Consider the following 45,652-nt stretch of genomic DNA (forward strand, 5'->3'; position numbering starts at 1 on the left):
GACACTGAAGAAACTTCTTTGTAAGCGATCAAATCTTTACTTTTATCCAAATAGTAATCAATATCCAACACCAACCGATTATCAAACAACCCAACTTCCAATCCAACATTAAATGATGCCGTTGTTTCCCATTTCAAGTCTGGATTCGGAGCTTGCTGAATCTCCATTTCAAATAAGCCGGTTACCGGATTAGGAGGAAGAGCGGAAGCAATAATCGAAGGACTACTATCTTCCACAATATTTCCACGTAGACCATAAGAAGCACGAAGAGCCAAATTACTAATTTCATTGCAATTTTCTAAAAAGGATTCATTACTTATAATCCATCTTCCCGACACGGACCATAAAGGTAAATAACGGTATTTCGGGTTAGAACCAAAAAGATTCGAGCCATCAAAACGAATATTTGCATTCAACACGTAACGATTATCATACATGGCGGAAAGTACACCATAATAAGATATATTGGAACGATCTACTAAACTTCTTGTCACTTTATTCCGTTTCAAAATACCCGTTGATTTTCCCAACGCTGGTTCGTAAAAAGTATTACCCCTGTCATGAAAATATCCATATGTATTTGACACCAAACCTTTATAATTTGTATTTCGAAATTCTTGTCCTAATAACACATCTATAGACAAATTATTCGTTAAAGTAGCTTTATATGTCAAATTATTACGAATCAATGAAGAACGCTGCTCATAAGTAGTTTCATTATACACTCCACCATAAGGTAATGGAGATTTTTCTATATCCTCATCCGCCCCCTCTCCATACGCATACCCTCTGATATCTGCGACATAAGCACTCTTTTCCGTGGCATGATCCCGAACCGTGGAATGAGAAGATGCATAACTAAACAAACCCTCGTATTTCAAACCTTTATACAAATTGACAGATAAATTGACAATACCTTTCATATCTGTTTGTGTACTTTCATTACTTGTATTTGCCAATTCATTTAAGATATTAAATTTAGTACTTCTCCCCAAAACCGTCCCCAAATAGTAATACAAATCTCCGTTTTCTTCTCGCAAAGGTACCGCTCTAGACGTACGAACGGCATAATTGAACAAATCGATGGACGAATGGTACATTTCTCGGTCACGACGATCAACTTGAAGAATCGCACCTAAATTAACTCCTTGAAATAATCCGGTATTAATTTTTACCATTCCACCATAATTCTTGTAATCACTTGCTTTATCAACCCCCTCTTCACCGTTATAGTTCAAAGAAACATAGTAATTCATTTTCTCTGTTCCCCCGGAAACACTCAAATTATGTGTTTGCGTGTAGGCATTCCGAAATAAAACTTTAAACCAATTTGTATTTACTTGTTCTAATTTATTGGCCAAGAGATTCATCTCGTCCCGGGTCATTCGTCCAAGAGCATAGCTATTTAGTAAGCCTTCCAATCCTGGTCCCCCGTCTCCATACGCTCCTCCCCAAACAGACAAGCCATCCTCATAATTTTCCCAAGTTAACGCAACACGTTCTTTCGAATTCAATAAATCAAAATCATCATAATGCGGACGTATACTCACGGTCGAAGTATGTTGATAAGATAAATTAAAATCACCAGCTTTCCCTTTTTTAGTAGTCACTACAATAACCCCGTTAGCTGCACGAGTTCCATAAATCGCCGTTGCCGATGCATCTTTCAACACCGTGATACTTTCAATATCATTCGGATTAATTCCACCGATCACGGAATTAAACATATTCATCACGTCCGGACTATTCAAATCTGCCGCCGTCACCGGGACTGAATTCTCCAGAATCACACCATCCAAAACCCACAACGGATCCGCATTACCTGAAATGGTCGCCGTACCACGAATTCTGATTTTCGGTGCCGCACCCGGTGCTGCTGAAGTATTTACAACCGAAAGTCCCGGAACAACACCCTGCAGCATCTGCTCGATACTGGAAGCCCCGATCGTCTTCAATTCACTGGTTTTCACGGTAACAACCGAACTCGTCAAATTCCGTTTCTCGATCTGCTGATAACCGGTAACCACGATCTCCCCCAAACTTTCAGATTCATCTTCCAGAATGATCGTTAACGGTTTCTGACCGTTCTTAAAAGTCACATCCTTCGTTTTCATCCCGACAAACGAGAAACGTAGCGCCACACTATCCTGAACAGGAACTTTCAACAAGAACTCCCCGTTCCCATCTGTTGCACTTCCCAATGTGGTTCCCACGATAAGAACGGTTACCCCCGGAAGAGGTTCACCGTTTTTATCCTTCACCACTCCTTTAATCTCCATCTGCTTGTTTTCCTGTTGGGCCGGATTCTCTCCCTCGAACCGCACCATGATAATATCATCCCGAAAAGAATACGTGAATCCAGTCCCCGCAAACACACGATCCAACACGTTTTTCACGCTTTCATTCTCGGCTTTCACGGTCAATTTATCCAAACGGGCCGCTTGTTCCGTGTTGTAAATAAAATGCAATTTGGTTTGACGTTGAATCTCCCCGAACAAAGTTTTAATTGACACTTCCTGCAAATTCAAACTGACTTTCTGTTGTTGTGCAAAACAATTCGCTGAAAGAGAAAACGTGATACAGCACATCAATAAAGTAAAGAGTTTCATTGTTTTCCAGAATTTTTGCCCATGAGGTCGATAAACCCGAAGGCATAATAGAATTTTTTCCATACCTTTGTAGTTGAATGTTAGTAATTCCAATAGGCGCTGCTCGTAACTTCAGCCTATTGATCTATTATCATTGATGGCGGAAAATGCTCGTAACATTTTCCGCTATTCTTTTTATTCCATTACGATAATCGTCCTTCCTTTCACCGAGAACTTCACCTGTGTCACCCCGGATATCGCATCAAGAATATGAGAAATATCCTCGTAACGTCCCAAGTGTCCCGTGAAATGCAATTGTTTCAAACTAGCAGTCTGGAAGAACACATCCACGTCATACCACAAGGACAGGGTATTCATAATATCTTCCAAACTCTTGCCATCAAACACGAACTCTTGATTTTTCCACGCCACGTAAGACAACACATCCACGTCACGAATTTCCATCGTCCCTTTCTCCCGGTCATAAAGAGCCAATTGTCCCGGTTCTACCGCGAATTCGACATCACTATTTTTTTCCTGAATTCCAATTTTACCTTCGACCAAAACCGTCTGAATATTCGCTAAATTGTACGTGTTTACATTAAAAGATGTTCCATAGACTTTAATCTTTAAATCATCTGTAACTACAAGAAACGGACGTGCAGTATCTTTTATCACTTCAAAAAATCCCTCTCCCGAAAGAAACACTTCCCGCACATCCGAATTAAAAGCAACTGGATAACGCAATTCACTCCCGGAATTCAAATATACCATTGTCCCGTCCGAAAGCGTGATCGTGTACTCTCCTCCCCGGGGAACCTCCAACACATTATACACGGTTTCTCCTTTATTGGCAACTTGCTCCGGGTACACGACTCCGGAAGCGTTATTCTTCACGGCAACTCCTTTCGCCACCTCCAAACGCACCTCATCCTCTCCCGCCAGTTCAATCACCCGGTTATTGTCCAAACGCAAAATTGCCTTGCTTTTCCCCGGTTGGATTTCCGTAACTTTATACTTCGTCCGTTGAGATTTCCCAGAGTCATTCACTATATAATACCCAACCGCAACGATCATCAAAGGCAACATAACAGCAGCCACCCATCTGTACCAATGCATTCCTTTACTCTTAGCGGTAGGCTTGATTCCTCCCATCCCACTCACATGCTTCCAAGCTATGTCTTTATCTATTTTTTCAAAAGCCTCGAAATCCCGGGCCACGTCCCCATTCATACAGACACGATCAAACAATTCCTTGTGAGACGGATCTTGTTGAAGCCACGTTTCCAACAGCCTCTTTTCCTCCCCGGACAAATCACTCACCAGATAGAGTTGAATCAGTTGTATTATATTTTCGTCGTAATGTATCATTCTGGTTATTTTACACCAAAGACGACGAGAGACAAAAAAAGGAGTATAAAAAATCGACTTTTTTTCTAAAAAAATTTCAGATCACATGAAACCAGCTCGAAATAAGGCATATAGAACATACAAGGCCCCTAGTCTTTCACGAATATAATTTATAGCATTTCTTTTTTGAGTTTTCACGGTTAACTCGGAAATCTGGAGCAATTCGGCAATCTCCTTATTTTTTTTCCCTTCCAGATAATATTTAAACACTTCCTTACACCGCTTGGGTAATTCATCCAGCACCTGATATAAACGCCGGTAAATCTCGTTCTCCATAATTTCCAGTTCCGGCTCCTCCCCCGATTCCGCATGCAGGATAGTATATTTAATATATTTTCCTTCAACTTCCTTGTGTTTCAAATAATCCAACGAAGCATTCTTGACCGAGTTATAAAGGAAATTCTTAAAACCGTAATATGAACTGTAGCAGGTATCACGTTCCCATACCTGCACGAATAAATCCTGCACGATATCTTCTGCCGTTTCTTGTCTTTCTACCCATCTCATCGCGTACAACACAAGATAACGATAAAATCGATCAAATAATTCACGGAAAGCCTGAACGTACTTACAATTCAACTGCTCTATCAATTCCTCATCCCGAGACATCTTCTATATATTTATAAGAATCAAAAATAGTAAAAAAAGGAAACAGTGGAAAGAAAATACATAATTTTCAATCGACTTCCGTCCATTTAGCCACAAATAAAAGTTACATTTGTCCAAATATCAATTATCAAACAATATTTAGACAGATTTATGAAACAAGGATTGAAATGGTTTGTTTGCGTAATTTTATTGTTCCAAGCAAATCTTACATGGGCTCAATTTGACAAGTACTTCCACAACAAAACGCTTCGCATGGACTACGCTCATTGCGGAGACAGTCAACATGACGAGATTTATTTCGAGGAATTACTCGAAGAACCCTACTGGGGAGGTTCTAAAACCAATTTGATCGACACCATGTTTTACGGTAATTATTATCTAAACGTTTACGATGTCGCAACGAACAAATTGATCTATTCCCGGGGCTATTGCACTCTCTTCGGGGAATGGCAAACTATTGACGAAGCCAAAACCACCCGGCGCTGTTGTTCGGAAACCGTAGTGATGCCTTTCCCCAAAAATGATATACGTATAGAAATCTCTTGCCGTAACAAGAAAGGCAAATTCGTGAAAAAATTCGAACACACCGTGAATGTTGACAGTTACTTTATCAAAAAGGATAGGCGTATGACATACCCGACCTTCGACGTGCATTACACGGGTAACCCGGCTCGTCGAGTTGATATCGTCCTTCTTCCGGAAGGATACACAGCCGATGAAATGGAACAATTCAAAGCAGATTGTAAACGTTTTGCCGAAGGTTTATTCAGCCTCTCACCCTACAAAGAGAGCCAAGGATTATTCAACATCCGGGCCGTTCTCGCCCCCTCGCAAGAATCCGGCGTGGATATTCCCGGCGAATACATCTGGAAAAACACCATCTTGAATTCCGCTTTCTACACCTTTGACATGGAGCGTTACATCATGACCTATGACAATAAAAGCTTGCGGGATCTCGCCGCTAACGTTCCTTACGACTTCATTTACATCATCGCCAACACGCAGAAATACGGCGGAGGAGCCATCTACAACCATTACGGGATAAGCGTCGCCGGCAACCAACATGCGGCAAAAGTATATGTACATGAATTCGGCCACCTATTCCTCGGTCTTGGCGATGAATACGTGGGCGGCTCCAGCTATAACGATATGTATCCCAAAGGAGTTGAACCCTGGGAAGCCAACCTGACGACCTTGGTAAACTTTGACAAGAAATGGAAAGATATGCTTGATAAAGATACCCCGGTCCCCACACCTTTCGATTCAAGCAATCCCCAAAAACTCGGCGTTTACGAGGGTGGGGGCTATGTTTCCAAAGGCGTCTATCGTCCCCGCTACGATTGCCTGATGAACACCCTTTCCGGCAACGACTTCTGCCCCGTCTGCACGAGAGCGATCAGGAAACAAATTGATTTTTACACGAGATAAAACAATAAATCGTACCGAGCACGGTACGATTTTATCACAAAATAGTTATCGCATTTGACAATACAGGAACAAACTTCGAATATAAAATCCCCTTATGGTTATCGGAATGATGTATTAATGTAAAAATCGCCCCACGATCTTTAGGATGTGGGGCGATGACTTCACACACAAACAATATTTATTTCCCAGTAAACGCCCAATCGGACTTATATGCCCACCGGGACGGGCATTGTTTCAAAACCATTCTTAACCGTTTCACTTGATCGACGGAAAGAGAATTTTTATAACTATACATATCCATCACGTTAAAAGAGGTAAAATATTCCATCGGACGAGTCGGATCATTCTCTGGCTGGCCATCTAAATTATTCCCCTTAAAAACAGAAGGATAAAAACCATAATCAAAGCTATATGTATCCGGACAATAGTCACTATCCCCATCTTCATTCAAATATTTGTACAAATCACATCTAGTTTGCAGAATCCCCAAATATTCTGCAATAGGAGTAGCCAAACTGAATTCATTCTTACCTTGTACGTTTGTTGGTTTATAAAGAGCTGTCATATTCACCATAAGTCCTACTTCCAGACAGTTCTCAACATCATCTAATGTAAAAGAATCTTTATGCTCCATCTCAACACCGGGAATTGAAGCCAAATCATAATCTGAATGCATCACGGTAGGTGGCATAAACTTATATGAAGTTCCAGCCCCGGTAGTTGAAGTTCCAGTTGTAAATTTAGCTAACCATATATTCAAGTATTTATTCGGATTCCAAATAAGACGTTTCCATTTAGCCAAAATATACTCCATATATTTAGTTGTCTTATTAGAAGAGGTTCCCATATTTGTAAAATCTGTCGCTGAGATATTTTCAATATTCTTTCCGGGTTCTTGCATTTTTAATCCATTCTGGTCATAAGTAGCCAACTTAAATACCACCTTTGCATTCCCGGCATTAGGATCCGTCGTAATTTTCCGATTAAAAGCATCAGAAACCCGTTGAAGCTGTTCTTCCAAAAATTCAACACTCATATCATACGTGGGAGTCGCCGTTGCAGGCGGTACTAGTAGGTGAAAAATTACAGGAATCACGATTTCATCATAACTCTCATCAGGCAATTCTCTAATCGTGATATTCAAATGATTACTTTCCAAATCTCCACCTTTTGCATAAAATCGTAAAACAGTCCCCGGAGTCTCCGTTGTTGTCGAATAATAATTATCTTTCAACACATTACCATTTTGATCATATACTTTAATATAATCGGCAGGTATTTGATCGGCAGGTACTAAAAATTCTTCTTCAATCTCTTTTGCATAGAACTCATTAGTTTCATCATCCCGCCCATAAGACATTGCCTTTCTTTTGGCATATACAAATGTATGAAAACCCATCTTACAAACGCCATTAGGTAACAAGGTCTTGTGATCCGCACGTAATTCTATTTTTGAAATTTCATTCGGTGAAATTTTCAAATCGAGAATGACACTTTCATCTTTCGCACATGAGCTGATAAACAGCATCATAACAAAAAAACTTAATATTTTATTCATAACGTGATTTTTATAAGCGTTATTATTATTTCCAACCCGGATTCTGCTGAATATTATTATATTGCAACTCTATTTCTGCAGGAATTGGTAACGTGTACCTGTAATCATTACTTTCTAAAGTATAACTTTTAATTTCTTCCGTGGCTTCATCTTTTGCCAAACGAGTAACTTTCACCCCAGTACGTTTCATGTCAATCCAATTCATTTCTTCTTCCAAAACAAACTCTTTTCGACGCTCTTTCAGAATCTCCCCGATCACATCATTACCAGAATAACCAGCATATCCTGGTATTTTACTACGCTTGAATTCATTCAATAAATCCAACGCACCATCTTTTCCTTGCCGGGCTAACGCCTCTGCCTCAATTAAAAGAAGGTCTGAATAACGGAACAACACATGAGAACAATTCGCATCTTTCTCATTTGGATCGAACACACATTTAACAAAATAAACTTTACCTTCCTCTTCTTTAAAATAGACTTCTCGTCTAATATCATTTTTATCATATAATTGATACAATTCATCTGAAGGATATTGCATTAACCTCTCATCAGGTCTTCCCCAAGGTGAATAATCATTCGGCCCAGAATCATATAACGAAATTCGTAACAATGCAAAACGATGCGGTTTATTTACAACTGGAGATACCGTAGTCGCAGTTAATTCTCTCTGCTCGTCAATCGTACTTTCAACCACGCCATTCCCTCTTGCCTCTTTCGCATAATATTCTGCTTTGCTCCAATCATCATCTTCAGCCGCACAAGAACTAGCTTTATATTGATATGTTTGTGCCAAAATAGCATACATTATTCTTTTGTTAAAAAATATATTCCACGACTCTTTGGGAGAGGTTTCATATTCAAGCACATCCATAATCTCCCCGATCAATTTCTTATATAGATCAGCCTGTTTCCATCTCTTCCCTCCTTGAATAATATCCGCATCAAAATTAAATGGGATACCTAATTCATCGTTATCATAGGGGGCAAACAATTGATTCAATCTTAGCAAATAGTAAGCACGAATCACTCTTGCTTCCCCTAAAATTCGCTCATAATCAGTCTTATTATAATCAGGTACTCCTTCCAGATCTTTTAACACCATATTCAGATACCCGATATTATTAAATACTTCACCCCAAACTCTTTCCGCAAAACTATATCCTTCCCAATTTTTATTTTCACGATATTCCGTCTTAAATCCCAATCCGCCACGATTTTCATTATTCAAACCATCAGAATTCAAGAAATCCGTCAAATCAAGATCATTTGTATATAATGCGGAGGCAACATTTATACGACGGGTAAAAGGATATTGTATAACTTCGCCATTAAACATCACATATTTAGAATACGTAGCATCCGCACTAGACGATATTGTTGCATACAAGAAAAGCGACATCGCTTCCCTGACATCTGCCATCGTGTAAACGACTTTCGTATTTTTAGGAGGTAAATCCAGGAAATCGGAACATGACCCGCATAAAATCAATACCGATAACAATAATATTATATTTTTTTTCATAACCTTATTAAATTAAATACCTATCGACAATGAAAAATTATATGTTCTAGCACTCGGGTAAGTGAAAGCTCCCATTGTTTCCGGGTCAATCCCACGATATTTAGTAAGCGTAAATACATTGGAAACATTAAAATTAAAACGAGCCCGTGTCAGATGTAACTTGTCACATATACTTTGTTCCAGATTGTACCCAAATGAAATATTGTTACATTTTAGATAATTACCCTTTTCAAACCTAAAATCAAATAATTGATACAAATATTCCGTTCTACCATTTTCATACTTCGGGACATCAGTTATATCTCCTAGTTTTCTCCAACGATTTGCTTCAACTGCAAGTAAATTTCTACCGGAATCACTCACGCTTCCATCAGCGAAATACTGGAAAGAACGAGCCAGATAGCCAGTCATATAAGTAAATTGAGCAAACAAGCTGAATCTCTTATAGTTAAATTGAGTTGTAAAACCACCCGTGATCGGAGGATAACTTCTTCCCAAATAACCACGAGAGGCATTGGCTAGCTGAACCGTCAAGTCATAATCCATATTATAGACATACTTACCTTCGGCATTCAAAACTCCCAAACGATTTCCATTATCATCAAATCCATCGACATAGGCCAAAGTCGCCCCCGTATAAGGATCCACTCCCGCAAATTTATACCCATAATAAGCTTTTACCGGATTCCCTTGAATATAAAGAGAATATAACTCCTCAAAAGTTGAATTCGTGCTTGCCGAAATTTCACTCAAATCCTGATAATATGTTTCTGTTACTTTATCTTTATTTTGAGTAAAATTAAATGAAGTTACCCAACTAAAATCGTTTGTTTTAACATTCAACGTCCTTAATGAAATCTCCCAACCAGTATTATTGAGAGACGCAACATTTGCAGACACATGTGTACGTCCTGTCGAAGAGGCAATTTTCTTATCATCCAGCAAATTACGCGTATCATTATTATAATAATTAACCGTAAGATTTATCCGATTATTAAATAAAGAGGCATCAAATCCTATATTTCGATCTTCTTTTCGCTGCCACTTGATAGAAGGATTAGACGGGTTATACCTGTTCATTATGGTTTCTCCATCATAAACCATCGTGGTATATCCACCTGCAACTAATACAGAAAATGGTAATGCATTATGATCTATACTTCCTGTAAATCCATAAGATGCTCTAAAAGAAAGTTGATTTATAAAACCAAATCTTTCCATAAATGACTCATTATGCAAATTCCATTTACCACTCACATTCCACAACGGAGAAAAACGATTCTGAGTCCCAATAATATCGACTCCATCCAATCGGGCGCTTCCTTGAACTACATAGCGATCTTTATAGCTATACGAGCCTGTTGCAAAGAAAGAAACGCTCCGATCTTGTGACTCAGTATGCCCACCTAAAGCAGACAAATTAAAAGAAGAACTAATTTTCATCCCCGTTAAATCAGGATAAGTCCCTACCCCATAGACATTACTCCATTCCGGGATCATACTTGAGAATCCATAACCTTTCGTGGAAGAAACTTCTTGACCGATATAAGCATTCACGTAATGATCTCCATCAGAAAAACCGCGAGCAAACTCCACTTGATTACGGATCGTCCATTGCTGAGAACGTGAAGTTGACTCTTGCATTTTCCCTTTATTCATTTCATCAGGAATTTCTCCCTCGGAATAAATGCCAGATAACCAAGCAGAATATTTGGAGGCAAACGACCCCGGAACCAATTCCTCCATAGTATGGTTATTTGAATTTGAGAAAGTACCCATAGAAGAAAGCATCAGTCCCTCAATGATTTTAAATTCAAGCTTCAAATTAATCTGATTACTTAAATATCTTGACCTCGTCGTGTTTTCATTCAAGTCTTTAAGTATATTAAAATCATACATATAACCATCCTTCACACCACTACGAGCAGAATAATAACTACGATCATATTCATAATTACCATTTTCATCATAAACACGTTCATAAGGATTCGCATAAGTAGCATAATCCAAAGGATTTACTGGAGAAGCAGAGCTACGATCATTTCGCAATGTACTTCGCAAATCAAAATTTACACGTAACCACTTATTAAAATCATGAGTCAACTTTATAGAAGCACCTATACTTTCATATTTATTATTCGGCATGACTCCTTCCTGGCTCAGATAAGAAAGACTTCCATAATATTGCGTCCGTTCGTCACCTCCGGAAAGAGAAATACTATGATTTTGAGTTTGAGCTATACGAAAAATTTCATCAAACCAATTCGTATTAATTTTACTCAATCTATTCATTTCATTGTCAGCGTCTTCTTGTGACAATTTCCCACTATCTACATCCTTTAGCAATTGATAAACACGTCCCCCGACATTTAGTCCAGGAAAATCTTCGTAAATACCTCGTTCGAAAGCGATCTTCTCTTTTGTATTCATCATTTCCAAACGATTCGTAGGAGCTTCACTAATTCCATAAGATAACTGTACATTGATATACGATTTACCAATACTACCTCGCTTAGTCGTGATAACAATTACCCCATTAGCTGCACGTGAACCGTAAATAGCAGTTGCTGCAGCATCTTTCAATACAGTGATACTTTCAATATCATCCGGAGGAATATTTCCAATTCCACTTGTTAAAATTGTTTCTTGAAACTCGGTTCCACCCATACTTACCTTAGGTAAATCACCTGAAAGAGGCATTCCATCTACAATCCAAATCGGATCAGTATCACCAGTTAAAGAATTTATACCCCGAATTCTAATTTGAGCTTGAGCACCGGGACGACCGGATAAATTCATTGCCGCAACTCCTGCCAATTGTCCTTTCAAAACATCAGTAACACTGGTGTAACCTTTATTTGCAATATCTTTAGAAGTTACGACTTCCACCGATCCCGTCATCCTAGCTTTCTTTATCTCCTGATAACCAGTCACAACAACCTCATCCATCTCAGTCATATCATCTTCAAGAATAACAATAATCGATTTATTTTGTTGTTTATATACGATGTCTCTTGTCCTCATCCCGATAAAAGTAAATCGTAAAACAATCGTATCCTGCTCCGGTATCACCAATATAAACTCACCCTTTACATCAGTCGCCACACCGATAGAAGTACCCTTCAGCAAAACGGATACTCCCGGTAATAATTCCCCTTTTTTGTCTTTAACGACTCCCTTGATAGTGATTTTTTTCACCTCATCCGGCATCGTCATCTTTCTTTCAGATATAAGTACATAATTATCCTTTACCTGATACACGTACTTTTCTCCCAACACCTGAGCCAAAATTTCATCCAATGTCCCGTTTAAAGTCTTCAACGTAACATTCTGTTTCACATCCAGCACGGCCGTGTTGTAAAAAAATTCATAATGACTTTGTTTTTTAATCTGCTTGAAAATAGACTCGATTGTCCCATTTTTCACATTAAACATCTCCTGTACCCCCTGGGAATAAGAATCTTTCGCCCAAACGCTAGAGGCCGAAATCAATAAAAGAAAAAATAGATTTCGCATGTACCTTAAAAATTTTACCGATCCATTTTTTTTCATACATTTGTAATTAAAGTTAATGACTCACTCACGAACTTCGTCTGGTAAACTTTTTCGTGAATGTTGTTATCTATCCAATACAGGGAAGGTGAGATTTCCCTGTATTTTATTTATGCTTTATAATGATATTCTTTCCGTCTATTTCAAATTTCACTTCGGTGATCATTTCTATTAACTCAAGTAAATAACTAGCTGAACGATCTTTTTCAGCAGCTCCCGTGAAACGTAAATCTCGTAACGAATCGTCAGTATAAGTTACAGTGCAATCATACCATCGATTTAATTTAGCCATTATATCTTCTAAACGCATATCCTCGAACTTGAATTTTCCCTTCATCCAGGATATATAAAGTTCCGGTTCCACCTCTTCCACTTTTGTCCGATTTGTTTCCTTGTTATACTCGAAGCGCATCCCGGAAATAATATTACACTCCTGCCGAGACAGATGTTCCCGAACGGCAACTTTCCCTTCCACTAATGTTACCGAAACCTCTCGATCTCCGGCATAACCAGAGAGATTAAACGAGGTTCCCAATACTCGTACATCAATATCTGCAGTCTTCACGACAAAAGGTTTATCCGATTTCGTCACGTCAAAAAAAGCCTCGCCTATCAATTCCACCTTCCGGCAATCTCCGGTGAAAACAACCGGGTAGGTCAACGAAGAACAGGAATTCAACCGGACCATCGAACCATCGGATAGTAATACCTGATACTCTCCTCCCGCCGGAACCGAAATTGTATTATATAAAGGTTCGGCCTGTTTACTTGCCAACGAATAATCCAACACCCGCGAAGAATCATTTTTTATGACCATACCTTCCCGATCCCGAATAACAGCCGCTTTGTCTAATGGAATTTCTCGCCCATCACTCAAGCGCAACAGGGTAACTCCTTTTGCGGGTAGTATATCTTGCCTTGCTAATTTAGGTTGTTCTTCCGTCCCTCGAAAATACATCACACCCGCACCAATTATCAACAAAACAACAATAGCAACAGCATAACGATAAAAAATTATCATCCGCCGATTCCAGGAAAAAGCTGGTATTTTACGTTTAATCATGTACCACAATTGATCCAATTTACCTTTAGGAATCTCTGGTAAATCCTCCGCATCCTCCTCGAACTGTTCATACCAACGTAGAATTCGTTCTTCTTCCTCCGGAGTACATTGATGCTCCCGATACTTCTTTAAAAGATCATATATTTCATTTATCCCCATTTTTCGCCGTATTTTATCTAAAGACAATCCCGGGGAATAAAAAGTACTATAAGAAAAATAAAAAATTTTTCCGATTCACTTCTTCACGCAGTCTTCTCACGATATCACCTAACTGATTCTTAACAGTTTGCTCTGAAATAGATAATTTTTCGGCGATTTCTTTTATGGATAAATTTTGTTCTTGACGAAGCATGTACACGCATTGCAAACGAGGGGGAAAACCTTTCACCAGCCGACGAATATTCTCATCCAAATCCTCCGACACGATCTTAACCCACGTGTTATCATCTTCTTCATTCGGAGCGCACCGATCTTGATATTTATCTCGAATCTGCTCCTGTTTGATCGAATTCAAAATATGATTCCTCAACCAGATCAGAAGATAACCTTTCACGGAAGAAGTAACTTGAAGCATATGTTTTTTCTCCCATACTTGTATGAAAAAATCCTGAAAAATATCATCGGCATCAAAGGAACTGTTCACCCGAGCAAGAATATTCCGGTAAACAATATCAGCATACCGGGAATACAACTCGTGAAAAGCGGTAACACTCCCTCCCTTTATATTATTTACAATTTCAAAGTCCGATTTTTCCGGCACGATCCTGGCTTTTTAGATTAATATTCGAACGTTTATTGATGCAAAAAAAGATGTTCTTTTGATTTTTTTGAATAAAAGCGAAACCGTTGATAACGAACAGAAAAAAATATCAAGTTTTTTGGGAGATGTTTAAAATTTAGATAATTTTGAAATATCAATAAACGTTCGTTTATTCCATCTAAAAACAAGTACCCGAAACATCATCTTTTCCCATAATTTCAAGGAAATTCCATAGAAAACCATTGGAAATAATCTTGTCGAGACGTTCGTGGATTTATTCCCCTTCTTTACTCCTATATGGAGAATGGCCCGTATAACGGCGAGGGGAAAAGGAGGATCGAAGGGGGAAAATTATTTCGGTGGTATTTCGACATATTGTCTGTGGGAATAAAAAAAATAGAACCTTTCGACAAAAGCAATTCCGAAAAAAAGCTTGACGAAAGATTCTATTTAACATGATCACCCGGAGAATGATCAATACCTTTTACGAATTACCGCTTTATTCAATTTTCACCCGTAAAAGCCCAATCAGATTTATAAGCCCAGCGGGAAGGACAACGTTCCAGTACCATTCTCAACCGTTTCACTTGATCCACGGAAAGAGAATTTTTATAACTGTACATATCCAACACGTTGAAGGAAGTAAAATATTCCATGGGCCGAGTCGGGTCATTCTCCGGCTGACCGTCTAAATTATTCCCTTTAAACACGGAAGGATAATAACCATAGTCAAAACTATAGGTATCCGGACAATAATCACTATCTCCATCCGCATTCAACTTGTTATATTTATCACACCTCGTTTGAAGTATCCCGAAATACTCGGCAATAGGCGTTGCCAAGCTAAATTCATTTCTCCCTTGTACTGTTGTCGGGGATAAAAGAGCATTCAGGTTAAGCATAAAACCAACCTCCAAACAATCCTTCACATCATTAAGCGTGAAACTATCCTGATGTTTCATAGTCAATCCCGGAATGGATTTCAAATCATAATCGGAATGTATTACCGTGGGAGCCAGCATCCGGTATGAAGTCGTTGCCCCTGTTGTCGAAGTACTTGTTGTGAATTTGGCAATCCAAATATTCATGTATTTATTCGGATCCCAAATAATACGTTTGGCCTTAGACAAGATATAAGCCATATATTGAGTCGTCTTCGTGGAAGATGTCCCCATAGCCGTAAAATCCGCAGCCGTAATATTCTCGATATTCTTCCCAGGTTCTTGCATCTTCAAACCATTTGGGTCATGTGTTGCCAATTTAAACACGATTTTCGCATTTCCGGCATTCGGATCAGTTGTAATCTTCCGGTTGAAAGCATCAGATACCCGTTGAAGTTGTTCCTCCAAGTATTTCACGCTTATATCATACGTCGGGGCTGCCGTGGCCGGGGGCACAAGCACGTGAAATACCACGGGAATCACGATCTCTTCGTAGCTCTCGTCCGGCAATTCCCGGATCGTAATATCCAAGCGATTACTTTCCAAATTACCGCCTTTTGCGTAAAATTGCATCACCGTACCGGGCACGTCTGTCGTTGTCGAATAGTAATTATTCTCCACCACCTTACCATTCTGATCGTACACTTTTATATAATCAGCAGGTAATTGATCATTGGGAACTAAAAATTCCTCCTCGATCTCCTTTCCATAAAACTCCTTTGTAACCCCGTCTCGACCATACGACATGATTTTTCTTTTGCCATATACAAAAGCGTGGAAACCCATGCGACTCACACCATTCGGGACCAACGTCTTATGATCGGCTCGCAACTCAATTCTTGAAATTTCATCCGGTGAAATATTTAAATCAAGAATCACACTCTCTTCTTTTTCACACGAACTAAAAAATAGTATCGCAATTAAAAAAACGATTATATATCTTATCATATTCTATTCATTTATTCTATTACTTCCAACCCGGATTCTGGGGTACATTATTATACATCAACTCGTAATCGGCTGGCAAAGGGAAGGTATACCGATAATCATTACTTTCTAATGTATAGGTTTTCACTTCATTCGTTGCCTCGTCTTTTACCTGACGTGAAACCTGAGCCCCGGTTCGTTTCATATCCAACCAGTTCATCTGCTCCTCGTACGCAAACTCTTTACGACGTTCTTTCAGAATTTCCCCTATCACATCACTCCCCGAATACCCGGCATACCCGGGGATCTTACTACGTTTAAATTCATTCAACAACTCCAAAGCGCCGTCTTTTCCCTGACGGGCCAAAGCTTCCGCCTCGATTAACATCAGATCGGAAAAACGGAATAGGGTATGCACGTCATTTGCACTATGGTTATTTGTCATTTGCCACCTAGTTACATATATCTTTCCGTCTATCTCTTTAAAATAAACCTCTCGACGAATATCATTCTCATCATAAAGACTATACAATTCTTCAGAAGGGCACTGTACCAACAGTTGTTCCGGCCATCCCCAAGGAGCATAATCATTACCTCCATAAGCGTATATCGCAAAACGTAGCAAAGCAAATTTATGAGGCTTTGTCGTACCTCTCGCAAAAGGAACCGTCGTCAATTCAAATTGCTCATCAAACGTATTCTCTATGCGCTCTCCGTTTCTCGCCGCTTTAGCATAATACTCGGCCTTACTCCAATCATCCGCTTCTGCCGCACAAGACCCCGCTTTAAATTGATAGGTTTGAGCAAGAATGGCATATATAATTCTCTTGTTGAAAAACACGTTCCACTCTTCATCAGGAACCGTCTCGTACTCTAAAACATCCATGAGTTCCCCGATCAGTTTTGCGTATAAATCCGTCTGTTTCCACCTTTTCCCGCCTTGTACGACATCGGCATCAAAATTAAACGGGATGCCGTATTCATTTTTATCATAAGGGGCGAATAATTGATTCAGACGAAGTAGATAATACGCTCTCATGACTCTCGCATCTCCCGAAATCCTCTCGGCAATCGTTTTATCGTAATCTGGCACGTTTTCCAAATCCTTCAATACCATATTAACATACCCGACCGACACGAATACCTCTTTCCACAACTCGCTCGGGAACAAATAACCTTCCCAATTTTTAATTTCACCGTATTCTTTCAGGAAATTCTGACCACCACGTGCAGGGTTAGCAAAGTCATCAAATAAAAAATTGACCATGTCCAGATCATTCGTGTATAAAATTGAGGACACGTTATTACGCCTTGTAAACGGATATTGCACGTATTCATCATTAAACCGCACGCTATTACTCACGTACCCCTTGCAATAACTAGAGGATGTTGTCGCGAATAACAGCGTCGACATCGCATCCCGCACATCACTAATCGTATAAACAACTTTCGTATTTTTAGGTGGCATATCCAAAAAATCCGAACACGCCCCCAATAAAAATACTATTGCAAACAATAACAATATATGTCTTTTCATAATCCTTATAATTAAATACCTATTGATAATGAGAATGTATATGAACGGGCACTTGGATACGTGAAAGCACCTTTCGTCTCCGGGTCTATACCTCTGAATTTCGTCAACGTGAAAACATTCGCCATATTCAAATTAAAACGGGCCCTAGTGATACGTAGTTTAGCGCATATCGCCGGATCCAAGTTATAACCCAACGAAATATTATTACATTTCAGGTAATCGCCTTTCTCAAACCGGAAATCAAACAATTGATACAAGTACTCCGTTCTGCTGGTTCCGTACTTGGGAATATCGGTGATATCACCCGGTTTTCTCCAACGATTGGCTTCAATTTTCAATAAGTTCCTCGCAGTAGCCCCAGCCGTACCACCCGATGCATAATACTGGAAAGAGCGAGCCAAATGTCCCGTCATGTAAGTAAATTGCGCAAAAAGACTGAATCGCTTGTAATTAAACTGGGTTGTAAAACCTCCGGTGATCGGTGGATCACTTCGCCCCAGATATCCCCTAGAAGCATTCGCCAGTTGCGTGGTCAAGTCACTATCCATGTTATAAACATACTTCCCTTCCGAATTCAAGGCTCCCAAACGGTTTCCGTCATCATCGAATCCGTCCACGTAAGCCAACGTGTTGCCCGTGTATGGATCAACTCCCGCAAATTTATACCCGTAAAACGCTTTCACAGGACGTCCCTGAATATATAAATTATATATGGACTCGAAAGTAGAATTCGTACTGGCAGAAACCTCATCTAGCCCCTGGTAGTAGGTCTCGGTAACCTTATCTTTATTTTTGGTAAAATTGACCGAAGTTACCCAGCTAAAATCCGTCGTGCGCACGTTTAGCGTCCGCAGGCTGATCTCCCAACCTTTATTATTTAGGGAGGCCACGTTAGCTGACACGGAAACCCGTCCTGTCGAGGCCGCAATCTTTTTATCATCCAATAGATTCCGGGTATCGTTATCATAATAATTCACGACCAGATTTATCCGGTTATTAAACAACGAGGCATCAAAACCGATGTTCCGATTCTCCTGACGTTGCCATTTGATAGAGGGATTAGAAGGATCATAGCGGTCCATGATCTTTTCCCCGTTATACGAGTAATTATTCACCTTACGCAAGACAGAGAAGGGCAAAGCGTTACGATCAATACTCCCGACAAAACCGTATGATACCCTGAAAGCGAATTGATTAATAAATCCGAAGCGAGTCATAAAAGGCTCGTTATGGAGATTCCACTTACCACTCACGTTCCAAAGCGGGGAAAAGCGATTCTTCGTTCCGATAATATCCACCCCGTCCAGACGGGCACTTCCTTGCAACACGTAACGATCTTTATAACTGTAAGATCCCGTCATAAACAACGATACGCTTCTATCCTGCGTTTCGGAATGTGATCCCAAACTTGACAAGGCATCAGCAAATGAAGTTTTAAGCGTCATTCCCGCCAGGTCCGGATAACTTGCCACCCCATAGACATCACTCCATTCCGGAATCATACTAGAGAAACCATACCCTTTCGAAGAAGAGACTTCCTGCCCCAGATAAGCGTTTATATAATGATCACCTTCAGAGAATCCACGGGCAAATTCAAGCTGATTCCGAATTGTCCATTGTTGAGAACGAGAAGTCGATTCCCGAATCATTCCGTTATTCATGTCATCCGGAACTTCTCCCTCCGAGTATAAATTACTCAACCAAGAAGCGGCCTTCGAGGCATACGACCCCGGAACTAACTCTTTTGTCATGTGATTATTGGAATTTGAGAAAGTTCCCATAGAAGAGAGCATTAACCCCTCTATAATCTTGAATTCAAGTTTCAGACTAACCTGATTACTTAAATATCTTGATTTTGATGTATTCTCATTCAAGTCTTTCAAAATATTAAAATCATACTTGTATCCATCCCGAATAGAACTGAGTGTCGAGTAAGAACTACGATCATACTCGTAATTTCCGTTTTCATCATAAGGACGCTCGTAAGTATTCGCATAAGTCGCGTAATCCAACGGATTCACGGGAGAAGCGGAACTACGATCATTACGCAAACTACTGCGTACATCAAAATGTACTCTCAAGAATTTATTAAAATCATGGGTTAATTTCATGGAAGCTCCCATACTCTCGTATTTGTTGTTCGGCATCACTCCTTCCTGCGACAAATAAGAAAGGCTCCCGTAATACTGGGTTGTTTCATTACCTCCCGATAGAGAGATACTATAATTCTGCGTGTGGGCTACCCGAAAAATCTTATCAAACCAATTCGTGTTGATCTTGCTCAATTTCTCGATCTCCGTCTCGGCATCCTCCCTTGACATGATTCCACTATCGACCTTTCTCAATAATTGATATACCCGTCCACCGATATTCAATCCCGGAAAATCTTCATATATACCTCTCTCAAAAGCAATTTTCTCTTTTGAATTCATCATTTTCAGACGATTATCCGGAGCCTCGCTCAAACCGAAAGAAGCTTGTATATTTATATAAGAACGTCCTACCGTTCCCCGCTTCGTGGTTACCACGATCACGCCATTCGCTGCCCGGGAACCATAGATAGCCGTTGCCGCAGCATCTTTCAACACCGTAATACTCTCAATATCATCCGGGGGAATATTCCCGATACCGCTTGTCAGAACCGTTTCTTCAAACTCCGTTCCCCCCATACTCACCTCCGGCACGTTCCCGGTAAGCGGCATCCCGTCCACAATCCAAATCGGATTCGTGTCGCCGGTCAAAGAATTGATCCCGCGGATTCGTATACGGGCTTGTGCCCCGGGTCTTCCGGATAAATTCATCACCGCCACTCCGGCCATCTGTCCCTTCAACACATCCTCCACGCTCGTGTATCCCTTGTTAGCGATATCTTTCGAAGTTACGACTTCCACCGATCCCGTCATCCGTTCTTTCTTAATTTCCTGATAACCGGTCACGACAACTTCATCCACTTCCGTCGTGTTCTCCTCTAATACAACAACAATCGGTTTATCCTGCTTTTTATACACCACGTCTTTCGTCTTCATCCCGATAAAAGTAAACCGCAGGATGATCGTATCTTGTTCGGGTATCGTCAACGTGAACTCACCCTTCACGTCTGTCGCAACACCCACGGTTGTCCCCTTCAACAAGACCGAGACTCCCGGCAGGGATTCCCCCTTCTTATCCTTCACGATACCTTTAATCACGATCTTCTTCACGTCGTTCTGCAAACTATTTCTTCTTTCCGAGATCAGGATATAATTATCCCGAATAGAATAGTTGTATTTATTGCCCAACACCTGTCCCAAGATTTCTTCCAACGTACCATTCGGGGAAGTTAAAGAAACACTTTCTTTCACATCCAGAATAGCCGTGTTGTAAAAAAACTCGTAATGGCTCTGTTTCTTGATCTGTCTAAAAATAGACTCGATCGTTCCGCTCTTCACATTAAAAATCTCTTGTGATTTTTGGGAATAGCTATCTCTTGCCCAAATGCTAGAGGCGGAAATCAATAATAGTAAAAAAAGATTTCGCATGTACCTCAAAATTTTACACATCCATTTTTTTTTCATACCTTTGTTATTATGGTTCATAATTCATTCCCGAAAAAGTTTAGTCGACGTATTTCGTGAATGGTATTTATTGTTACAGGGAGGGTGAGAGCTCCCTGTTTTCTTTTATTTATGTGATATTCTTATTCTTTTTCCTGACACATCAAATTCGACATCTGTCACGGTCGCGATCATTTCCAACAAATAATTCGCCGAACGATCTTTCTCCGCCGCCCCGCTGAATCGCAAATCACGCAAGGAATCATCCGCGTATTCCACCGTGCAATCATACCAACGATTCAACTTGCACATGATGTCTTCCAATCGCATATTTTCAAATTTGAACTTTCCGTGCATCCACGAGATATATAATTCTGGATCTTCTTCCTTGACTTTCACTTTCCCATCACATTTTATATATTTAAACGTCGAACCCGGTTCCAAAACATACTTCTCCTCCCCATCATACCGGTTCACGATCACCTGTCCCTCGATCAGCGTGGTCGTTACCCGACGATCCTCCAAGTAATCAGACACATTAAAAGATGTTCCCGTCACCCGTACATTCAGATTTGTTGTTTTCACAAAAAAAGGAACGGCAGACTTCGCCACGTCAAAATAGGCTTCCCCATCCAATTCTACCGTCCGGCTATCTCCCGCAAAAGGAACCAGGTATCTCAATGATGAACATGAATTCAATCGAACCCTGGAACCATCTGACAAAAGCACCAGATACTCGCCTCCCGTGGGTACGGTGATTTTATTATACACGGGAACCACTTCATTCTCTTTCACTTTCGTGTAATCCAATACTCTCGAAGAATCATTCTCGATCACCCGTCCCCCCTGTTCCTCGATCGTCGCTGTTCCTGTCAACGGGATATTCTGCCCGTTACTCAATTCCAGTACAACAATCCCTTTCGCGGGAAGTAACTCCTGACGAGCCATTTCCAACGTTTTCTCCGGACTATTCTCTTGTTCCAAATAGAAAAGCCCGCCCCCCACGCTAAACAAAACAATTAATGCGGCAGCATAACAAAGAAACAATCTTCGTCCCCTTCCCTGCACCTTATTCTCTATCGAACGCCACAACTGATCCAATTTTCCCTGTGGTATTTCAGGCAACCGCTCAACTTCATCATCGTATTGTTGATACCAACGGATAATCTGAACTTTCTCTTCCGGAGTACAAGTATTCTCCCGGTACTTTTTTAATAAATCGTATATTTCATTTACTCCCATATTATTCCCTTTTACTAATAGGACATTTCGTGGAATAAGGGAGTACTAGTCTATAAACAAAAATTTTTTCGATTTATCTCTTTTCGTAACCTTTTCAAGATATCTGTCAATTGATTTTTAACCGTTTGTTCCGACACAGATAACCGTTCTGCTATTTCTTTCACCGATAAATGCTGTTCGCGACTAAGCAAATACACGTCTCTCAACCTAGGGGGAAATTTACGAACCAGATCTTTGATCTGATCATCCAGATCCGAGGCGACAATCCTTACCCAGGTATAGTCATCCACCTCACTCACGCCCTCTTGCGATATCTCGTGATAGCGATCCCGAATTTGCTCCTTTTTAATGGAATTCAATATATGGTTTCTCAGCCAGACTAAAAGATAATTCTTCACGGATGAAGTTATTTCTATCGTTTCTCTTTTCTCCCACACCTGAATAAAAAAGTCCTGAAAGATATCATCCGCATCAAAAGAAGATTTCACCCGGACCAGAATGTTACGATAAATCAGATTAGAATAACGGGCATACAAATCCCGGAAAGCAGAAACTTTGCCTTCCCGAATACCTTTAATAATATCTATATCCGATTTATCTGATAACATCTAAATTTTTCCCAATGCACACGTTTATGATAATCAAATATAACGTTTAAAGTAATACGTCCCAAGTATAAATACAACTTTTCCGCTAATTATCAATACCTAACAAATCGTTAGTTATATTTTATATTCAAGTAAATCATTCCAGAAATAGGCTTTCCAGTATACCTTTCACCTGCTTTTCATACCAAAACTACCCACTATCGTAAAACTATCACATCCGGCCAATAAAACCAAAGGAAGGATAAAGAAAAAAATCTGTTTCATTCGTCTTTTATTAATTCCACAACCTGTATCAAATAAAAGACAATTGGAAAGCGAGTAAAGTACTATTTAAAATACAAAATTATTTTTCAACTAATTTCAAGTGCAACGGATGGCGCACCACGAAACGAGCTCCTTTTTTGTAATCTCCGTCCACCCAGATATCTCCGCCCATCATCGTAATCGTCAATTTACAGATAGCTAATCCCAACCCGGTTCCCTGAACATATTCATCCAATTTCTCGAAACGTTCGAATACCTTCTTCTGCTTGTCCTCTGGGATTCCTCGTCCCGTGTCGGTCACGCTGAAATAGATACAATCTTCCGCTTCATTAATTTCAAAACCCAACGTGATACTTCCCTGTTCCGTGAATTTATTCGCATTCGACAACAAATTAATCAATATCTGTTGCAAACGTTGGATATCAGTAATCAATAAGAACTCATTGCAAGGAGCCTCATACACGTATTCAACGGAATCTCTCTTTCCGTAACTTGTCGTGGCTAAAATACTCTGCCCCAGAGAAACGAGTTCAACCTCCTCGTAAGACAATTTTAAACGTCCTGTTTCCAAACGGGATATATCCAATATATCATTGATCAACCGGAGTAACAAATCCGAATTCTTTTGTATAATAGACACGTACTCCTGACGACTCTCCGCATCACAATCATCCGAAGTCAACACCCCGGAGAATCCCACGATAGCATTCAACGGGGTACGAATCTCGTGGCTCATGTTAGCCAAGAAAGCCGATTTTAACCGATCGGATTCTTCCGCCTTCTCTTTCGCCTCCCGCAATTCGAGTTCAACCTGTTTCTGTTTGGTCATATCCTCCATACGCATCACCACTCCCAGCAACTTGTTCTCATCATTGAAAACGGGATTTGCCAACATGTACACGTAATAATCGCCCTGCTTCACGACAATATCGGCAACTTTTCCGGTCTTCATGGCCAGCACAACCGGGCAATAAGTACAAGGTTCGCTCCGCCCCCGCAATGCTTCATAACAAACACGCCCTTTAGAATTCCTGATTTTTAAAGGATCTATGTTAAAATCAATCCCGTTATGCCACTTTATCGTGAAATCCGGATTAATAAACTTAATCCCGGAATTAACATTATTCAGGATCAAGGTATTATCCTTCTGAGCCTGTAACAACGCATCTTTAAAACGTTTGGTTTTGAAGAAATAATACAAGGCCAGCAAAAAACCGAACAACAAAAGCAGGAATGCTGCCGCAACCCCCATGATCTGGTATTTATATTCTTCAAAATAAGATAATTTCTTATTATAAAAGACCGCATTTTTTGTTATCGCTTTGTTCAAGAAACTACCTTGATTCAGTTTGATATAATCAAAACAATACTCGTTGGGGATCATTTGCATTCCATTAGCAAGTAAAGCCGTATCTTGTGACTCCAAAGCCAATGCCTGGCGAGCAATATCCTTCCCTATCGTCCTGTATTGTGGAATACATCCCCCGATGGCCCAGTGGCCCAGTCCGATAGAAGTAACCGTGAACGCCGGAACTTTAGGATTGGCCATCATCATAGAATACGTGGCATTTCGCATGAAATAACCATCATTCTTATCCACTCGCCACGTACCCAATAGAATTGCCGTATTTTCCGGCAAACGGGATATTTCATCACACATCGAATAAATCGTATATTTCCGTCCATCCAACAGGATCAAATTTAAATCCGGATATTTCTCTTTCATCTCTTTTTTCACGAAAGCCTGCAAAGAAACACCCCCGTAACTATTGTCCGAAATGAACGCAATATTCTTCGTCTTCGGGTAAAAATCCAACACCAACTGCACGTTTGTCGCAAGATCATACTCGTAAGCAAAACCGAACACGTTAAACTGTCTCACACTATCGGTCACGACATCCACGCTTTCAGCTTCCCAATTCTCCAGATCTTCGCCTTCATGTGGCAACAAAACGGCATTCCGACTCACCATTCCGCCAATTATCGGGACATCCCGGGTTATTAACGTATCCTGTGACAAGTAAGACGTCCAAGCCTCCTGCCCCAACAAAACAATCAACTTCGGTAAATTTTTCCCTGTATACTTAGACAAGATGTCTCCCATTCGATTTTCCCACTGGAAGGCTTCCGAGAAACTCTTACAGTTCATATTCTCGATAGTCACCACGGATTTACCCCCCAACCGATTATACTCATCCATAAATTCGGATATATTACGGGCGGTTTGCGGAGTCTCCGGATTATAGGAACTTATAATCAATATTAAAGAATCTGGAGCAAGAGTCTCACCCTTTGTTGTCCAACTAACGAACAACAACAGACCTAACATGCTTGCATGTATAAAGTACCTATATAGCTTAAAAAGAAATTCCAACATCTTCTAATTGTAACCTCGCAAAGATATTAATTTTCACATAAAATCAACCAAAATTCATGCTTTTCCTACAAAAAGATATATCTTTGACTTAAACCTTAAATGTGCCATTTTATGTCAAACATTTCTTGCATCATTTCTCGCATGGAGAAAGGTGATCAGACCGCGTCTTATATACATTTTGAACAAACTGCCACGTTAAAGCAGATCGTTGCATCCGTGGATTCCCAATACGTTTTTTTCTACACGAAGCATCCGTCTCCCCGCCCCGGAGAATACGCCCAACAACGCTTTCTCCAACTTGCCCAAGCGACAGGAGCCGTCATGCTTTACTCGGACTATTACACGGAACAAAACGGGCAACCCGTTGCACACCCGACAATCGACTACCAATTAGGAAGCGTTAGGGATGATTTTGATTTCGGATCAATACTATTATTCAGAACAGATATTTTAAAAAAGGTTGTAAGCGACATGGATTCGGATTACCAATTTGCCGCACTCTATGACCTGCGTTTACGCCTTTCCCGGGAAGGATTAATTTTCAGAATTCCCGAATTCCTCTATTCGGAAAAAGAATTCGACACCCGACTTTCCGGTGAAAAACAATTTGATTACGTGAATCCCCGTAACCGGGAAGTACAAATTGAAATGGAACAGGCCTTTAGCGCTCACTTAAAAGCAATCGGGGCTTATCTTCCTCCCATTTTCAAAAATCTCCGGTTTCAGGATGAAAATTTCAAGACCGAAGCCTCGGTAATTATTCCCGTGCGTAACCGGGAAAAAACCATCGCGGAAGCCATCCGGTCAGTCTTATCCCAACAAACGAATTTCAATTTCAACATCCTCGTTGTAGACAATCATTCAACAGATGAAACCACATCCATAATTAAAAAGATGGCGCAAAAGCGTCCCCAAATCATTCATATTATCCCTCCCCGTGCGGATCTTGGTATCGGGGGATGCTGGACACATGCTATTATGGACGAACGCTGCGGACGTTTCGCCATTCAACTGGATAGTGATGACTTATATATAAATAATCATATTCTTCAACGTATTGTTGACACATTCCGTAACTGTCAATGTGCCATGGTTATTGGTAGTTACCAAATGGTCAACTTCAAATTGGAAGAAATTCCACCCGGAATTATCGACCACAAAGAATGGACTCCCGACAATGGGCGTAACAATGCGCTCCGAATCAATGGCCTTGGTGCACCCCGTGCTTTCTATACCCCTCTACTCCGGCAGATCAGAATACCCAATGTCAGCTACGGGGAAGATTACGCCACGGCCCTTGCCATTTCTCGGGAATACCAAATCGCCCGTATCTACGAACCCTTATACTTGTGTCGTCGCTGGGATGGCAACTCCGATGCGGATTTAAACATCCAACGGGTAAATGCCAACAACTTCTATAAAGACAAAATTAGAACGATCGAAATACTGGCAAGAAAACAATTGAAAATGGGAAATGAAAAAAAGAGATTCTAAGATTCTGTGATTTCCGATTCTATGATTAAGTGATTATTAAAAACGTTAGCCTTGTGCGAATGGAATCACCTAATCCGAAATCAAAAAATCACAATATCAATAGGATCTAAAATTTAAAATAAAAAGCGTTGGCTTTGTGGGTAGAAATCACGGAATCCGAAATCTTGAAATCACAGAATTCTTAAATCTAAAATTATAATGTTTTTTGACCATTTCACCGAAACACAACTTGCCTCCTGGCCTTTGGCCCGGACAAACTACGAACGTCTGAAAAATGTAGTTTACCGCACGATTGACTTTGACGGTTTTCAAATACGAGTACAATATAACCCGGATCGAATTCTATCTGCCGTGGCAAAAATTGACGAACAATCCATTAAAGCAAGGGCCTGCTTCCTGTGTAAAGAGAACATGCCGTCGGAACAATTAAGTTTTGACTACAACCCGACGTTAGATATACGAGTAAATCCTTACCCTATTTTCGACCATCATTACACGGTTCCGGCCAAACAACATATCCCTCAATTAATCGAGGGACATTTCAACGATATGTTGACCATCGTGCAGACTTATCCGGAATACACGATATTTTATAATGGTCCCCGAAGTGGTGCTTCCGCTCCCGATCATTTCCATTTCCAATTAGCCCCACGCTTCCTCATGCCATTGGAAACAGACGTTCACTCCTGCCGTAAGGAAGTGTTAGCGATCCCTGAATTTCAGGAAACAAGCATAGAAAGTATTCCCAATTACGTACGCAAAAACATCATACTTCATTCCGGGAACCGGGAACAACTGTTTATCGCTTTTGAGAACCTATTAGCTGATATCGGTAAAGTTACTCCCAACGATCCCGAACCCATGATGAATCTATTCGCATGGTATGAAAATCAAGAATGGTGGGTAGTCATCTTTCCCCGACGCCAACATCGTCCGTGGCAATTCTTTGCAGAAGGAGAAGACAACATTCTATTCAGTCCCGGTTGCGTCGACTTCGCCGGACTGATCATCACCCCCCGGGAAAAAGATTTCAACCGCCTGAATGCACCTCTATTGAGAGAACTTTTTGGGCAACTGACCCTTTCCGAAGAGCAATGGCAACAATTCAAACAATTGAAAATGAACGACAAAAACATTCCGAGATTGCCGATTAAATGATTCAGTGATTATTAAAAACGTTAGCCTTGTGCGAATGGTATCACCTAATCGGAAATCATAAATCAAGAAATGAATAGGATTTAAAATTTAACATCTAAAATGAATTGCCCTGTAACCAATAACTCTCCAAAGGAGAATTTCTCTATCGGAATTCTCTTTGCCCCGATAATCTCCTTTCGTCTAAATGGAATTTACCGAAATAACGAACAAATATTCTCAGGAGAATATTCCATTTCCAAAGAAGGAAACAACCTGATATTATACTCTTCTTCCGGCAGCCAAATAATACCGAATAATTTCACATTCATCCCGGAAGATTACGATTCATCAGATTTTGATTTACTCAACGTGATTATCGGAATTAACTTCCATTGGCAACGCACGGAGAATCAAAAATTTAAAGGAACCTTGAAAATCATTGACGAAGAAAAACACCTGACTGCGGTCAACCTACTACCATTGGAAGATTATCTATTGAGCGTGATTTCCTCGGAAATGAGTGCAACATCCTCTTTGGAACTCCTGAAAGCCCATGCCGTCATCTCCCGCAGTTGGCTTATCGCCCAGAAGTTAAAGAATAAAACACTCACAACAGATTATCAATCCTGTATACAGGACAAGCACCGATACATTCGTTGGTATGACCGGGAAGATCACGCCAACTTTGACGTGTGTGCCGATGACCATTGCCAACGCTATCAAGGATGCAGCAAGGCATACACCCCGGCTGTCCGGCAAGCCATAGAAGCCACACGGGGCGAAGTACTTACTTACGAGGGAAAAATCTGTGATGCCCGTTTCTCAAAATGCTGCGGGGGGGTCTCCGAACGCTTTGATAACACGTGGGAACCTGTCAATCATCCCTATCTGACCAAAATCATTGATAGTGATACCTTAACCACGGTTCCCAATCTATCACAAGAAGAGGAAGCAAAAAAATGGATTCTTTCTTCTCCTGATGTATTTTGCAACACACAAGATAAAGAAATCCTATCTAATGTTCTCAATGATTACGACCAAGAAACACGGGATTTCTTCCGTTGGCAAGTCTCCTATACTCCCACGGAACTATCCGCTCTTGTCCTGTCCCGTATCGGAATTGACTTCGGGCTCATCCAATCCATCGAACCCCTCCAAAGAGGTGTTTCCGGCCGGATCATTCAACTCCGAATCAACGGAACTAAAAAAAGCATGGTCATCGGAAAAGAACTAGTTATTCGCAAAGCCTTTTCCAAATCTCACTTATACAGTTCCGCCTTTATCGTAGAAACCGAAAAAGATACGTCAGGAATTCCCATTCGCTTCACGTTCAAAGGAGCCGGTTGGGGACACGGTGTTGGTCTCTGCCAAATCGGAGCCGCCGTAATGAGTGCCAAAGGCTACGGTTACCAAGAAATACTATCACACTATTTCCCCGGAACCAAACTAGAAACAATTGAAAATTGAAAATAAATGGATTCAGTGATTGGCGATTTCATGATTCAGTGATTATTAAAAACGTTAGCCTTGTGCGGATGGAATCACCTAATCGGAAATCATAAATCACTAAATAGATAAAGATCACTTAATCGGAAATCAACAAATCACAGAATCAATAGGATCATGAAATCTAAAATTAACTCATCTCCCTGGGCTTGGATCCCCTCTCTATATTTTGCACAAGGTCTTCCTTATGTAATCGTGATGACATCGGCGGTCATTATGTTCAAACGGCTGGGAATAAACAACACGGATATAGCCCTGTACACCAGTTGGCTTTACTTGCCTTGGGTCATTAAACCTTTATGGAGCCCGTTGGTTGACATCGTGAAAACCAAACGTTGGTGGGTCATTTCCATGCAAATATTGATTGGCGGGGGATTAGCCGGAATTGCCCTCACACTTCCCGGCCCTCATGCCTTCCGTTACTCGTTAGCCTTCATGTGGTTACTGGCTTTTAGTTCCGCCACGCATGATATCGCCGCCGACGGCTTCTACATGCTAGGACTTGACACGAAAAAACAAGCCTTTTTTGTCGGCATACGAAATACGGCCTATCGCCTGGCCATGCTCGCCGGTCAAGGCCTCATCGTCATGTTTGCCGGCTGGCTCGAAAAATCATACACCACCACACTCCCGGAAGAAATCGCTATTCCCAAGGCATGGTCAATAACATTTTATCTATTGGCTGTCATTTTCGTACTTCTTTTTCTCTATCATCAATTCATTCTCCCGAAACCAAAGAATGATATCCCCGTAAAGAACGGTAATCCTCTCAAAGCATTCATTGAAACCTTCGTCACATTCTTCCAAAAGAAAGGAATCATTTCAGCCTTAGCCTTTATCCTTCTTTTCCGTTTTGCCGAATCACAACTCGTGAAAATAGCCTCCCCCTTCCTGTTGGATAATCCCGAAGTCGGAGGCTTAGGATTAAGTACAATCCAAGTCGGTACCATATATGGGGTAGTCGGCCTCATCGCTCTTACAATCGGCGGTATTCTCGGTGGCATTTTCATGGCTCGTCAAGGCCTGAAACATTGGATATGGTGGATGACGGCCGCCATGAACCTCCCTAACCTCGTCTACGTGTATCTCGCTTTTACTCATCCTTCTGATATGTGGCTGATTTCCTCTTGCGTCGCCATCGAACAATTCGGCTACGGCTTCGGGTTTACAGCCCTTACCTTCTTCATGATGCTTTTCAGCAAAGGCCAACAGCAGACCGCACACTATGCCATTTGTACCGGATTCATGGCCCTCGGGATGATGCTTCCCGGAATGATATCCGGGTATGTACAGGAACTCATCGGTTACCAGCATTTTTTCCTTTGGATCATGCTTTGCACTATTCCCAGTTTTATTGCGGTAAAATACGTGAAATCATTAAATCATCTTCACTAAATAATAAGCAACATGATAGAAATTACTTCTTAATAATCCTATCATCGTCTCCGTAAAGAGGACTAAAAACAGCATGATAAATACCAAAGATCATAATATTTTGGTAGATCAACTTATTGCAAGAAAATGAATTGCATACAAAATCTTTTCCCGGTTCCCAAAGTCCATAAAATTTATACCCTCATTGTTCCCTCTATGAGGGTACGTTGTCATTCTTTAATTAATTTCAGATCCGTCACCCCGATCCGGGCTGCCAGCCAGGCAGAGAACTGTTTCTCCTCGGCAGGAGCTAACTGCCGTTCAAAAGCCACGATAGCAATATTCAACGTATCGGTATGTAAAGAATCCACGCTGCTACGAATTATCTTGGATATGGCAATACTCTTCACCGACGGGTAAAGAATCTTCACCTCGGGACTCACCTGCCTCCCTATCGTGTCATACAATAAATAAGAACTCAGCCTTGTCCGCAAACGGCCAATCTCCTCTTCCTGCGATGCGAGCCGCTGTTTATTCTGCATATAATAATCCTGCAACAACATATTACTCACATCATTTTGCATTTCCACGTCCTCTTTACCAAAACCTTGATTAATATACAACGGGATATCACCTAACCCATATTGATGCATTTTTTCTTTTAGAGACACGATCACATCTTCCGATATCTCTTTCCCGATCAACGATACCTCAATTTTCCGATTCGGTTGCTCCGAATCTATATCTTTCCCCACAACCAAGGTATTCGGGAAATTAAACTCATTCTTGATAAAACGGCTCGCATTGGTTTCAAATATATTCGTTCTCACCATATTATAAGTGATATACACACTCGGAACCATGGTCAGAAATATAATGGAGTACACGATCCGTTGCACTTTCTGTTCTCGCACCTTATCCACGAATTTCTTTTTGGAAAAATGCATTAACCTCACTCCCAACGTGGTTGCGAAAGCGATAAACACCGAGTTGATCGTGAAAAGATAAAATGCCCCGAAGAAATAATACAAGTTACCACTCGCCAACCCGAATCCGGCCGTACACAAAGGAGGCATCAACGCCGTGGCAATCGCCACACCGGGGATCACGTTTCCTTTCAACTTGGTCGAAGAAGCCACGATTCCCGCCATACCACCGAAAAAGGCAATTAACACATCGTATATCGTGGGAGTCGTCCGGGCCAACAATTCGGAACGAGCCTCATTCAAGGGTGACAACAAAAAATACAATGTAGAAGTCAACACGCTGAATATCGTGGCTATCAACAGATTTCGAAAAGCTTTCTTGATCAGTTCAAAATCATTGATTCCCACGCCCAACCCGATTCCCATAATCGGCCCCATCAACGGGGAGATCAACATGGCTCCGATAATGACAGCCGTTGAATTCGTGTTCAACCCCAAAGAAGCAACAAACGTCGCAAAAATCAACACCCACAAATTCGTCCCCCGAAACACGATTCCCTTACGAATCGCCTCCACCGTGTCCTCTTCCCGTTCCTGTTCATCTGACGGATCAAGAATTTGACGTAAATACACCCGGAAACGCTGCAATATTGTCATAAAAGCCATTACGATTTTAAATTTTAAATCCTATTAATTTCTTGATTTATGATTTTAGATTAAGTGATCTTATCTATTTAGTGATTTATGATTTCCGATTAGGTGATTCCATCCGCACAAGGCTAACATTTTTAATAATCACTGAATCACGAAATCGACAATCACTGAATCTTTTAATTTTTCCATTTTCATTTGTCCAATTTCGGGTCAAAATTAATAATTTTATTCATTCGAAATTTTAAATTCTAATTATATCAGCCGATATCATACAAAAAAAGCCCGCAAGACTCACGAACTCCATGAATCTCACGACCTTTATAACTTTATCCGTGATTAAAATGTAATCTTCAAATTAACCGAAAAAGTACGTCCGAAACCATAAAAGACCTTAGCCGACTCCTCATCGTGCTTAGCTCCATCCTCGGCATCAGCAATATACTCCTTATCCAAAAGATTATTCACGTTACCGGAAATCATCGCCCCGAAAGTTTTACTTATTGGAAAACGGTAATTGATATTAGCATCCAACACTCCGTACGCCGGCATTCTCCAAGGTGATTCAATAACATTTTCCGCATCCAAATTCATCGTAGGAAACGAGAATTTGGCATAATTTCTCGCAAAATGAGAATAATCAACTCCAACGTGCAAACCTTTTATCGGCTGATAACGCCCGCCAATCGCAAAGGTCGTCTGAGCCGAATTACCCACCTTCACATCTTTCACCTTCACGAAACTCTGGGCATGTTCACCTTCTCCGATATCACTCAATGCCTTACCGTCTTTACCTACAGGCTGTCCGGCTGAATTATAAGCATAACCTTTCCCATCTCCGTTCCAATGCCAATCACCTATTGAAAACATTCCCGTAACCTCAAGATTCGTTAACGGACGCAACACAAAATCCATTTCTATCCCCTGATGCAAAGCATCTATACCTGTCAGATAAGCAAAAGCATCACGATCTTCTTTCACGCCGACTTTAACCGCCTTATCCATCCAAGCCGTCCGGTAAAGATTCACGTTTGCGCTCAACCAAGAGGCTCGGAATCCATATCCTAATTCCATCGAAAACACTTTCTCGTTCATCGCATCCGGGTTAACCACATTACTCACATCATTCTGTAAGAACACACCCCCTTGCATGTGAGGCGGACGGGAGAAATACCCGATATTGGCAAATACGTTATGCTTTTCCGTCAAATTATAATTAGCCCCTCCTTTCAACGTAAAGCCCAGAAAACTCTCCTTGCTTGATTTCGCATCTGCTTTAGAATAATAGAAACGATCCTCTCTCCAATAGGTTGAATTAGAAAGCGACCCGGCCATAAACACGCTCAAATTATCCCGGTTATATTCTCCTTGGGCAAAAAATCCCTCTTGCATCACGAACCCGTCATAATCCCGGAAGATGATATCCCCTTTCTGTAAATGTTCATTCTGCCAATCTGTATCGTCAGCCTTATATTTCACGTTAGCCCGGCTATTATCAATGAAATACTCTCCCCCGTACAAATCAACTAACTCGTTATAATGCTTTCCCTTGTAATAACGTAAATCAATACCACCATATACATCAAAATACTGTCCTAACCGTGTTGTATAAGTAGAAATTAAACCGAACCAATTATGCTCGTTTTTACTCATTGACATTGCCATGAGCGATCCGGTTTTACTGCTCTCGTTCCATTTATAAACACTATCATAGGCAAATGTCTTATCTTCCGCACGATTCTTACCTAGCTCTCCCGCGGTAGTCGTCCCGTACCATGAATTCTTCCATTTTCCTTGTCCGCTATAACCGCCTCCTCTACCGAGAGAAACATAAAACACACTGGATAAACTTGACTTATCATTAATCTCCCAAAGGTGATTCAATGAAATTTGCGGTTTATGATATTTATTATAAGCAGAAACTTTCCGCACCTTCTTCCCATCCCGATTCGCAAAACCGTAAGACGGGTTAAACTTCGTGTCATCCAACTCTTTCCATGACTTGATCGTCATCTTATCATTTCGATTCCGTTGATTATGCCATTGCGGCGCACCAAAAGCTGTAAGCGATAATTGGTGATGCTCTCCCAATTTCTTGGATATATTCACGAAATAAGAATACGCCACGTAATCCGTTCCCTGGATATAACCGTCTCCCCAACTTCTGGAACCTAAAATAGACATTGCCCAACCATTCTTCAACAGCCCGGTAGAAAGATTAAAAGCAACTTTATTATAACCGTCATTACCCACGCCGTAAGCAACCGAGCCTCCGGCCTTAGCATTTGTCGAATTCGTCACGATATTAATTGAACCTCCGACAGAAGGCACCGACACCTTTGAAGCACCCAACCCGCGTTGTACCTGTATAAAACGAGTCACGTCCGCCAAGCCGGACCAATTCGACCAGTAAATACCCCCCCACTCCATCTCGTTCATGGGAACCCCGTTCACCATTACGGCAATATTCTCCGTCTCAAATCCCCGCAAATTAATGCGTCCATCACCGAATGCACCACCCTCTTTCGTTGCATAAACACCCGGTAAAGACTTCAATATTTCCGGGAACTCCTGCGTTGATAATTTCTCTTCAATCTCTCTTGCTGTCACGACAGACAATGCCACCGGAGTCTTTCGATCCACGGCCAAAGACCCCTTAACCACGACATCTGCCAAACTAATATATTCCGGCAACATCCCGACAATACCTAAATCTTCCTTTTTATCCCCGATCACAACCCTCTTTTTCACTTCCAAGTAACCGACACTCCGAAAAATCAACACGATCGTTCCGGATTTCTCCACCTTCAATTCAAAATAACCTTCCGCATCAGCAACAACTCCCACGGTTGTACCTTCAACACTCACCGTGGCTCCCACCAACGCCTCTTTTGTCTGCGAATCAATTATCCGACCTTTGATCTCCCCCTCTGCCATAACTTCCCATGACGTACAAAATAGACAAATAAGCCCACCTAACACCTTCAATAATACGTTACGCATAAATTTTTCTTTTACGAATTACTAACTTGTATCAAAACACCTTCAATTTCCCACTACATAGCATTAATTATGGGAGCGAAGATAGTGATAAAAACAGCATTTCATAGCATTTATTGATTTTTTTTAGGGTCTTACTTTATAAATCAAAAATGACCGGGAAGAAAATATGTTTCTCCCGGTCATCTTTCAATTTTACAACTCCTGATTCTACTTCAACAAATCCGCCAGTTTCGGATTCTTCGCTTTAATCATCCCGTCCGCACTGATCCAATAAACTGTCGGAAGAACTTTTACCTTATAGGCTTTTTCGACCTCGCTCTCTCCGGCTATCGTCAAATCGGCCAATTGCAACCAAGATATTTTATCTTGCTTCACGGCTTCCAACCATTTCTTTTTATCTCTATCCAACGACACGGAAATAACCTGAATACCTTTCTTTTTCAATTCCTTGTAATGCTTATTTAGCTCCTTATTCTGACTCCGACAAGGAGCGCAAAATGATGCCCAAAAATCCAGCAACACCTCTTTTTTCCCCCGGAATGAAGACAAACGGACCTCTTTCCCCCGTTTATCCAACAGCACGAAGTCCGGGGCTTCCCCGGTTAATTGCTCCGCTTTCAACTTCTCGAATTTATTCCAAATTTCTGTTTTCAACTCCGACTCCGGGACCCGATTCCCCAAAGTCTGAACTGCCGCTTGGAACACGTTATAATCATCTTCTAACCAAGACAAATTATCCTTCAACAACTCCAATCCCAACTCGCTTCCTTCCAATGGCTTCAATCCTTCCAACAAAAAGTCGGCTCTTTCCTGCTTTTCCTCTTTTACCTTTTCCCACATCTCAGCTTTCTTCATAACATCCTTGATCTCACGATATTCCTCTACCAGCGTGTTAAATCGTTCGTTAATCTCATCCATTTTCTGCTTGGCAGGAGCGTATCGGTCTCCCAACAAATACTCCTCAACCTTTCTCCTCAGCTCAACACCTCTCAAACTTCTTTCAAGTATAACACCTTCCGGAGAAATAAGCGTGATAAAAGGTATTCCATTAAAATTATACAACTTCCACGTGATCCCCTCAATATCCGACAATTGTAGATATTGAACTTGCTCTTCTTTCACAGCCTGCCGCCATTCTTGGTCATTTTGATCAACCGAAACACCTATCACCACCAATCCCTTGTCTGCAAAAGAGTTATATACTTGTTTTATATTCGGAATCTCTTTTCGACACGGACCACACCAAGAAGCCCAAAAATCAATCAATACATATTTCCCTCTAAAAGAAGATAACTTCACTAAATTCCCCTCCAAATCTTTTAATTCAAATTCCGGTGCCATACTTCCCACGGCAGAAGCTTTTACTTGGGCAATCCGTTTTTTCATCTTCAAGATCGGGTAAGACTCCTGAACTCCCGCTCCAAACTGACTGATAAGCTTCTCCAAAACATCGACAGATGCCCCGCCATAGTGATTGCCCACAATCACCGCCAACATCTTACTATCCCGATTCTCCGGAATCATGGCTAAAAACGCTTCCGATTGCTTTACGCTTAAAGAATCCATTCGCCGAGACGCTTGTTTCAGAATTCGGAAATTTTCATCCGTCTGATTCACATCGTTATACTCATGAAAAGCTATATTATAAACATTTATAGCCTCATTCAACGCCTTGCGATACGGATTCTCTTCAACAAATGCCAAATATTCCGACATGGCGGGTGACCCCTTTATCCATTCCCTCTGCAAATTTCCATCTTTTATCTTCGCCTCGATTTGAATATTTTCCGTGTCAATAAAAAACTGTATCACCGGCACTTTCTGCGAGAATTCCAAACCTCCCAACGAAGGAAGATACAGGAAATAAGGGCGGGCATCCCCCACTTCCACTTTTGCCGTCAGTTCAAAACGATCTTTATTCCCTTTCACCCGCACGATCTCGGTTTTATAGTCCGAATCCAATAACACAACTTCCCGTCCTGCCAACCCAACAATCTTACCCCACACTTTCACTTGCTTTACCTCACCATGTAACAAGATCGGCAGCAACATAACAATACAAACAAACAATAAAATTCCCTTTTTCATAAAATTAAATTTATAGAGTGACAGCCCGAGTAAAAAAATACTCCGGAAACTCGGGCTTTAATAAAACAAACAACTATCTTGGATTCTGCTCGATATGATTGTTCAACAACCGTACCTTCGCCGCAATCGGGAACATATACCGGTTAGAATTGGGCTCCAGCGTGTAGGTCATTTCTCCGAATTGACGGGTAAGCGTCCGGGTATAAATTCCCTCTTTCGCAAGCCGCTTCATATCAAAGAAACGTACCCCGTTGAACACCAATTCACGCTGCCGCTCTTCCAGCACCACCTCCAACAATTTATCCCCACTTACCCGTGGCAAATCGGAATACTTATCCGCAGCGATCCTTTTCTTACGCAATGCATTTAACACGTCCAATGCGCCCGGATCTTTCTTTCGTGCCAGGCATTCCGCCTTGATCAACATCATCTCAGGCACTCCGATATTATAATCTAAATCCTGCAAAATCGCCGGATAAGGATCCTTACTCGGTTTACCATCCCACCCGATAGTGGTAAAATTGAATTTATAACGCAAATCAGCTTCCGTATCAAAGACTTTCAGTAATTCCGGTGACACAAGAGAAGAACTAATAATACCGCTATAAGCAGCAGAACGGTACATGATCATTTCCGGAGAATACTCCGGAAGAGGACGATTATTAATGCCCCCATACGGATTATTCTCGTCATTAAAACTAAAAGTATTATAATCCAGCAACTCACTATTCAACTTTAATGCCTCCTCCGCATTTTCCAACGCTGCCTCATAATTCCCGAAGAAAAGATTTACCCGAGCTGCCAACCCGTAGGCCGCCATACGAGGAATATGATACTCCGAAACACTTTCCTCCGGCAAGTCCATCGCCACATCCTTCAAATCTTCCAGTATTTGCGCGACAACCTTGTCGGAAGTCGCCCGACTTACCTTAGCATTCAAATCTGGCTCCAACACTAACGGCACGCTCAAATCCGCATTTGCCGTTTCCGGGTCATAAGCAGGCGCGTAACAAGAATGCAGAAACCAGTAATAAAACGCTCGGTTCACTTTCGCCTCCGCCATCACCTGTGCCTTGTAAGCGTCCGACCCTTCATTCACCCCGGGAACTTCACTCAAAACCAAATTACAAGTATATATAATTGCATATGCTTCATTCCAAGTCATATCATCCTCCTCTGCCCGATAAAATTCTTCCTGCCAAGTATAAGCTTTTCCCTTATCGGACAAGATATAAGATGTGAGATAGTCGTCTTTTACAAAAATATTATCACTACACATCTCCATCAAAGGGTAAGCTGCCGACACATTAATTGGGTCACCTATCAACTCGTCAAAATCCTGCACTTTACTCGGGATCAATTTCCCTTTTGGCGTTACGTCTAAAAAAGAATCACACCCGTATAACAAAACAGTCGCTAAAACTATAGCATATATCTTTTTCATAACATCCTTATTTTGATTTTAAAACTCAACTCTCAAACCAAACGTGAAAGAGGGGGCTTCACTCAATCCTAACGTTCCACGAACGGGATCTACCGCCTCTGGGTCAAAATTTTCTTTATTTCTCGTCCACATCCACACCGTGTTTGCTTGTGCCGTTAAACTTACCCGGGCAAACGGGGATTTCTTAACCAACAGTTGGGGTAATTCATAATTTAAAGTAATCTCCCGCAACCGGATAAAATCTCCCTTCCGCACGCTATTGGAAGAATAAGTAGCCAAACTAGCCCTGTCATTATTCCAGTACTCCTTGGTTCGGATTGCCGGAATATCCGTTACAGCCTCATCTCCCGGCTTCATCCAACGTTTGCTGACAAACGCACTTAAATTCGCGGTAGAACCTTTCGCTGCAGAACCGGCATCCATCGTCGGGTAAGCAACCCGGAACACGTGACCGAAGTTATAGATAAAAGAAAACATCAACGTCAAATTCTTGTACTTGAAATCCGTCGAAAGACTCCCGCTATATTTCGGGCGGTAAGTACCATTACATTCTACCGACTCTGCCACGGGCACATCGGTTTTGTTCCCTTCCGCATCATAAGTCAAAGGATTCCCGTTCTCATCCAACCCCGCCCAACGATAACTCCACAACGCCTCTCTCGGGTAGCCTGCCATAAATTCTGTCAGTCCATGCGTAAGGTTATAAGCCGGGTTACTATCCAAAATAGCATTCTTCGTGATCTTATTTTTATTATACCCGAACACGAAATTCACAGCCCACCGGAAATCTTGCAATCTCAACACCTCCGCGTTCAACTGCATCTCAAAACCCTTATTCCACATATTGGCACCATTGATATATCCCCCGTCAAAACCAAGGGTCGGGTCTAGTTGTATATTCCCCAACAAATCATAGCTGCGCTTATCGTAGTACTCCAACGCCAAAACAAAACGATGAAACAATTCCATCTCCATACCGATATTCAACGTCTTCGTTCGTTCCCATCTCAATTTCGGATTGGGCGCATTAGAAACCCTTGCATAATAAGCGCCAATCGCACTATTAAATAATCTACGCACGGTCAACAATGGCGTGGACGAACCACTTCTGTCAAAGTTACCCGTTAACCCGTAAGTAACACGAGGCGTCAAACGGTTTATGACTTTAGAATGAAAAAAGTCTTCGTTATGCACGTTCCAGCTCAATCCGACAGACCACAATGGATTACGGCGGTACTTTTTCGCAGCTCCAAACAAATTGGATTCATCCACCCGGAATGTTCCGCTCAACGTGTAACGCGAATCATACGTATAAACCGCAGAACCGTAATAGGATACTTCCCGGTTATCCCGGTATGAAAAACCATTATACGAATCAGCAAAATACCCGTGCCACCCGTTCCAAGCATAAATACCCTCCTTTGCCAATGCCTGCTCATCGAACAACTGATATGTCAGCAATTCATCATCATACCCCAATCTACGATAATTACTTGATTCACTAGTACGCTTACGCAGTTCAAAACCCCCGACAACATTCACGTAATGTTCACCCTCTTTTCCGAAAGCCCGATTCAGTACTCCTCCCACCTTTAAAGCATGAGCGGTTAAATCCGTGTTTGTCACGTCTAAAATATCCCCCATTGGCAAATGATTCACAAGTTCACCATTTTCCACGTTTGTCATATAATTCAACAAGTCCCGCACATAATAAGATTCTTCGTCCCGAAGATTTTTATTCTTGCTATGTATCCGCTCGTACTGATAATCCATATTTACCAACAAACCGTCACAAACCGTCACATCAAGCCCCACTTTCGTCCGTAAACCGAACTTGCTCGTTTTGTTATTTGCCAAGTCTACCTCATCCAACATGTTGAAACCGTAATCTTTATACCCTTGTTCCATCAACTCCTGATTCTTAACGATATTGAATTTAGCATAATCCTTCACCCGATTTCCCGCTTCATCCACCAACAACTGGTAAGGCTGAATCGAGCGAATTTCATTTTCCACGTCATACCCTAAATTTTCCTTGCCGTATACCGCATTAATATCCGCACGTACTTTGACTCTTGGCGTAACCGAGTAACTATTCTTGGATAAAATATTGAGTGTCGAATTCTCACTTCCATCCTTGTACACAGAATTTTCGCCCGTATAACTTCCTGACAAAAAATACGAAAACACCTCACTCCCACCAGACAAAGCCAACGTATGATTATGTCTTACAGCCGAGCGCAATAATTTATCTTCAATCTGCTTTTTGTTAGAAATCGTCCCCAAGGCTGCCAACTTCTCTTCCAACTCCGCACGACTGATTTTATTATTCTCGTAGTCAAAAATCAACCCGTACGAAGGTGAATACCCATAGGCTCTCCCGTTATACGTGCTGCCATGTATCAATCCTTTGTCAAACACCTCCAAATCATAATCCACCACCGTCTTCGAGTCCGCCCGGTTCAGATCGTCAAAATCCGGTTTCATCATCAAATTCACGTTTCCGGAATACGACAGTCTACCTCTTCCCACCGCACCTTTCTTCATCTCGATCACGATCACCCCATTCGCCGCACGCGTACCCCAAATTGCGGCGGCCGCAGCATCTTTCAGTACGGTGATACGCTCCACCAAATCCATATTCTCCGGCAACTCGTCCACCTCGAACCCATCCACTATATACAATGGCTTCGTGCCTACCTTCTCCGAAATCGTGCTACCGCCCCGAATACGCACATCATTATTGTAAATCGTCAAACCGGGGACCTGACCTTCCAACAACCGATTCAACCCGGCACTCCCCCTCAACTCTATCTCCCGCTGAGAAATCGAAGAAAACGATCCGGTCGTGTTCACCTTCTTCAAAGTCTGGTAACCCGTACAAATCACCTCTTCCATTTCCTCTACATCCGGTTCCAAAAAAACAATCAATTCCGCCTGTTTCCCAACTTTCACCTCCCGGGACTTCATCCCGATAAAAGAAAACGACAACACGATCGTGTCTTGTTTAGACAACTCCAACCGGAATTTTCCCGAAGCATCCGTTGCCGTACCGATCATCGTACCTTTCAACATAACGGTTACCCCCGGTAATATATCCCCGCCTTTCTCCTTCACGATTCCCGTGATCACGATTTTCTTCGGCACATTCTCTTTCACCCGGGGCGTGATCACGATCACGTTATCAACCACCCGGTAAGATAACGGTATCCCCTTCAATATTTCTTCCAACATCTCCACCATACTCACCTCCTTCACGGAAAAACTCACCTTGTAGCGATTCACCTCGTTATCATTGTAGAAAAACTCGTAATCACTCACCCGTCCCAACTCTTTCAGAACGGAAAGTAAATTCTCAGACTTCTTCTCCATCGTCAATTTCGTGTTTTGAGAATAGCTCATCGCCGAAACCGACAACATGGTACATAACAGCAAACAAGAACAAATCTTCATAACCAATAACATTTTTCGCAGGACATGGTCATCCCAGACCCACAAGTTTGATTTTTTTTTCATAACTTTGTTGAGTTAAATTGTTTTACAGAATCAATTTACATGATACACGAGAGGTGCTACGAACACCTTTCGTGTTTTTTTATCGTATTATCACTACATCGTCTTTTACTTCAAAAGAAATATTTGTTGTCATTTCCATGATCTTCAACACCTTGGATATATCCTCGTATTTCGGGATCGTACCTGAGAAAATCTTCTCTTTCATTCCCGGATTCTCGATTCGGAAATCAACATTATACCAGCGGGCAAGGCGGCGCAACACGGTTTCCAAGCCTTCACTCTCGAACGAGAAACGATCTTTAATCCAAGAAGTGTACAATTTGGTATTCACCTGTCGCACGTCCATCCGATGGTTTGTCCACACCCCTTGCTCCCCGGGCGACAACCTGACAGCTTGCTCCAATCCCTCCGCGTTCAATTCTACACGTCCCTCAACCAAAGTTGTCGTCACCGCACTCTCGTCCGGGTACGCAGACACATTGAAGGAAGTCCCCAGCACCCGCACATCCATGTCCCGAGTAACTACCACAAAAGGATGCTCCTGATCATGTGCTACCTGAAAATACGCTTCTCCCACGAGTTCCACCCTTCGCGTATCCCCGGTAAAATGGACCGGGTAACGCAACTCGGAAGCACTATTCATCCACACCTCCGTCCCGTCATCCAACATGAGTTTGTATTCCCCCCCTCTAGGTACTCGCAGGGTATGAAACGATGGAACCCGAGAATTCTCGGTCAACAGGTATTTCAAATTACCACTTTCATCTATCACTAACCTTTCCCGTTCCCCGACCACGATTGTCGTGTCTTTCATTCCCATCAATGGCAACAAATTACCGTCTTCCAACATCAGCACCGCCCGTGTCTCCCCGGGATGAATCGTGACAGGCACGGCTTCTGCTATTTTCACCCCATCCTCCTTCGGCTGCAACAACCCTATTATACCCGCTAACAACAACACCGCTGCCGCGGCAGCATAAGCGACCAGCTTTCTCGACAGACTTCTCTTCTTCGCCTTTTGTTGTCCCATCTCTACCACCAACTGTTTCCAACGTTTTCCCGTATCAAAAGAAGCAAACAAGCGGACATCATCCCATACAACCTTTTTATCCCGCAACTCCTCCACCAACCGACGATGATTTTCATTCTCCTCCATCCACTCCCGAAGTACGTCCGACTCCTTCCCTGAGAGTTCATTTCTCAAGTAAGCAGTTATCAATTCGTGTATCTCTTTTTGCATATCATTTCATTTTACACCTGAAACACACTCGATCGACAAATAGGTGACAAGAGTATGAAAAAAAATTACTTTGAGAATAAAAGAATAAATACAAATTATAATCCGGGAAAGAATATGCCCACGTACACAAATAAATCCCCCAACCGAGTTCGCAAATAAGATTTCGCACGCTGCTTCTGGGTTTTTATGGTATTCAGAGAAATATCCAATTCCTCGGCAATCTTCTTATCTTCCTGTCCGTCCACGTACGAACGTCGAAAAATATCCTTGCATTTCTCCGGCAACTCGTCAATCGCACTGAAAAGCTCGGCAACCACTTCCGCCCGGATCTGCTGGCACAAGAAATAATCCTCATCCAACTCTTCCCGATGAAGATTTTTGTAATTCCGATCCCGGATTTCCAAATCCCGGAGATAATTCAAACAACGATGTTGCACGCTATTGTACAAAAAAGTTTTGACCGTTTTTAAGTTAGGGAATCCGCTACGATTCATTTTCCACAACGAGAGAAAAACCTCCTGCACGATATCTTCCGCCTCCGAGTCATCCCGGACAATACGAGTCGCGAAAAAGCATAACGGCTTATGATACATCTCAAACACCCGCTGAAAAGCATCTTGCTCGCCCCGTTCCAAACACTGTATAAACTCTGCTGACTGAATGTCAATATTCATCATTTCCCGGTACCAAAAACATCATAAATAACTCATCTTAGTCAAAATAAATATAATTGATCTCAATTCAGAGAAGTGAATTACCCAACGCTCATGCATCTATCAATCATTTATTTTTCACAAATATATAGATAAAACCGGAAATTAAAGCAATATAAAATAAGATAGTTCTACTCTGCAATAGCCCAATAACAACAAAAATGAGGCTCTTTCGAAGCCTCATTCCCATTTCTAACAAATCTAGTTATTTCAAATAACCTTGGTTACTTTTTTCTTCATAATGACATTCACCTCGGGCAACATTACCGGACCGTAGGTTGCATCCTTGCTTTCTACTTTCTGGCCGTGAACAACTTTAACATCTGTTCCCATACTCTCTTGTTCTGCTAAAGCGCACACGATACTCTCTGCCTTACTATGACTCAAACTACGTCCGCCTAAAAACAACGTGAAAGCGGCAACGCAAATTATTATTATATACTTCATCATCTTATTTATACTTTAAAAATTAAACTTAATGTCCTCTTGGACTCTTGTTGCTGTCCTTTATCGACAATACAAAAGTACGACACTTCCGTCCGCTAGTAAAATTATTCCCGTTAGATTTTAGTTGTCAGAAGGTTAAATATATGTTAGGTAAAAAAAGGGGAATTATTTTTTAAGAAAAACAATTTACC

Annotated in this window: 28 protein-coding genes (1 of these 28 cut by a window edge); 5 read left to right on the forward strand and 23 right to left on the reverse strand. The window is 41.4% G+C overall.

Features of this window, described 5'->3' with window-relative positions; all coding sequences use genetic code 11:
- From DWW52_RS06480 to DWW52_RS06490, 3 genes are all read right to left on the reverse strand, one after another.
- Positions 1–2,609 carry the 5' portion of a SusC/RagA family TonB-linked outer membrane protein gene (locus DWW52_RS06480; protein WP_158582507.1) on the reverse strand. The gene continues 919 nt to the left of window position 1, outside the view, so 2,609 of the gene's 3,528 nt are visible here — the first part of the coding sequence; its start codon is at positions 2,607–2,609; its stop codon lies off the left edge, out of view.
- 174 nt (positions 2,610–2,783) lie between these two features.
- Positions 2,784–3,959 (reverse strand): FecR family protein, encoded by a 1,176-nt coding sequence (locus tag DWW52_RS06485; protein WP_118714650.1) that lies wholly within the window; start codon positions 3,957–3,959, stop codon positions 2,784–2,786.
- Positions 3,960–4,040: 81 nt separating this feature from the next.
- Positions 4,041–4,607: an RNA polymerase sigma-70 factor gene (locus DWW52_RS06490; protein ID WP_118714651.1), complete on the reverse strand. Its 567-nt coding sequence runs from the start codon at positions 4,605–4,607 to the stop codon at positions 4,041–4,043.
- A 150-nt stretch (positions 4,608–4,757) separates the two neighbouring features.
- On the opposite strand from DWW52_RS06490, the gene DWW52_RS06495 reads away from it, so the two are divergent.
- A complete protein-coding gene (locus DWW52_RS06495) occupies positions 4,758–6,035 on the forward strand; it encodes a M64 family metallopeptidase (protein WP_233556736.1) in 1,278 nt (425 codons plus the stop codon).
- Between the two features lie 178 nt (positions 6,036–6,213).
- Here the strand turns inward: DWW52_RS06495 and DWW52_RS06500 are convergent, their stop codons facing one another.
- From DWW52_RS06500 to DWW52_RS06550, 12 genes are all read right to left on the reverse strand, one after another.
- A complete protein-coding gene (locus tag DWW52_RS06500; protein ID WP_118714652.1) occupies positions 6,214–7,593 on the reverse strand; it encodes a hypothetical protein in 1,380 nt (459 codons plus the stop codon).
- 25 nt (positions 7,594–7,618) lie between these two features.
- Positions 7,619–9,118: a RagB/SusD family nutrient uptake outer membrane protein gene (locus DWW52_RS06505; protein WP_118714653.1), complete on the reverse strand. Its 1,500-nt coding sequence runs from the start codon at positions 9,116–9,118 to the stop codon at positions 7,619–7,621.
- A gap of 12 nt (positions 9,119–9,130) precedes the next feature.
- The gene (locus DWW52_RS06510) at positions 9,131–12,634 is read right to left on the reverse strand and encodes a SusC/RagA family TonB-linked outer membrane protein (protein ID WP_158582508.1); all 3,504 of its coding nucleotides are present in this window, start codon (positions 12,632–12,634) and stop codon (positions 9,131–9,133) included.
- Between the two features lie 142 nt (positions 12,635–12,776).
- Positions 12,777–13,892: a FecR family protein gene (locus tag DWW52_RS06515; RefSeq protein WP_118714655.1), complete on the reverse strand. Its 1,116-nt coding sequence runs from the start codon at positions 13,890–13,892 to the stop codon at positions 12,777–12,779.
- A gap of 46 nt (positions 13,893–13,938) precedes the next feature.
- A complete protein-coding gene (locus tag DWW52_RS06520) occupies positions 13,939–14,493 on the reverse strand; it encodes an RNA polymerase sigma factor (RefSeq protein WP_158582509.1) in 555 nt (184 codons plus the stop codon).
- 503 nt (positions 14,494–14,996) lie between these two features.
- Complete coding sequence (locus DWW52_RS06525; protein ID WP_118714657.1) at positions 14,997–16,382, reverse strand: hypothetical protein; 1,386 nt, start codon at positions 16,380–16,382, stop codon at positions 14,997–14,999.
- 19 nt (positions 16,383–16,401) lie between these two features.
- The gene (locus tag DWW52_RS06530; protein WP_118714658.1) at positions 16,402–17,898 is read right to left on the reverse strand and encodes a RagB/SusD family nutrient uptake outer membrane protein; all 1,497 of its coding nucleotides are present in this window, start codon (positions 17,896–17,898) and stop codon (positions 16,402–16,404) included.
- Positions 17,899–17,909: 11 nt separating this feature from the next.
- Positions 17,910–21,416: a SusC/RagA family TonB-linked outer membrane protein gene (locus DWW52_RS06535; RefSeq protein ID WP_158582510.1), complete on the reverse strand. Its 3,507-nt coding sequence runs from the start codon at positions 21,414–21,416 to the stop codon at positions 17,910–17,912.
- A 141-nt stretch (positions 21,417–21,557) separates the two neighbouring features.
- Entirely contained in the window at positions 21,558–22,673 is a 1,116-nt protein-coding gene (locus tag DWW52_RS06540; RefSeq protein WP_118714660.1) for a FecR family protein, read from the reverse strand.
- A 50-nt stretch (positions 22,674–22,723) separates the two neighbouring features.
- Complete coding sequence (locus tag DWW52_RS06545) at positions 22,724–23,281, reverse strand: RNA polymerase sigma-70 factor (protein WP_118714661.1); 558 nt, start codon at positions 23,279–23,281, stop codon at positions 22,724–22,726.
- Between the two features lie 168 nt (positions 23,282–23,449).
- On the reverse strand, positions 23,450–23,545 hold the full coding sequence (locus DWW52_RS21365) for a lipoprotein (RefSeq protein WP_370449483.1): 96 nt from the start codon (positions 23,543–23,545) through the stop codon (positions 23,450–23,452).
- A gap of 79 nt (positions 23,546–23,624) precedes the next feature.
- On the reverse strand, positions 23,625–25,874 hold the full coding sequence (locus DWW52_RS06550; protein ID WP_233556738.1) for a PAS domain-containing sensor histidine kinase: 2,250 nt from the start codon (positions 25,872–25,874) through the stop codon (positions 23,625–23,627).
- 159 nt (positions 25,875–26,033) lie between these two features.
- Between DWW52_RS06550 and DWW52_RS06555 the strand changes: the two genes are divergently transcribed.
- The 4 genes from DWW52_RS06555 (at position 26,034) to DWW52_RS06570 (ending at position 31,454) form a co-directional block, all read left to right on the forward strand.
- Complete coding sequence (locus DWW52_RS06555; RefSeq protein WP_118714663.1) at positions 26,034–27,416, forward strand: glycosyltransferase family A protein; 1,383 nt, start codon at positions 26,034–26,036, stop codon at positions 27,414–27,416.
- Positions 27,417–27,614: 198 nt separating this feature from the next.
- Entirely contained in the window at positions 27,615–28,574 is a 960-nt protein-coding gene (locus DWW52_RS06560) for a DUF4922 domain-containing protein (RefSeq protein WP_118714664.1), read from the forward strand.
- A 99-nt stretch (positions 28,575–28,673) separates the two neighbouring features.
- Entirely contained in the window at positions 28,674–30,020 is a 1,347-nt protein-coding gene (locus DWW52_RS06565; RefSeq protein ID WP_118714665.1) for a SpoIID/LytB domain-containing protein, read from the forward strand.
- 156 nt (positions 30,021–30,176) lie between these two features.
- On the forward strand, positions 30,177–31,454 hold the full coding sequence (locus DWW52_RS06570; RefSeq protein ID WP_118714666.1) for an MFS transporter: 1,278 nt from the start codon (positions 30,177–30,179) through the stop codon (positions 31,452–31,454).
- A 209-nt stretch (positions 31,455–31,663) separates the two neighbouring features.
- Here DWW52_RS06570 and DWW52_RS06575 read toward each other — a convergent pair whose 3' ends face one another.
- The 8 genes from DWW52_RS06575 to DWW52_RS06610 form a co-directional block, all read right to left on the reverse strand.
- Entirely contained in the window at positions 31,664–33,025 is a 1,362-nt protein-coding gene (locus DWW52_RS06575) for a TIGR00341 family protein (RefSeq protein ID WP_118714667.1), read from the reverse strand.
- A 324-nt stretch (positions 33,026–33,349) separates the two neighbouring features.
- On the reverse strand, positions 33,350–36,013 hold the full coding sequence (locus tag DWW52_RS06580; RefSeq protein ID WP_118714668.1) for a TonB-dependent receptor: 2,664 nt from the start codon (positions 36,011–36,013) through the stop codon (positions 33,350–33,352).
- 207 nt (positions 36,014–36,220) lie between these two features.
- Positions 36,221–38,101: a peroxiredoxin gene (locus tag DWW52_RS21345; protein WP_118714669.1), complete on the reverse strand. Its 1,881-nt coding sequence runs from the start codon at positions 38,099–38,101 to the stop codon at positions 36,221–36,223.
- A 73-nt stretch (positions 38,102–38,174) separates the two neighbouring features.
- The gene (locus DWW52_RS06590; RefSeq protein WP_118714670.1) at positions 38,175–39,545 is read right to left on the reverse strand and encodes a RagB/SusD family nutrient uptake outer membrane protein; all 1,371 of its coding nucleotides are present in this window, start codon (positions 39,543–39,545) and stop codon (positions 38,175–38,177) included.
- Positions 39,546–39,563: 18 nt separating this feature from the next.
- The gene (locus DWW52_RS06595; RefSeq protein ID WP_118714671.1) at positions 39,564–43,061 is read right to left on the reverse strand and encodes a SusC/RagA family TonB-linked outer membrane protein; all 3,498 of its coding nucleotides are present in this window, start codon (positions 43,059–43,061) and stop codon (positions 39,564–39,566) included.
- Between the two features lie 79 nt (positions 43,062–43,140).
- A complete protein-coding gene (locus DWW52_RS06600) occupies positions 43,141–44,301 on the reverse strand; it encodes a FecR family protein (RefSeq protein WP_118714672.1) in 1,161 nt (386 codons plus the stop codon).
- 95 nt (positions 44,302–44,396) lie between these two features.
- On the reverse strand, positions 44,397–44,978 hold the full coding sequence (locus DWW52_RS06605) for an RNA polymerase sigma-70 factor (RefSeq protein WP_118714673.1): 582 nt from the start codon (positions 44,976–44,978) through the stop codon (positions 44,397–44,399).
- Between the two features lie 246 nt (positions 44,979–45,224).
- Complete coding sequence (locus tag DWW52_RS06610) at positions 45,225–45,464, reverse strand: hypothetical protein (RefSeq protein WP_118714674.1); 240 nt, start codon at positions 45,462–45,464, stop codon at positions 45,225–45,227.
- Between the last annotated feature and the right edge of the window lie 188 nt (positions 45,465–45,652).

The organism is Odoribacter sp. AF15-53 (assembly GCF_003479425.1).
In the GTDB taxonomy this organism is placed as follows: Bacteria; Bacteroidota; Bacteroidia; order Bacteroidales; family Marinifilaceae; genus Butyricimonas.

Bases quoted from the DNA above. Each gene is read 5' to 3' on its own strand.
- DWW52_RS06485 (WP_118714650.1), bottom strand. From the start codon at position 3,959: ATGATACATTACGACGAAAATATAATACAACTGATTCAACTCTATCTG.
- DWW52_RS06490 (WP_118714651.1), bottom strand. From the start codon at position 4,607: ATGTCTCGGGATGAGGAATTGATAGAGCAGTTGAATTGTAAGTACGTT.
- DWW52_RS06495 (WP_233556736.1), top strand. From the start codon at position 4,758: ATGAAACAAGGATTGAAATGGTTTGTTTGCGTAATTTTATTGTTCCAA.
- DWW52_RS06500 (WP_118714652.1), bottom strand. From the start codon at position 7,593: ATGAATAAAATATTAAGTTTTTTTGTTATGATGCTGTTTATCAGCTCA.
- DWW52_RS06505 (WP_118714653.1), bottom strand. From the start codon at position 9,118: ATGAAAAAAAATATAATATTATTGTTATCGGTATTGATTTTATGCGGG.
- DWW52_RS06510 (WP_158582508.1), bottom strand. From the start codon at position 12,634: ATGCGAAATCTATTTTTTCTTTTATTGATTTCGGCCTCTAGCGTTTGG.
- DWW52_RS06515 (WP_118714655.1), bottom strand. From the start codon at position 13,892: ATGGGGATAAATGAAATATATGATCTTTTAAAGAAGTATCGGGAGCAT.
- DWW52_RS06525 (WP_118714657.1), bottom strand. From the start codon at position 16,382: ATGATAAGATATATAATCGTTTTTTTAATTGCGATACTATTTTTTAGT.
- DWW52_RS06530 (WP_118714658.1), bottom strand. From the start codon at position 17,898: ATGAAAAGACATATATTGTTATTGTTTGCAATAGTATTTTTATTGGGG.
- DWW52_RS06535 (WP_158582510.1), bottom strand. From the start codon at position 21,416: ATGCGAAATCTTTTTTTACTATTATTGATTTCCGCCTCTAGCATTTGG.
- DWW52_RS06540 (WP_118714660.1), bottom strand. From the start codon at position 22,673: ATGGGAGTAAATGAAATATACGATTTATTAAAAAAGTACCGGGAGAAT.
- DWW52_RS06545 (WP_118714661.1), bottom strand. From the start codon at position 23,281: ATGTTATCAGATAAATCGGATATAGATATTATTAAAGGTATTCGGGAA.
- DWW52_RS21365 (WP_370449483.1), bottom strand. From the start codon at position 23,545: ATGAAACAGATTTTTTTCTTTATCCTTCCTTTGGTTTTATTGGCCGGA.
- DWW52_RS06550 (WP_233556738.1), bottom strand. From the start codon at position 25,874: ATGTTAGGTCTGTTGTTGTTCGTTAGTTGGACAACAAAGGGTGAGACT.
- DWW52_RS06555 (WP_118714663.1), top strand. From the start codon at position 26,034: ATGTCAAACATTTCTTGCATCATTTCTCGCATGGAGAAAGGTGATCAG.
- DWW52_RS06560 (WP_118714664.1), top strand. From the start codon at position 27,615: ATGTTTTTTGACCATTTCACCGAAACACAACTTGCCTCCTGGCCTTTG.
- DWW52_RS06565 (WP_118714665.1), top strand. From the start codon at position 28,674: ATGAATTGCCCTGTAACCAATAACTCTCCAAAGGAGAATTTCTCTATC.
- DWW52_RS06570 (WP_118714666.1), top strand. From the start codon at position 30,177: ATGAAATCTAAAATTAACTCATCTCCCTGGGCTTGGATCCCCTCTCTA.
- DWW52_RS06575 (WP_118714667.1), bottom strand. From the start codon at position 33,025: ATGGCTTTTATGACAATATTGCAGCGTTTCCGGGTGTATTTACGTCAA.
- DWW52_RS06580 (WP_118714668.1), bottom strand. From the start codon at position 36,013: ATGCGTAACGTATTATTGAAGGTGTTAGGTGGGCTTATTTGTCTATTT.
- DWW52_RS21345 (WP_118714669.1), bottom strand. From the start codon at position 38,101: ATGAAAAAGGGAATTTTATTGTTTGTTTGTATTGTTATGTTGCTGCCG.
- DWW52_RS06590 (WP_118714670.1), bottom strand. From the start codon at position 39,545: ATGAAAAAGATATATGCTATAGTTTTAGCGACTGTTTTGTTATACGGG.
- DWW52_RS06595 (WP_118714671.1), bottom strand. From the start codon at position 43,061: ATGAAAAAAAAATCAAACTTGTGGGTCTGGGATGACCATGTCCTGCGA.
- DWW52_RS06600 (WP_118714672.1), bottom strand. From the start codon at position 44,301: ATGCAAAAAGAGATACACGAATTGATAACTGCTTACTTGAGAAATGAA.
- DWW52_RS06605 (WP_118714673.1), bottom strand. From the start codon at position 44,978: ATGATGAATATTGACATTCAGTCAGCAGAGTTTATACAGTGTTTGGAA.
- DWW52_RS06610 (WP_118714674.1), bottom strand. From the start codon at position 45,464: ATGATGAAGTATATAATAATAATTTGCGTTGCCGCTTTCACGTTGTTT.